Here is a 56,888-nt window from a genome sequence, read left to right as displayed (position 1 = left end):
CGGGCATGTCGTGGTGATCGCTCCCGCGTCCGCCGCCCGCCGGGTCGCGGCCCTCGCGGGCGGCCCGTCCGGGATCAGCGAGCCCGCCGCGTCCGCCCCGGACCTGGCGGCGGCGCTCGTCCAGGCCGAACGGGCCCTGGCCGCCGCCCGCCGCACCGGCGAGCCCCTCGGCTACGACGAACTCCCAGGTCAGGGGCTTCTCGGCGTCCTCGATCCGCACCTCGCGCGGGGCTTCGCGGACGCCCTGCTCGCCCCCCTGGCCGCCGAACCGGCCCTCCTGACGTCCCTGCGCGCCTACCTGGCCTCCGGCGGGCGCCTGGAGGAGGCCGCCCGCGACCTGGACGTCCACCGGCACACGCTCCGCACCCGCGTCCGCCGCGTCGCCGACCTCCTCGACCGGGACCTCGACGACCCGGGCGTCCGGGCCGAACTGTGGGTGGCGCTCGCCGTCACGGACAACGCGACCGGTCCGATTGGCCTGACCGGAGCGTCCGACCAGGAGTAGGCAGAGATAACGTCGGGGTATGGACGTGACTCTTTTCTGGCTCGCCGGGCGCCCCGAGACCGGCACCGAAACCCTCGCCGTGACGCACCCGTACGACGGCCGCGAGGTCGGCGTCGTCGCCGTGCCCACGCCCGAGCAGGTCGAGGAGGCCGTGGCGGCGGCCCACGCCGTCCGTGACCAGGCCGCCGCCCTGCCCGTCCACGTGCGCGCGGACGCGCTCACCCACGTCTCCCGCCGCCTCGAGGAGCGGCTCGAGGAGATCGCCCGCCTGATCACCGCCGAGAACGGCAAGCCGCTCATGTGGGCGCGCGTCGAGGTCAGGCGCGCGGTGTCGGTGTTCCGGTTCGCGGCCGAGGAGGCCCGCCGCTGGTCCCCGACCACGCAGCGCCTCGACACCGAGCCCGGCGGCGTCGGCCGCCTCGTGTACGTGGACCGCGTCCCCAAGGGCCCGGTGCTCGGCATCGCGCCGTTCAACTTCCCGCTGAACCTCACCGCGCACAAGGTCGCCCCGGCGATCGCGGCGGGCGCCCCGATCATCGTCAAGCCCGCCCCGGCGACGCCGCTGTCCGCGCTCGTCCTCGGCGAGATCCTCGCCGAGACGGACCTGCCCGCCGGCATGGTCTCGGTGCTGACCGTCCCGAACGACCGCGCCTCCGACCTCGTGGACGACCCGCGTCTGCCCGTCGTGTCGTTCACCGGCTCCGTCCCGGTCGGCTGGTCGATCAACGACCGCGTGCCGCGCAAGCACGTCACCCTCGAGCTCGGCGGCAACGGCGCGGCCGTCGTCCTCCCGGACGCCGACCTCGACTGGGCCGCCCAGCGCATCGGCCTGTTCTCCAACTACCAGGCCGGGCAGTCCTGCATCGCCGTCCAGCGCGTCTACGTCGACGAGTCCGTCCACGACGCGTTCCTGCCGAAGCTCGCCGAGACCGTGGGCGCCCTGGTCACCGGCGACCCGTGGGACGACAAGACCCAGGTCGGCCCCCTCGTCAGCGAGGCCGCCGCCGAGCGCGTCGAGGCCTGGGTGAACGAGGCCGTCGCGTCCGGCGCGAAGGTCCTGGTGGGCGGCACCCGCGAGGGCGCCACCTACGCCCCGACGATCCTCACCGACGTCCCCGAGGACGCCAAGGTCCTCCGCGAGGAGATCTTCGGCCCGGTCCTGGTCGTCCAGAGGACCTCCGGCGTGGACGAGGCGTTCGCCAAGGTCAACGACTCCGCCTTCGGCCTCCAGGCGGGCGTCTTCACCAGCGACGTCAACATCGCCTTCCGCGCCCACCGGGAGCTGAAGGTCGGCGGCGTCATCATCGGCGACGTCCCGTCCTACCGCGCCGACCAGATGCCCTACGGCGGCGTCAAGGACTCCGGCGTCGGCCGCGAGGGCCTCCACTCCGCCATGACCGACTACACCGAAGAAAAGATCATGGTCCTCACCGGCCTGCCCCTGTAACGCCCGGATCGGGCCGTCCCGCCGTGGACGGCCCGATCGCCGGTCCAGGCCGGGCAGGATGAGCGGATGCATCCCGTCCTGCTCGGGTTGGCGGCCAACCCGGCCCTCCCGCCTTCCCTCCTGGACCGCCTGATCGCGACCGGCGACCGGGACATCGCGGCCGAACTCGCCGAACGGGACGACCTCACCCCCGAGCAGGCCGCCGCCCTCCTCGCCATCGACGCGTCCTGCGCCTGGCCGCTCGCCGCACGCCACTCCCTCGACGTCGACCCGGCGGCCTCCCCGGACGCCGCCCTCGCCTTCCTCTCCGCCGGCCGAGGCCACCCCGCTTGGGCCCGAACGCTGCTGGCGTCCCCGGACCCCGCGCTCCGGACACGCCTCGTCGAGTGCCCGAACCTCCCACCCGACGTCCAGGACGCCCTGGCCTGCGACGACGTCCTCGATGTCGTCGCGGAGTCCGCCCTCTGGGCCCCGTCCACCATCGCCGCCCGCCTCGCGCGGCACCCGCACGCCGACGTCCGCGCCGCCGTCGCCGCCAACGAGTCGACGCCCCCGGACGTCCTCGCCGCCCTGCTCACCGGGGACGTCCCGCCTCCGGCCCGGTGCGTCGTCTGCGAACGACGGCCGATCCCGTTCGTCCACGCCCCGGACTGCCCGCACACCGACTGCGACCTGCCACCCGGCGCCGCCTGCGACGGCACCCACCAGTCCACCGTGGGCATCATGCGGCAGCGCGCGCTGGAGAACCCGTCCACGCCGGCGTCCGCCGCGATGCCCTTCGCGGACCACCCGTCACTCGGGTTCCGCTGGGCCCTGGCGTCCCGCCCCGACCTCACCCCCGCGGCCGCCGCGCGCCTCGCCGAGAGCACCGAGCCCGGCGTCCTGGGAGACCTGGCGTCCAACCCGGCGATCACCGAGGACCTCATGCGCACCCTCGCCGCGTCCACGGACCCTCACATCCGCCGCGCGGTGGCCCGCAACCCCCGCGTCCCCCTGGACCTCCTGGTCGCCGTGGCGTCGAACACCAGGCTCGGCACCGCCGTCCGCGGTCGGATCGCCACCCGCCACGACCCGCCGAACACCCTCCACGCCCTCCTGGCGGACACCCCGGACCACCTGACCGCCCGAGCGATCGCTCCCCACCCCACCCTGACCGAGACCCGGCTCAGAACTCTCCTCGACCAGCACGGCAAGAAGATCGCAGCCCATGTGGCCGCCAACCCGAACGCCTCGTCCGAACTCCTGGAGGCCCTGGCCGCCCTGAACCCCTCCCAGGACGCGCTGATCGGGATCGCCCGCCACACCAACGCCACACCCACGGCACTCCTGCCCTGCCTCACCAACCCCAAGGCCAAACGCCACGCCGCCGCCCACCCCGCCCTCCCCCCGCAGACCGTCCTCGCCCTCCTCGCCGACGAGGACCCCCACGTGGCCGAAGCCGCAGCCGCCAACCCCGCACTCCCCACCAACGAGATGCAGCCCTTCATCGACCGACACCGCGTCCAATAAAACCCATTTATGACACCATTTTCGAATGCCACAAGGAGATATTTTCACCATGCAAGAAATCTGAAGCAATAAGACCTCACCTCCACCCACCCCGCCATACGCTGACCACAAAACCCCTGGAGGGTCCCCCCTTACTACAAACGGGAGTCGCCGATGCCCGCCGCCGACTTTCTCGACCCGTTCGCGTCCCTCTGGAACGCCATGGGCGTCCAGCTGCGCCACGAGCGCAAGCTCAGAGGACTGACACTGGACGACGTCGCGAGGATCATCGATGCCGACCGGCAGCGCGTAGGAAACTACGAAGCCGGACGCCTCAAACTCACCAAACTCCACGTCGAGGCCCTCGACGAAGCCTGGGGCACCGTCTTCTCCGCCATGCGCAGCTTCGCGGTGAAGATCGGCCAGGAGGAGGATTGGGTCAAGCAGCTCTGGGACTTCGAGAAGAACGCCGGAGATGTCAAGACCTACGCACACGGGCTCATCCCCGTGCCACTCCAGACCGAGGGCTACGCCCGCGAATCGCTGAAGAGCATGCGGATCGTCGCGGACGTGGAGCAGGCGCTCCGCGAACGCATGGAGCGCACCGAACTGCTGCTCAGCCAGCTCCCACGCCTGCGCCTGTGGGTACTGATCGACGAGTCCGCCCTCGACCCGCCGCTGGACTCCGACCTCAAGCGCGAACAGCTCCAGCACCTGCTGGACATGAGCGAACGCGTCAGCATCAGGGTCATACCGTCCAGCGAATGGAACATCGGAACCGCCGGGAGTTTCGAGGTCATCCAGACTCGATCCAGGCACGAGGTCGGGTACATGTGGGCCCAATTGGGCGGCAAAGTGGTACTCGACAGCGACGAGGTGAGGGACCTGGTGTTGCGGTGCGACCGCATGAACGCCCTGGCCCTCTCCGAGACGGCCACACGATCGCTCATCAGGCAGAAGCTGGAGGCCATCAGTGACCGAATGGCGTAAGAGCAGTCACAGCGGCGGCGGAAGCAGCAGCGGCGACTGCGTCGAGCTCGCGGACCTGGGACCCACCGTCGGCGTACGCGACAGCAGGGACCCCGAAGGCCCCCGACTGGAACTGGACGGCCCGGGCTTCACCACCCTCATCAACACCGTCAGGACCCACACCCCCGCCTGACCCCCACCCCGAACGAAGAACGGGCTCGCCCTCAAAGGCGGGCCCGTTTCGTTCGCGCATAAGGGCGTTCTCGACATCACGGGCGACACCAACGGGCGGTTTGTTCGAACGAAACCACGTTCGGTGACCCACTTACCGAAATCGCACAACGTGTCGACTCGAACACCGTTAGTGTCCGCCACATGCCCCCTTCAGAAGATCACGAGATAACTCTCGAACTCTTCCGGAACCGCCCCGAGCTGGCCCGGAAGGTCGCGGCCGAGGTGTTCGGCCTGGACATGCCGGACGACGTGTGCTGGCAGATGGGTCCCGAGACCGTCACCAACCTCGCGCCGCAGCAGATCAGCATGGACATCGCGCTGATCGGCTCGTCCGCCGACACCCCCCGGCGGGCGATCATCCATGAGGTGCAGCGCAAGGCCGGCAAGGCGGATCTGGAGCGCATCTCCTACTCCTGGCCGGAGTACGTGACCAGCATCCGGCGGCGCTTCCAGTGTCCGACGACCATCATGGCCATGTGCCCGACCCCGTCCATCGCGCGCCGCGTCCGCACCCCCATGAAGACCGGACATCCCGGATTCGACCTGACGGTGCTGGCTTACAGCCCCGAAGATCTCAAGCCGATCATCGACACCGCGTCGGCCCGGGAGTGGCCCGAATGGGTGCTCCTCTCCTCGCCGGCGCACGCCGACGTGGAAGGCCCGCCCGTCCTGGAGGCCGTGGCTGCGGCCTTGCAGGTCACGGACGAGGAGAAACGGGAAAAGTACTATGACTACGTGCTGGCACGCCTGACGGACGCCGCCCGACACACCCTGGAGACCATCATGAAGAGCGACACCTACAGGCCGCAGAGCGACTGGGGCCGCCGGCTCTGGTCCGAAGGCGAGGCCCACGGCAAAGCCGAGGGCGAGGCCGAAGGCAGAGCGAAGGGGGTGCTGGCGGTCCTCCGGTCGCGTGGGATCGAGGTCCCGTCCGAGGCGGCCGATCGGATCACCGCGTGCACTGACCTGCGCGTGCTCGATGTGTGGCTGGACAAGGTCGCGCTCGTTGAGCGCGTTGAGGAGCTGTTCGACTGAACCGGGTTGAGTGAACGGCCGGGCCGCGCGTCCTGAGGAGGGTCTTCAGGGGGCGCGGTCATTGTTTCGTGGGGGACATGCGGGGGTTGGTCGTCCAGGTGGTCAGGTGGGTGGCGAAGCGGGCGGCGGCTGGGGACGGGGTGGTGGGGAGGACCAGGGTCAGGCGGCGGGTCACCTGGGGGTTCTTCAGGGGGATGAGGCGGACGGTGTCGGTGGGGCCGTCGGCTCTCGGGGTGAGTTGGGTGGGTGGGGCCAGGGCCAGGCCGAGGCCGGCCTCGACGAGGTCGCGGAGGAGTTGCCAGTCGGCGACCTCGCAGATGACGCGGCGGGGAACGGCGGCTTCGGTGAAAGCGGCGTCGGTGCGGTGGCGGGTCGTCCAGGTGGGGTCGGTCTCGATGAAGGGCTCGCCGGCGAGGTCGGGGAGGGTGAGGGTCGCGCGGGTGGCCAGGGGGTGGCCGGCGGGGATGGCGACCTGGAGGTCCTCGGAGATCAGGGGGATGGAGCGGAGGCCTGGGGGCGGGGGGCCGAGCTGGTCGAAGAGGGCGCAGTCGAGTTCGCCGTCGGCGACCTTGGCGGCGAGGCCGGTGCCAGCGATCTGGCGGATGGAGACGTCCAGCGCGGGGTGGGCGCGGGCGAACGCGACGAGCAGGGCGGGGAGCGGGAGCAGGCGCGGGTTGATCGGGTAGGTGCCGATGCGGAGGTGGCCGGAGAGGAGGCCGCGGACGTCCTGGACGGCCTGCCGGGCGGCCTCGGCGGATTCGAGGGTGCGGCGGGCGGCCGGGAGGAGCGCGGCGCCCTCGGCGGTGAGCCGGACGGGGCGGCTCCCCCGGACGTAGAGGTCCGCGCCGACCTCGCGTTCGAGGGCGCGGACGGAGGACGACAGGCCGGACTGGACGATCAGCTCGCGGGCGGCGGCGCGGGTGAAGTTGCGTTCCTCGGCGAGGGCCACGAAGTGGCGGAGGTGGCGTAGCTCCATGGCCTGATTATCTCTGGAAGAGATGGAAGGTATCTCTACTTTCTGCCGTGGAGGGGGTTGGACCGGGCTCGGCGGCTTGCTTCTCTGGAGGGGTCACCCGTTCGAATGGAGTTGGTATGCCTGTCGTGTCCCTGGTTCGGAGCCGTCCACGCGCGGAGGTCGGGGCGTACACGCGCGCGTTCTGGGTCACGGCGGCGGCGTTCGCGGTCGTGATGGCGTTCGGGACCGCGCCGACCCCGCTGTGGCCACTGTTCGCGGCGCGGGACCGGCTCGGGCCGACGATGGTGACGGTGGCGTTCGCGGCGATCGTCGTCGGGACGGCCACCGGGTTCCTGCTGCTCGGGCATCTGTCGGACCGGCACGGGCGGCGGGTGGTGATCGTCCCGGCACTGCTGGTCACGACGGGGTCGGCGGTGCTGTTCGTGGTCTGGCACGGGCTGCCGGCGCTGATCGTCGCGCGGGCGCTGAACGGGGTCGGGACGGGCCTGATGGCGGCGACCGCGACGACCTATCTGTCCGATCTGTTCCATCGGGCGCATCCGGACCGTCCGCTGTCGCCGGTGCCGGGGGTCGTCGCGGCGTCGGCGAACCTGGGCGGGCTGGCGCTCGGGCCGCTGGTCGCCGGGGTGCTGGGCGCGTGGGCGCCGAGGCCGCTGGCCACGACGTTCGTGGTGTTCGCGGTGACGATGACGGCACTGGCGGTCGTCCTGCTGCTGGACGCGCCGGAGACGGTGACCGGGTCGGAGCGCACGCCGCGCCGGTTCGGGCTGCGGCCCGGGGCGGGGGCGGTGTTCGCGGGGGCCACGGGGATGGGTGCGTTCGCGTTCGCGGTGATGGGGTTCTTCTCGGCGCTGAGCGCGGTGATGCTGCGCGGCGAGCTCGGCGCGTCGTCGGTGTTCGCGGGCGGGATGCCCGGGTTCATCCTTTTCGCGGCGAGCGCGGTCGTGCAGCTCGCGGCGGGGGGCTGGTCGGAGACGCGGATGTCGGGGTTCGGCGTCGTGCTGTTCCCGGCGGGGCTCGCGCTGACCGTCCTGTCGCTGTACCGGCCGTCGCTCGCGGTGTTCCTGGTCGCGGCCGCGGTGACGGGGGCGGGCGCGGGGCTGCTGTTCAAGGCGGCGCTGGCCGAGGCGGCCGGGGCGGCCCGGCCGGAGTCGCGGGCGGGCGTCCTCGCGGTGTTCTTCGCCGTCGCCTATGTGGGGACGGGGCTTCCGTCGGTCGCGTTCACCGTGGCGCAGCGCAACTTCGGGTTCCACGCGTCGATGCTGTGGTTCGCCGTCCTGCTGTCGGTGGGCGCGGTCGCGGCCGTGGCGATCGCGCGACGCCGCTGAGGGGGCGGGCCCGTGCGGGCGGGCCCACCCCGGTTCATCAGGCGAGGGTGACGGTGACCGGCATCTCCTTGATGCCGTTCACGAAGTTGGACCGGACGCGCCGGACGTCGCCCGCGAGGCGGATGTCGGCGAGCCGCGGCAGCAGTTCCTCGAACATGACGCGCAGCTCCAGGCGGGCGAGCGCGTTGCCCAGGCAGAAGTGCGGGCTGCCCTTGCCGAAGGTGACGTGGTCGTTCGGCGTGCGGGTCACGTCGAAGACGTCGGGGTTCTCGAAGACGTCCTCGTCGCGGTTGCCGGAGGCGAACCAGAGGACGACCTTGTCGCCCTCGCGGATCGTCTTGTCGCGCAGCTCGACGTCGCGGGTGGCCGTCCGGCGGAAGTGGTACACCGGGGACGCCCAGCGCAGGAACTCCTCGACGGCCTGCTCCATGAGCGCCGGGTTCGCGCGGAGCCGGTCGGCCTGCTCGGGGTGGTCGATGAGGGCGCGCATCGTGTGGGTGATGGCGTGCCGGGTGGTCTCGTTGCCCGCGACGACCAGCAGCAGGAAGTAGTTGTCGAAGTCGTGCCCGGACAGCGGCTCGCCGTCCAGCGGGACCTCGTTGACCAGCTTCGACACCAGGTCCTCGCCGGCGCCGCCGCGGCGGCGCGCGGCCAGGTCGCGGCCGTACTCGAAGACCTCGAGGGCGGCGGGCGAGCGGAACGGCAGGTCCTTGTACTTCTCCGACTCGGCGCTGTGGATGACGACGTCGGCGTACTCGGGGTCCTGGTTGGCGATGATCCGGTTGCCCCACTCGATGAGCCGGGTGGTGTCGTCCTCCGGGACGTCCATCATGCGGGCGAGCACGTTGATCGGGAAGTCGGCGGCGACCTCCTTGACGAAGTCGAACGTGCCCTTGGCGAGCGCCCGGTCGAGGGTCTGGGCGGTGAGTCCGCGCAGGAACGTCTCGTACCCGGCGACGGCGCGCGGGGTGAACTGGCGCTGGAGGACGCGGCGCAGGGCGTGGTGGCGCGGCCCGTCGGTCTCCAGCAGCGAGCGGCGGATGCTCGCCTGCCGGTCGTCCACCTCCTCCAGGTTCACGAACTTCGTGGACGTGAAGGTCTCGGCGTCGCGGTCGACGCGGACGATGTCGGCGTGCTTGGTCAGCGACCAGAAGCCGCTGCCGCCGTCGTGCTCCGGCGTCCAGTGGACGGGGTCGGTGCGGCGCAGGTCGGCGAAGATCCGGTAGGGGGTCGCGCCGTCCAGGAAGAGGTCCGGGTCGGCGAGGTCCAGGGAGGTCGCGGTGCTCAAACGAGGCTCCTTACTAGAGGTGGTAGGCGTACTCGCGGAACTCCCAGTCGGTGACGTACCGCTGGAAGCGCTCCACCTCGTCGCGCTTGTAGGTCAGGAACGCCCGGACGAACTCCTCGCCGAGCACGGAGGTCAGGTCGGTGTCGGCCTCCAGCGCGTCCAGGGCGGCGGGGAGGTCGGCGGGCAGCAGCGGGGAGCGCTCGGCGTCGTAGCCGTACCCCTCCAGCGGCGCGGGGCAGTCGAGCTTGTCGCGGACGCCGAGGTGGACGGCGGCGACGAGCCCGGCGATGCCGAGGTAGGGGTTGGCGGTCGCGTCGCCGAGGCGGACCTCGATCCGGCTCGCGGCGCCGCGCTCCGGCGGGACGCGGACCATCGCGCTGCGGTTGTCCAGGCCCCAGTCGATCAGCCACGGCGCGAGGGTGTCCGGCCCGAACCGCTTGTAGGAGTTGATCGTCGGGTTGAACAGGGCGGCGAGCGCGGGCGCGTGGGCCAGGACGCCGGCGATGGCGTGCCGCGCGGTGTCGGAGAGGCCGTGCTCGCCGGTCTCGTCGGCGAAGACGTTGCGTCCGGCCTCGTCGCAGACCGACAGGTGGACGTGGAAGCCGGAGCCGCCCTCGTCGTTGAACGGCTTGGCCATGAACGTGGCGAGCCGTCCCTCGTGGCGGGCGATCTCCTTGACGGCGGACTTGAACCGGAAGGCGCGGTCGGCGGCGTCGAGGGCCTCGGAGTGGTTCAGGTTGATCTCGAACTGGCCGCCGGAGAACTCGTGGTTGCCCATGGTCACGCCGATCCCGAAGTCCCTCAGGTGGCGGAGCGTGGACAGCAGGTGGCCCTCGGGGTCGCCCTTGCGTCCGGCGACGTAGACGTTGCCGGGGGCGTCGCCGTAGCGGCGCCAGCCGGTGGGGCTCTGCGGGTCGGGCTCGCAGAGGAAGTACTCGAGCTCGGGGCCGGCGACGGCGGTGCGGCCGGTCGCGCCGAGGGCGGCGGTGACGCGGCGGAGCACCTCGCGCGGTCCCTCGGGACAGTGGTCCTCGCCCTCGGGCTCGTAGGCCTCGCCGAGGCAGTGCGCGACGCCCGGCTCCCAGGGGATCGGGGTGAGCGTCGCGAGGTCGGGGACGACCCGGATGTCGGGGAGCCCGGCGCCGAGTCCCTCGGGCACCGGGACGACGTCGCCCATCGGCGTGGTGTGGTAGACCGCCCGGCAGAACGCCAGGCCGTGCTCCATCACTCCGGGCAGCTGCTCGACCAGGACGTCCCGGGCGCGCTCGGTGCCGATGAGGTCGGGGTAGGCGACGCGGACGACGTCGATCCCGTCCGCGACGAGCCGTTCCACGACGGACGCGACGTCCAGGTCCGCGGCCGGGCCGGCGGCCGGGGCGGTGTCCGGGCCCGCGGCGGTGTGGTCACGGGCCGGGTCGAGTGGGTTGTTCACCGTCGAACACTCCCTCACCGGGGGGTCATTTGAGCCCAAACCATATGAGGCGAAGTAAGCGCTGACAAGACCTCCGGGCGACCGAAATCCGGTCCGGCCCCTGGTCATGTTCGAAGCCCGCCGATAACGTACGGACCCAAACGAACATCCGAAGGAGCAGCATGGACGTGCGAGGCTTCCTGCACCCCCGAACCGCGACGGGCCGGTCGTCGCTGATCCCGAGCCCGCCGTGGCACTACTCCGGCGACCTGCTCACGATCGAGTACCGGACGGACCCGGCGCGCGTGGCCGAGCTGCTGCCCGCGCCGCTGTCCCTCGCCGACGAGGACCCGGGCGCGGTCGCGCTCATCTGGGCGGACTGGCAGTCCTGCTCGTCCTCGGGCGAGGAGCTGCTCGACCCGGTGCGCTCGCAGTACAAGGAGTGCTTCGTCGTCGTCCGGTGCTCCTTCGAGGGACGGACCTACTCGCGCTGTGTCTACATCTGGGTCGACAAGGACTTCGCGATCGCGCGCGGCCTGCACCAGGGCTACCCGAAGAAGCTCGGCTCGATCCACCAGACCCGTCCGCACCCGTTCGGCGGGGCCGCGCCGCGCATCGCCGAGGGCGGACGGTTCGGCGCGACGCTCGCCGCCGCCGACCGGCGCCTGGCCGAGGCCGTGGTGACGCTGCGCGGGCCGTCCGAGACGAACGGGTTCGTCAACGGCCACCCCATGGCCCACCACCGGTACCTGCCGAGCATCGAGCCCGGCGGCGCGCCCGCGCTGGACGAGCTGATCGAGTCCGGCGCGTCCTCGTTCGAGGCGGGCCCGGCGTGGCGCGGCGACGCCGAGCTGCGGCTGTTCGACGCCCCGACCGAGGAGCTCGCGTCCCTGGAAGTGGACGAGATCATCGGCGCCTACTACCGGCAGGTCGGCGTCGTCTGGAACGGCGGGCGCAAGCTCGCCTGACGGTCTGAGCGGAAGCGGCGTGCCAGGGAACTCCCCCGGCACGCCGCTTCGGCGTTATGCGCGTCAGCCGCGGCCGATGCGCTCGTAGACCTCCGGGCGCCGCGCCCGCAGGACGAGCGCGAACCCGACGCCGACCAGCCCGAAGACGAAGATCAGGCCGGGCAGGACCCAGACCAGCGGGGAGTTCTTGTCCGCGCCGAGCAGGGCGTCGAAGTTGCGCAGGCAGACGACGAACAGCGCGGCCAGCCCGAGCCCGGCCAGGGTCGGCGCGATCATGCGGTTCCAGAGGTTCTCGTTCCGCGCGTCCTTGAGGAAGTACGCGACGACGGCGGCCGAGGTCAGCGCGAGCAGCAGCATCACGCCGAGCGCGCCGAGGTTGGTGAACCAGTTGAACAGCGTGAGCACCGGGTCCTTGCCGGAGATCGCGAACGCGACGACCACGGCGATCGCCAGGACCGTCTGCGTCGCCGAGCCGATGTGCGGCGACTGGTGCTTGGCGTGCGTCCGGGCGAGCGGGGCGGGGAGCACGCCGTCGCGTCCGAGCGAGAAGAAGTAGCGCGCGACCGCGTTGTGGAACGACAGCAGCGCCGCGAACAGGCTCGTGACCAGGAAGAACTGGGCGACGTCCGAGAACGTCCTGTTCACGTGCTCGGTCGCCAGGCCCCAGACCATCCCGGGGCCCTCCTTGCCGGACCGGTCGATGATCTGGCTCGGGCCCGCGCCGATCGTCATGGCCCAGGCGGTGAACGCGTAGAACCCGGCGATGATCGCGACGGCGATGTAGGTCGCGCGGGCGACCGTCCGGCGCGGGTCGCGGCACTCCTCGCTGTAGATCGCGGCGGCCTCGAAGCCCATGAAGCTGGCCATCGCGGCGACCATGGCCGCGCCGGTCGCGCCCGTCTGGACGGCGTCCCAGCCGAGCGGCTGCGCGGTCACGCCGTCCGGCGCGTCCCCGAACTGGGCGAGGTCGAACACCAGGACGGTCAGGAACTCGATCCCGAGCAGGACGCCGAGGACCCGGGCGTTCAGGTCGATCCGGCGGAACCCGAGGACGGCCACGACCGCGACCCCGGCGAGCGCGACAACCCACCACGGGAGGTCCCAGCCGAGCTTGCTCTTGAGCAGGTCGGCCGTGGTGAAGCCGAAGATGCCGTACAGGCCGACCTGCATGGTGTTGTAGGACAGCAGCGCGATGAACGCCGTCCCGACCCCGGCCACGCGCCCGAGGCCGTGGGTGACGTAGGCGTAGAAGGCCCCGGCGTTGGCGATCGAGCGGCTCATCGCGGCGTATCCGCCGGTGAAGACGATGAGCAGGGCTCCGAGCACCACGTAGAGGGCCGGGATGCCGAGCGTCCGCGACACCGCGAACGAGGTGGGCATGCCGCCCGCCGCGACGGTCAGGGGCGCGGACGCGGCGACGACGAAGAACACGATGCCAGGCACGCCGATGCGGCGTCCGGGCTGGTCGGCGGGAGCGGACAAGGGGGATGCGACATCTGAGATCGCCATCAACGGCTCCAGGCTGGGCGCGGGTGAGTGCGGGGGTGGGTGCGCGCGGGAGGATCGCCCGGGGAGTTCGTCGGGGGCAGGGCGCGGATCGCCCGCCACTGCCCGATATGCAGGGCGGATGGGTCGTTCGACCCCGCACGACTTCCGGGTTGCAGGGATCGTACGGATTCAAACGAGCTCCGACAAGAGTAGGTTTCTCGGGAGCCGACGACGGATGGAGAGCGCGTGACCGGGCACCACACCCTCGGCGAGACCGAGCAGGCCATCCAGCGGCGGCTGGGCGACGTCCCCATCCGGCACGACGCGATGATGGCGGTCTCCAACATCTACCGGGCCGCCACCGCCATCCGGCAGCACGTGGAGGGCTCGGTCCTGCGCCGCGCCGACCTCACCTGGACGGCCTTCGTCGTCCTGTGGGTGGTGTGGATCTGGGAGGAGATGGAGACCCGCCACGTCGCCGAGGAGGCGGGCATCTCCAAGGGCACCCTCACCGGCGTCGTCCGGACGCTGGAGGGCCGCGGCCTGCTGGAACGCCACCAGCACGCCACCGACGGGCGCCTGGTCCTGCTGCGGCTCACGCCGGAGGGCGGGACGCTGATGTGCGACCTGTTCCCGGCGTTCAACGCCGAGGAGACCTTCGTCGCCGCGCCCCTCTCCCCCGACGAGAGCAACACCCTCGCCCACTCGCTGCGCGCCATCGTCGAGCACCTGGAGGCGGACGGCGACCACCGCCGCCAGTCCCTCCTCGGGGACTCCCCGCCCCCGCCCCGCCGCTCCGGCCGCCGACCCCGCCTCTGACCCGGCTCGCTACCCGAGGGGAAGGCGCGCCAGGGAGCCGATCTCCAGGGCCGCCCAGAGCGCCTGGTCCGGCCCGAGGACCAGGCCGTGCGGCTCGCTCTTCGGCGTCGGAAGGTCGTGACCGGTGACGGTTCCGTCCCCGGTGATGCTTCCGAGACGGTTCCCCGCCCATTCGGTGAACCACGGAACACCGTCGCCGTCCACGGTGACGGCATGCGGACGGGAGGCACGGTCGGGCAGCGCGAACTCGGTGACCCGGCCGTCGAGATCGATGCGCCCGATCTGACCCGCGCCGATCTCCACGAACCAGAGGCAGTCGTCGCCCGCGGCGATTCCGACCGGCGCGGCGCCCTCGGTGGGCAGGTCGTACAGGGTGGTCTCGCCGCCGGTCGTGATGCGCCCGATCGCGTTGGCCTGGTTCATGGTGAACCAGAGCGCGCCGTCCGGGCCCGCCGTGATCGCGGACGGGAACGCGCCCCTGACCGGCAGCGGGAACTCGGTCACGGCGCCGTCCACGGTGATGCGGCCGATGCCGTCCGTGGCGGTCTCGGTGAACCACAGGGCGCCGTCCGGGCCGGTGACGATGCCGAACGGCCTGGCCTCGGCGGTCGGCAGCGGGAACTCCGTGACGTCGCCGTCGGTGGTGATACGGCCGATGCGGTTCGCGCGGTACTCGGTGAACCAGAGCGCGCCGTCGGGGCCGGGCGTGATGATCGTCGGGCCGCTGCCCGGTGCCACGGCGAATCTCCGGGGTTCCTCCCCGGGGACGAGGCGGCCGATCGCGGCGGCCTCGACCAGGGTGAACCACAGGGCGCCGTCCGGGCCCGTGGTGATCGCGTAGGGGCCGTCCTCGGGGCCCGCCACGGTGTGTTCCTCAATGGCTGCGCGGGTCATGTGCGTCCCTTCGTCGGGGTCGGTCGTCTGGAGGAAGGCCGGGCGGTCGCGGCGCCACTCGGGGACGTCCAGAGCGTTGAGCGCGGCGACGAGGCGCCTCTCCTCGTAGGTGAAGTGGGTCTCCATGAGCGCGGCCAGGCCGTCCAGCTCGCTCCGGACCCTGGCCGGGTCGCTCTCGGGCGACAGGCCGTCCACGAGGGCCTGGAGGCCGCGGAGGGAGTCCTCGATGACGCGGTGGTCCGCCGACAGTTCCTCAAGGACCGGACGCAGTTCCGGGAACTGTTCGGCGAGAACGTGGAAGGCGTTTCCGTCCTCGCCTTGGTGATGGCGGTTCAGGGCCGAGCAGAACGTCAGGCAGTGGGCTCTGAGTTCGCGTGGGCGGGCTCCGCCGGAAAGGCTCCGCTCGACGTCCTCGCGGAGGACGCCGAGTTCTTCGCGGAGCCAGAGGTGTACTTCGATGAGCTGGTTTCCGAACGCCGTGAGGCGCTCAAAGGATGAAGGCAAGCTTGTCCCTTGTCACCGCGCCTCCATGCCCGCGACGTTCTCCTCGCCGGGTGCACGCGACGCTGGACCAGGGATATACCGGCGCTCCGGAAAGGGGGTCAACCGAATAACTCAGACCGTGGCGGCGAAGGCGTCCATGAGCTGCTTGCGGTAGCGCGGGATCGCGCCCGGGAGGCCGAGCAGGACGACGCCGACGAGCTCGCCGTCCCGGTGGTAGCCGACGGCGCACTCGCCGGACGGGTCGCCCTCCAGGACGCGGATGTCGTCGTCGCCCAGCGCGGGCGCGCCGAACGACTGGATCCGCAGCTCGTACTGGTCGCTCCAGAAGGACGGCAGGGGCGCGAACGGCGGCGCGTCGACGCCGAGCAGCGTCCGGGCGGCCTTGCGCGCGGTGTCGGTCGGGATCGACCAGTGCTCGACGCGGCGGCACACGCCGTCGTAGCGCGGGTTGGGGAAGCGCGCGACGTCGCCGACCGCCACGACGTCCGGGCGGCCCTCCACGCGCAGGTCCGCGTCGCACAGGACGCCGTCGGAGAGGTCGAGGCCGTTGCCGTCCAGCCAGGACACGCACGGGGTCGAGCCGACGGCCTCGATGATGACGTCCGCCGGGAGGGCCGTGCCGTCCGACAGCAGGACGTCGCCGGCGTCGGAGGTGCCGAACGAGGTGACCGTGCGCCCGAGGAGGAAGCGGACGCCCTGGTCCTCGTGGCGGCGGCGCAGCTCGGCGCCGAGGTCGGCGCCGAGCGGGCTCGCCAGGGGCTCGGATGTCGCGCAGACGACCGTGACCTCCGCGCCGAGCTTGCGGGCCGTCGCGGCGACCTCGCAGCCGACGAAGCCCGCGCCGATCACGACGACGCGGGCCCCCGGCACGAGGACGGCGCGGAGCCGGGTCGCGTCGTCCAGGGTGCGGACGACGTGCCGCCGGTCCTCCAGGCCGGGCTGGGGCAGGCGGCGGGCCCGCAGGCCCGTCGCCACGACCAGCCCGTCGTAGGCGAGGGACGAGCCGTCCAGGAGGGTGAGGGTCCGGGCGTCCAGGTCGGACGACACGACGGGCACGCCGAGCCGCCAGTCCACGTCCCCGACCGAGGCGCGCATCCGGAACGCGACCGCCTCGTGGGTGACCTCGGAGGCGAGCACCTCCTTGGACAGCGGCGGACGGTTGTAGGGACGATGCGGCTCGTCCCCCACCACGGTCAGCCCGCCGGTGTACCCGGCCGCGCGCAACTGCTCGGCCGCGCGCAGCCCGCCCATGGACGCGCCGACCACCACGATCCGCCGCATGCTCATCCCTTCCTCGCCTAACTCCGGGAGGTCCCGGTCAGCCCTCGATGGTGATGGCCTGGAGCGGGCACACGTCGGCGGCCTCCTCGACGGCGTCGCGCAGCGACTCGTCGGCGGTCTCCTCGTACTCCAGGTGGCCCTCGTCGTTCAGGCGGAAGACGTCGGGGGCGGAGAAGACGCACTGGCCGTGGTCCTGGCAGCGGTCCATGTCGACGATGATCTTCATGGGGTGGGTTCCTCTCGAACAGGCAAGGGGGTCAGCGGCGCGGGGCGCGGACGCCCCGGAACTCCCAGTCGCCGCCGAAGGCGGTGGAGACGACCTCTTCGGACTCGGTCGGCTGGGCTCCGCAGTCGTCCCGGACCGGCACCGGGCCGGTGACGATGTGGTTGCGGAGGCGGCCCAGGCCCTCGGCCTCGACCTCGACGACGTCGCCGGGCGACACCGGGCGCGAGTTGGCCGGGGTGCCCGACAGCAGGACGTCGCCGGGGACGAGGGTGATCGTCCGGGCGATGTCGGCGACGAGGTAGTGCATGTCCCACTGCATCTCGTCGGTCGAGCCGTCCTGGACGAGCTCGCCGTTGACGTAGGTGCGCAGGTACTTGCCGTGGAAGTCCCAGCCGGTGACGAGGCCGGGGCCGAGCGGGCAGAGCGTGTCGGAGCCCTTGACGCGCAGCATCGAGCCCGCGTCGGTGTCGCGGAAGTCGTGCAGGCCGTAGTCGTTGGCGACGGTGTAGCCCGCGATGTAGTCGCCCGCCTCGGACGGCGCGATGTTGCGCGCGGTGCGGCCGATGACGATGGCGATCTCGCCCTCGTAGTTGAGGTACTTGCAGCCCTCGGGGCGGACGATCGCGCCGCCGTGCGAGTTCAGCGCCGAGGTCGGCTTGTGGAAGTAGGTCGGCGCGGGCGGCAGCGAGGTCTGGAACTCCTCGACCCGGCTGCGGTGGTTGAGGTGCACCGCGACGATCTTGGACGGCTCGACCGGCGGCAGGTGCCGCGCGTCCTCGACGCCGACCCGGCGGCCGTCGGCCGCGACGAGCTCGTCACCGTCGCGCACGACGCGGGTGACCGCGCCGTCCAGCAGGATCCGGCGGTATTCCACGGTCATCGGGTCGTCCATCCGTTCTCGGGCCGGTCGAACCAGAGGTGCACCTGGCCCGTGCCGACGCTGTTCTCGTACTCGCCGTAGAGGCGGCCGGGGGCGACGCAGTCCCGCTCGCCCAGCGCGCCGATCATCATGAGGTAGTGCCCGAACCGCGCCTCGGGCTTGTGCTTGAGGAACTCGGGCATCGTGTCCAGGACGCGGGCGTGGTCGCCCTTCCCGAACCACTCGATGCGCTCCTCGTCCGCGCGCCGGGCCTCCTGGGTGCGGATGTGCGCGGGGTCGGCGGACTCGTGGTCGCGGATCTCGCGCAGCGGCCAGAAGGTGTGCGACAGCGCGCCGGACGCGATCAGCAGGACGCGCCGGTCGGTGTCGGCGATCCCGGCGGCGAGGGCACGGCCGAGCCGCAGGCTGTCCTCGACGTCGGCGGTCTGGCAGACGCCGATCGAGATCCACTTCTTGCCGGCACGGTCCAGGTACGGCTCGTCCCGGACGCCGAGGTACTCCCACAGGTTGACCGTGGCGTACTGGATCGGCAGGTAGGGGTCGTCGACCGGGGTGATCCACGTGCCCTGGGCCCCGGCGTGCGCGGCGATGGCGTGCGCGAGCTCGGGGTCGCCGGGGATGTCGTAGGGCATCCGGCACATGCCGCGCGGCAGTTCGTCGGACGTGTAGAGCCCGGCGCGCCGGTCGTGCGAGGTGACGACGAACTCGACGGTCGTCGCCCAGTGCGAGTCGAGGACGACGACGGTGTCGTAGTCGTCCCGGTCGAAGACCTCCGCGCGCAGCGCCTGGAGGCCGGAGACCAGGGTGGAGTCCTCGCCGCCGTTGAGCTCGCGGCGGGTGACCTCGGGCAGGACGATGGTGGGGACGTGCGCGAGCAGTCCCGCTCCGACTACTTCTCCCATGGGGCCGTCACCGTGTTCTTCAGATCGCAGTAGAAGTCGAAGGACCAGTCGCCGCCCTCGCGGCCGACGCCCGACTGCCGGGAGCCGCCGAAGGGGGCGCGCAGGTCGCGGACGAAGAAGCAGTTCACCCAGACGGTCCCGGCCACCAGCCGGGACGTGACGCGCTCGGCGCGCTCGGGCGAGCCGGTCGCGAGGGTCGCGGCGAGACCGAACCTCGTCTCGTTGGCCATCGCGACGGCCTGCTCTTCGGTGTCGAAGGTCTGGAGGGTCAGGACGGGCCCGAAGACCTCCTCCGACGCGATCTCCGTGCCGGGCGTCCCGAACAGCGTCGGCCGGTAGAACAGGCCGCCGAGGTCGTCGTTCGGGCCGCCGCCGAGGAGCGTGGTCGCGCCGTCCGCCTTGGCCCGCTGGACGAAGCCGTCCACGCGCTCGAAGTGCCTGCGGTGGACCTGCGGGCCGATGTCGGTGGTCTCGTCGCGCGGGTCGCCCTGCTTGAGCCTGGACGCCTTCTCGACGAACCGCGCCGTGAACTCGTCCGCGACGGACGACTCGACGAGCAGCCGCGTCGCGGCGAGGCAGACCTGCCCGGCGTTGTCGTACTGCTCGACGGCGAGGTCGACGGCGAGGTCGAGGTCGGCGTCGGCGAAGACGATCAGCGGGGACTTGCCGCCCAGCTCCAGCGAGAGCGGGGTGAGGTTCGGCCCGGCCGCGGCGGCGATCGTCCGCGCGGTCGGGACGGACCCGGTGAAGCTGATCCGGCGGACGTCGGGGTGCGCGGTCAGCGGGCCGCCGACCTGCGCGCCGTAGCCCTGGACGACGTTGAACACGCCGGCCGGGAGCCCGGCCTCGGCGGTGATGTCGGCCAGCAGGGACGCGGTCAGCGGCGTCCACTCGGCGGGCTTCAGCACGACCGTGTTGCCCGCGGCGAGCGCCGGGGCGATCTTCCACGTGGCGAGCATCAGCGGCGCGTTCCAGGGGGTGATCAGCGCGCTGACGCCGGCCGGGTCCCAGGAGACGTGGTTGGTGTGGCCGCGGGTCTCGAAGTCCTCGTGGCCGAGGTTCAGCAGCCAGTCGGCGAAGAACCGGAAGTTGTGCGCGACGCGCGGCATGACCCCGCGCCGGTGGGACCGGATCAGGGCGCCGTTGTCGTGGGTCTCGACCTGCGCGAGGTCCTCGATCCGCTTCTCCACGCCGTCGGCGATGGCGTGCAGCAGGCGGGCGCGCTCCTCGCGGGACGTGCGCGCCCAGGCGGGGAACGCCTTGCGCGCGGCGTCGACGGCGGCCTCGGCCTCGCGGGCGCCGCCCGAGGCGATCTCCGCGAGCGGACGCTCGTCGATCGGCGAGACGTCGGTGAACGTCTCCGCCGACGGGACGCGCTCACCACCGATCCAGTGACCGGTGTCGACGGTGACACCCGCGATCGTTGCCACGCGGCACCTCCAGGTTGTTTGATTCCAAACAAGTTTCCGGACGGGAGTGACTCGGGTCAACCCCCACCTCTAACATTCGGGACCAAATGACATCCCCCGGACCCCGAGGAGGGACCGTGCCCGAGGTCTCCCACGCCGAGTGGCTCGACCGGGCCGCCCGGCTCGTCCCGGCGACCGCCCACCGCATCGACGGCGCGGACCACGCACCGTCCACCGACGACGGCTTCGACCTGGTCTCCCCTCGGGACGGGAAGGTGCTCGCGCGCGTCCCGTCCGCCGGGAAGGCCGAGGTGGACGCCGCCGTCGCCGCCGCCCGCCGCGCGTTCGACGAGGGCCCGTGGCCCCGCCTGTCCCCCGGCGAGCGCAAGGCCGCCCTGCTGCGCTGGGCCGACCTGGTCGAACGCGACCGGACCGAGCTCGCCCTGCTGATCTCGCTGGAGATGGGCAAGCCGATCGCCGAGGCCGACGGCATCGAGCTCCGCGCCGTGATCAACGGCCTGCGCTGGTACGCCGAGATCGCCGACAAGGGCCTGGACGAGGCGCCGCGCACCGCCGCCGGGTCGCTGGCGCTCGTCACCCGCGAGCCCGCCGGGGTCGTCGCCGCCGTCGTCCCGTGGAACTTCCCGCTCACGATGGCCGTCTGGAAGCTCGCGCCCGCGCTCGCGGCGGGCTGCACGGCCGTGCTGAAGCCCGCCGAGGAGTCGCCGCTGTCCGCGCTGCGCCTCGCCGCCCTCGCCGACGAGGCGGGACTGCCCCCGGGCGTCCTCAACGTCGTCAACGGGCCGGGCGAGGTCACCGGCCGCGCCCTCGGCGAGCACCCCGGCGTGGACGTCCTGGCGTTCACCGGGTCCACCGAGGTCGGACGGCACTTCCTGCGCTACGCGGCCGACTCCAACCTCAAGCGGGTCTGGCTGGAGCTGGGCGGCAAGTCCCCCAACATCATCCTCCCGGACGCCCCCGACCTGGACGCCGCCGCCGACACCGCCGCCTGGGGGATCTTCTTCAACGCCGGGGAGATGTGCACCGCGCCGTCCCGGCTGCTGGTCCACCGCGACGTCGCGGGCCGCGTCGTCGAGCGGATCGTCGCGCGGGCGGCCGCGCTGCGCGTCGGCGACCCGCTCGACCCGGCCACCGAGATGGGGCCGCTCGTGTCGTCCCGGCACCGCGACCGCGTCCTGTCCTACGCCGACGCCGGACGCGCCGACGGCGCCACGCTGCTGGCCGGGGGCTCGGCGATCGACCGCCCCGGGCACTTCGTCGAGCCGACGGTGTTCGGCGACGTCACGCCGTCCATGCGGATCGCCCGCGAGGAGATCTTCGGCCCGCTCCTGTCCGTGCTGACCTTCGCCGACGCCGACGAGGCCGTGCGCCTGGCCAACGACTCCGACTTCGGCCTCGCCGCCGCCGTCTGGACGTCCGACCTGTCCTCCGCGCACCGGATCTCGCGCGCGCTCCGCGCCGGGACGGTCTGGGTCAACTGCTACGAGGAGGGCGACTACAGCGTCCCGTTCGGCGGCGTGAAGCTGTCCGGCCACGGGCGCGACAAGTCCCTGCACGCGCTCGACAAGTACACCGACCTCAAGACCACCTGGATCGAGCTGTGAGCAGAGACCTCCGGCCGCTCATCGCGCTGCCCTGCCGGTTCTCCGAGTCGGCCTCGGCGCTCCGCTACCGGGCCGAGGTGACCGCGCGGGCGCTCGCCGAGGCCGTCTGGCGCGGCGGCGGCGAGCCGTTCATGATGCACCCGGCCGCGCCGGACGACGTCGCGTCCCGGCTGGCGCGCTGCGACGGCGTCCTGCTGCCGGGCGGCGGCGACCTGCACCCGCGCCACTACGGGATCACCGACGAGCACGAGACCCTCTACGACGTGGACGGCGACCAGGACGCCTTCGACCTCGCCGTCGCCCGCCACGCCCTCGGCGCCGGGCTCCCGCTGCTCGCGGTCTGCCGCGGCCTCCAGGTCGTGAACGCCGTCCTCGGCGGGACGCTCCGCCAGCACATGGAGCCCGACCACCGGCACCACGTCCACCCGGTGGCCGTGACGCCCGACACGCTGCTCGCCAAGATCACCGGCGGCGCGGAGCTCACCGCGTCCTGCTACCACCACCAGGCCGCCGAGACCCTCGGGACGGGCCTGACCCCGGTCGCCCGCGCGGCGGACGGCACGGTCGAGGCCGTCGAGCTGGACGACCCGCGCGGCTGGTTCCTCGGCGTCCAGTGGCATCCCGAGGACACCGCCGCGTCCGACCCCGCCCAGCAGGCCGTCTTCACCGAGCTGGTCGAGGCGTCCCGCCCCCTGTAGACGCCGTTCCCTGGCGTCGGCACCGGATGCCGACGCCAGGCGGGCTGTCAGGTGGGCGCTTGTCAGGCGGTGGCGACCTGGACGGCCGCCGGGGCCGGGGCCGGGACGACCTCGACGTCCGCGACCTCGTCGGCCGGGGACCCGGCCGTCGCGACCTGGGTGAAGAAGGCGTCGAGAAGACCGTCCATCAGGGCGGCCGTCCCCTCGACCCGGGTGGCGAGCTCGGCGCGGATGGCCTCCGGGTCGTGACCGGCGGCGCGCAGGACGGCCGTGCCGCCGTCGGCGAGCCACTTGTCGAACAGCGCCGGGTTGATCTCGGGGTGGAACTGCACGCCCATCGACCGGCCGAGGACGAAGGCCTGCGGCGCGGAGCCCGTGCGCGCGACCGTCCGCGCGCCGGGGGGCGCGATCCAGCGGTCGTCGTGGAACTGGAACCACGGACCGGACGGGACGAGCCCGGGGTCGTCGGTCTCGACCTCGACGAACCCGTGCTCGGAGTACGCGGCGCGCTCCGTCCGGCCGCCGAGCGCGGTCGCGATGAGCTGCCCGCCGAAGCAGATCCCGAACACCGGGACGCCCGCGGCGTGCGCCCGGCGGAGCAGCGCGAGCTCCGGCTCGATCACCGGCGCGATCTCCGGGTCGTGCGCGGTCCAGACGGAGCCGAGCGGCACGACCAGGTCGAAGCCGAGCGGATCGGGCAGCACCGCGCCGGCCCCGGTCACCACGTGGACCTCATGCTCCCAGCCGCGCTCGGTGAGCGCGGCCTGGAGGCCGTTGACGGGGCCGGGGGCGGGGGAGTCATGCTGGATGATCAGGGCTCGCATGCACATATCGTACGACCCCGAACAAAATCCCTACCAGGACATCTTGGACAGACCCATACCAGGACATCCCGGATCCCCTTCGCCCGGCCCCCGGGGTTGCGCTCCGCGTGGTTTGCAGTAAACATTTACTTCATGACCGACAGCCGGACCACACTGCTGGACGCCGCGGCCGAGGAGTTCGCCCGCCACGGCTTCAAGGGCGCCCGCGTCCAGGAGATCGTCCGGCGTGCCGGGGTGAACGAGCGCATGATCTACCACCACTTCGGCAACAAGGAGGGCCTCTACCGGGCCACGATCCTGGAACTGCGCCGCCGCACCGGCGAACTCTGGACGCCCGTCCTCGCCGAGGCCGCCGCGATGGACCCCGTCCCGGGCGTCCGGCGCGCCCTCCAGGGCCTGTTCGACACGCTCGACACCGTCCCGCAGATGATCGCCCTGATGCTGCACGAGTGGCTGTCGGGGGAATGGCGCTCGTCCATGCCCGGCCCGGACGAGCTCCCCGCCGAGCTGCGCGCCCTGCATGAGCGCGGCCAGGCGGCCGGCGACTTCGCCCCGGACGTCCCGTTCGAGGTCTCCTACGCGGCGATCATGGGAATCGTCATCTCCACCACCGTCTTCGTCGGGCGGTTCGCCGAGTTCAACCCCGACGTCGTCCCCGCCGACCGCGCCCGGCAGCGCGAGGTCGCGATCGACCAGCTGCTCTACGGCATGTCCGCCCGAAGGTCCTGACCCTCGTCCGTCCCGGCCGGGACTCCCCCGCCCCGGCCTCTCCCGAGCGTCCCCTGAGTCCAGCCCGCCCCCCGTCCCCGCACCGTCGTATCCGTCGCGCAGTAAATGTTTACTGCACTCTCGCGAACCGGGAGAGACCGGCCATGACCGAGACCGCCTTGAGCCCCCCGCCCGAACGGCGGGGCCTGTCCCCCGCGCTGCTGCGGCTGGCGGGCGTGATCACGCTCGCGTCGCTGATGATGCAGCTCGACATGACGATGACCGGCGTCGCGACCAGGACGCTGCTGCACCGCTTCGGCACCACCCTCGGCACCGTCCAGTGGGTCACCACGGGCTACCTCCTCGCGATGGCCGTGGTCGTCCCGGTCGCGGGCTGGGGCATGGAGCGGTTCGGGGCGCGCGCCGTCTGGCTGACCTCGCTCGTGGTGTTCCTCATCGGGTCGGTGGCCTGCGGGTCGGCCTGGTCGATCGGCTCACTGATCGCGTTCCGGGTCGTCCAGGGGCTCGGCGGCGGGCTGATCCTGCCGCTCGCCCACGCGATCGCCGCCCGCGAGGCCGGGTCCGAGCGGCTCGGGAGGATGACCGCCGCGATCGCCGTCCCGTCCCTGCTCGGGCCCGTCCTCGGCCCGGTGCTGGGCGGCTGGATCGTCGACGACCTGGACTGGCGGTGGATCTTCTTCGTGAACGTCCCGGTCTGCCTCGTCGCGCTCGTCCTGTCCGCCCGCGCCGTCCCGGCGGACCGGGGCGACGCCCGGGCGCCCCTGGACGTCCTCGGCCTCGTCCTGCTCGCCGGGGGATGCGCGGCCCTGGTCTTCGGCTGCGCCGAGGGCGGACGCCTCGGATCGGTGACCGGCCCCCGCGTCCTCACCTCCCTGGCGGCCGGGGCGGCCCTGCTGGCCGCCTACCTCGCGCACGCCCTGCGCGGACGGACCGTCCCGATCATCGACCCGCGCCTGTTCCGGTCCGGCGCGTTCGCCGGGCCGGCCGCCGGGATCCTGCTGGCCACCGTCCTGATGTTCGGCGCGCTCGGCCTCCTGCCGCTCTACTTCCAGCAGGCGCGCGGCGAGGACGCCCTGCACACCGGCCTGCTGGTGATCCCGTTCGGCGCCGGCATGGGCGTGGCCCTCGCCGCGTGCGGGCTGCTCGCCGACCGCGTCCCGCCCCGGCCGCTGGGCGTCGCCGGGGCCGTCCTCACCGGAGCCGGAGGGCTCCTGCTCACCCGCCTGGACGCCGCCACCGGCACGGTCACGATCGGCGTCGCGCAGGCCCTCTACGGGGCGGGCGTCGGCGCGCTCCTCGTGACCATCCTCACGGCGGGGATGCGGGGCGTCGCACCGGAGGCCATCCCGCGCGCGTCCACGGCCCTGCGGATCCTGCAGCAGCTCGGCGGGGCGTTCGGCAGCGCGCTCCTGTTCGTCGTCCTCCAGCGGCGTGAGCTTCACCACCCCGGCGCGGACGCCTTCGGCCACACGTTCCGGTGGGTCGTCGCGTTCTCGGGCCTGACCCTCGTGGCCGCGCTGTTCCTGCCGTCCCGGAGGCGCTGAGGCTCCGGCGCGCGCCGATTCCCGGATGTGAGCAGGGACCTGTTCCCGTCCGGGAAGAGGCGGCGGCGGGCGCGGGTTGCCACTGAGCATGAGTCTTCCGTTCTCCGTGCTCGATCTCGCGCCCGTCGCGTCCGGTTCGACGTCCGCGCAGGCGCTCCGCAACACCCTCGACCTGGCCCGGCACGCCGAGGGCCTCGGCTTCCACCGGTACTGGCTCGCCGAGCACCACCGGATGCCGGGCATCGCGTCCTCGGCGACCGCGGTGCTGATCGGGCAGGTCGCGGCGGCGACGGAGCGGATGCGGATCGGATCCGGCGGGATCATGCTCCCCAACCACGCGCCGATGGTGGTCGCGGAGCAGTTCGGCACGCTCGCGGCCCTGTTCCCGGACCGGATCGACCTCGGCCTCGGCCGGGCGCCCGGCACCGACCAGGAGACCGCGCGGGCGCTGCGCCGCACCCCCGGGCCGCTCTCGGTGGACGACTTCCCCGAGCAGCTCCACGAGCTGCGCGGCTACTTCGCGGACGGCGGGACGATCACCCCGGCGGCGGGCAACCGCCCGCCGTTCTGGCTGCTCGGCTCCAGCGGCTACAGCGCGCGCCTCGCCGGGCTGCTCGGCCTCCCGTTCGCGTTCGCGCACCACTTCAGCGCCGAGAACACGCTGCCCGCGCTCGCCCTGTACCGCGAGTCCTTCCGTCCCTCGCCGGACGGCCTGGACGAGCCGCACGCGATGATCGCCGTGTCCGTCACCGCCGCCGAGGACGACGCGACCGCCGAGCGCCTGGCCCGTCCGCAGGCCCTGTCGTTCCTGCGCCTGCGGCAGGGCCGCCCGGGTCTGCTGCCCTCCCTGGAGGAGGCCGAGACGTACCCGTACACGCCCTTCGACCGGGAGGCCATCGCCGCCCGGCAGGACGCGCAGGTCGTCGGCGGCCCGGACACCGTCCGGCGGAAGATGGACGCGCTGATCGCGTCCACCGCCGCCGACGAGGTCATGGTGACCACGATGGTTCCCGGCCACGCGGACCGGCTCCGCTCCTACGAGATCCTCGCCGGCCTCTACGAGCTGCCGGGCACGGCGGAGCGGGAGGCCGACCCTGCCCTCCGCCGCTGACGGCGGAGGGCAGGGCGGCCTTGCCGGGCGGCCTTGCCGGGCGGCCCTGCCGGGCGGCCCGTCTCACTCGGCGGGCCGCGCCTCCGGCGTCCCGGAGGAGGCGGCCGACCCGACGGGCGGCGCGTCCTCCTCGAGGGACAGGACGGCGTTCGGGCACATCCGGACGGCCGCCCGGACGTTCGCCCGCTGCTCCTCGGCCGGCCGGTCGGTCAGGAGGACGACCGTGCCGTCCTCGTCGGACTGGTCGAACACGTCCGGGGCGTGCAGGACGCACTGCCCCGCCCCGAGGCAGCGGTCGTGGTCGGCGATGACGCGCATGACGCTCACTCCTCCCAGGCCACCGGAAGCCGGTGCACCCCGTAGATGGCCATGTCGTGCCGCATCGGCACCTCGTCCGCCGGGACGGCCAGGCGCAGCCCCGGCAGTCCCTCGAAGAGCCTGGTGAACGCGATCCGCATCTCGACCCGCGCGAGCTGCTGGCCCAGGCACTGGTGGATGCCGTGCCCGAACGCGACGTGCTGCGACGGCGGCCTCGTCACGTCCAGCTCGTCCGGACGGTCGAAGTGCGCGGGGTCGCGGTTGGCGGCGGGCAGCGACAGCACCAGGGTCTCGCCCCGGCGCACGCGCCGCCCGTGGACGTCGGCGTCCTCCAGCGCCACCCGGGTCGTCCCGAACTGGATGATCGTCAGGTAGCGCAGCAGTTCCTCGACCGCGCGGTCGGCGATGCCGGGGTCGGCGCGGAAGGCCGCGAGCTGGTCCGGGTGGTTGAGGAAGGTGAGCGTGCCGAGGGACAGCATGTTCGCGGTCGTCTCGTGCCCCGCGATCAGCAGCAGCCGCCCGATCCCGCCGAGCTCGGCGTCGGTCAGGTCGTTGTCGCCCCTGATCAGGACGCCGAGGAGCCCGTCGTCCGGGTCCCGGCGCTTGGCGTCGACGAGCTCGCGCATGTAGCCGGTCAACGCGTCGCGGGCCGCGAACACCTCCTCGTCGGTCGTGGTGAGGCTGAGCGCCGTCGCCGCCCACGCGTGGAAGCGGGCGCGGTCCTCGTACGGGACGCCCAGCAGCTCGCAGATCACCAGGGACGGGATCGGCAGCGTGAACGCGGGCACCAGGTCGGCGGGCGGGCCCGCGGCGCGCAGCGCGTCCAGGTGCTCGTCGACGATCCCCTCGATGCGCGGCGCGAGCGCCTGCATCCGGCGGGTGGTGAAGTACGGCGTGAGCAGCCGCCGCAGGCGGGTGTGGTCGGGCGGGTCCATGGTGAGGAGCAGGCCGGGGCGGTCCTCGGGCTTGAAGGTGACCCGCCGGACGGGCGAGGACGCGGTGATCCGGTCGGCGCTGAACCGGTTGTCGGCGAGGATCGCGCGGACGTCCTCGTGCCGGGTGAGCAGCCAGCCCTCGGCGCCGTCGGGGAAGGCCAGCCGGGAGATCGGCGTCTCCTCGCGGAGCAGGCCCAGCGCGGGCGGCGGGTCGAGCGGGTCGTCGCGCCGCAGGGGCAGAGCAGGTGCTCCGGCAGGTGTCGCGGACGGTACGGGCGCTGCGGTGGCGGGGGGCATCGGAGCGGAGGCGGGGGGCAGTGGAGCGCGCATGGGAGGTTCCCTTCCTCGGTGGGTCGCGCTATGCCGCCACGCCCCGGCGGGACGGATGCGGGCGGCCCGCCGGAAGGGAGCGGCCTCACTACCGAAAATAGAACTGTTTCGTTCTATGTGCCAGGGGGCCGCGCGTTCGGGACGTCCAGAAGGGGCCCGAGGATGCCGTCCACAAAGCGATCGACAAGCTCCTGACCTGGTGATTCATCCTTAACAAGGGCATGACTGAGGATGACCGCGAAAGGCAGATCGACGAGCAGGGCGGCGTCCAGCCGGTCCGGGATCTCGCCGCGCCGCAGCGCCCGGTCGAACGCCGACTCGATGGACCGCCGCACCGGCGCCGCCAGCCGCTCCCGCCGCAGCCGGGCCAGCTCGGGGTCCCGGCGGCTGCCCTCCAGCACCGCGATGAGCAGCCCCCGGTCGAGCCCCGACCAGCCCGCGATGTAGGCGGTCAGCAGCCCCCGGACGTCCTCGACGAACGACCCGGCGTCCTCCTCCCCCACCTCCGGCCGGTAGCGCTCCATCGCCGCCACCACCAGATGCGCCTTGGACGGCCACCGCTGGTACAGCGTCGCCTTCCCGGCCCGCGCCCGCCGGGCCACCAGGTCGAAGGTCAGCCGCTCGTACCCGACCTCGGCGAGGACCTCCAGGACGGCGTCGAACAGCTCAGCCCGCCGCTCCGGGCGGCTGAGCGGCACCTTCCGCAGCCCGCCCCCCGCCCGGGAACCGTCCGCCGCCCGAGACTCACCCGCGACGCGCCGCCCGTCCACCGCGCCCTTCCCGTCGACAGCGCCTTTCCCATCGACAGCGGCCTTCCCGTCGACAGCGCCCTTTCCGTCGTCCGCGCCCTTCCCGTCGTCCGTGGCCTTCCCGTCGTCCGCCCGCTTCGCGCTCTCCGGCAGTTCCCGCGCCGCTGATTCGTCTCGCACGCCGTCCGTCCTCCCGCACCCGGATCCCTGGGTGCTCAGCACGGTAGGCCCCATCCCGCCGCTCGGCAGCCCCCCGCGCCACGACACGTCCCCATCAGGACACGCGCCGCGGACTCCCCGCGTCGGCTCAGGGCGCCGCGCGCCGGACGTAGCGCCGGCTGCGGCCGTCCGGATCGGGGCGCAGGGCGGGCAGTTCGCGTGCCAGGACGTCCGCGACGCGCGCGCAGAACGCCTCGGGCTCGTCCGCGGCGTCCGGCTCCTCGGGGACGATCGCGTCGACGATCCCGTCCTCGTACAGGTCGGTCGCGCGGATCCGCTGCGCCGCGGCCATCTCGGGCGCGCGGTCCGGCGTCCGGTGGACGATCCCGGACGCGCCCTCCGGCGGCAGCGGCGCGAGCCACGCGTGCCGCGCCGCGAGGACGCGGTCGGCGGGCAGCAGGGCCAGCGCCGCGCCACCGCTCCCCTCGCCCAGCAGCAGGCACAGCGTCGCCGCCCGCAGGGTGATCAGGTCGGCGAGGCAGCGCGCGATCTCGCCCGCCAGCCCGCGCTCCTCGGCCTCCGGCGACAGGGCCGCGCCGGGCGTGTCCACGACGGTCAGCAGCGGCAGGCCGAGCTCGGCGGCGAGGCGCATGCCGCGCCGCGCGACGCGCAGCCCGGCGGGCCCGATCGGCCGTCCGACGCGCTGCGCCGCCCGGTCCTGCCCGATCACCACGCAGGACGCGTCGCCGAACCGCGCGAGCGCGAGCAGCAGCCCCGGATCCGCCTCGCCGTCGCCCGTCCCGGACAGCGGCGTGACCCCGGACGCCCCGAACCGCAGCAGCTCGCGCACCCCCGGACGCTCCACGCGCCGCGACCGCTCCACCGACTCCCACGCCGGAACGTCCGGCAACCCCGCGCCCGCCCCCGCAGCACGGACGCCCGGAGCAGCGCCACCACCTCGAGCCGGAACGCCCGGGACGCCCAGAACGCCCGGGACGGCGCACAGCACGTCCAGCGCCTGCGCGGCGACGTCCGGAAGGTCGTCGACGCCGACGACGGCGTCCAGGAGTCCCTTGGCGGCGAGGTTCTCGGCCACCTGCACCCCGGCCGGGAAGGGCTCGCCGTGCAGCGTCTCGTACACGCGCGGCCCGAGGAAACCGATCAGCGCGCCGGGCTCGGCCGCCGTGACATGCCCCAGCGACCCCCACGAAGCGAGAACGCCTCCGGTCGTGGGATGCCGCAGGTAGACGAGGTAGGGCAGCCTCGCGGCCCGGTGCGCCATGACGGCAGCGGCGATCCGGGCCATCTGGACGAACGCGATGGTCCCCTCCTGCATGCGCGTCCCCCCGGACGACGGCGCCGCGAGCAGCGGCAGCCCTTCCGCGGTCGCGCGCTCGACGGCCGAGACGATCCGGTCGGCCGTGGCGACGCCGATCGATCCCGCGAGGAACGCGAACTCGGACACGACCACGGCCACGCGCCGTCCCCGGAGAAGCCCTGACCCGGTCAGGACGGCCTCGTCGCGTCCGCTGCGCTCGCGCGCCCGCGCGAGGTCGGCCTCATAGCGCGGGCTCAGCGCCGCATAGGTGGGCGGGGCGTCCCAGGACTCGAAGCTGCCCGGATCCAGAACCCGGTCCAGCAACCCGGCGGCGTCCGGCCGCTCCAGCGACGCGCTCATGCCTCGCAGGCTAACCTCCGTCCCGCGGCCGCCTCCTCTACGGGGCCAGGGGAATCCTCAGGACGAGGCGCGCACCGGCCCTCGCACCGGCGGCGACCAGCGTGCCCTCGTGCGCGTGCGCGATGTCGCGCGAGATCGGCAGCCCCAGACCCGAGCCGCCCGTGTCGCGTTTGCGGCCCTCGGCGAGCCGCTGGAACCGCTGGAAGACCCGCTCGCGGTCGGCGGGCGGGATGCCGTCCCCGTCGTCCGCCACGGTCAGGACGGCGTCGGGCCCCTGCCGCTCGACGGTGATGCCGACGCTCGTCCGCGCGTGCCGGACGGCGTTGTCGAGCAGGTTGGTGATCAGGCGGAGGAGGGGCCCGCGGGCGCCGAGGACGACCACGCCCGGCTCGGCGTCGACGTCCACCGGGACGCGCCGGGGCCGCGCCCCCTCCTGCCGGGCCAGGTCGCCGAGGTCCACGGGCTCGCGGTCCAGCGGGACGCCCGCGTCCAGCTTGGCCAGCAGGAGCAGGTCGGTGACGATCCGCTGGAGCCGGTCGGCGTCGTTCAGCGCGTGCCGGGCGACCGAGGGCCAGTCCTCGTCCTCGGGGTGCTCCAGCGCGACCTCGAGCTGGGCGCGCAGGCCGGTGAGGGGGCTGCGGAGCTCGTGCGAGACGTCCCCGACGAACTGCCGCTGCCGCGTGACGTTCTGCTCCAGCCGGTGCAGGGTCAGGTTGACCGACGAGGCGAGCTGCGCGATCTCGTCGTGCGTCTCCGGGACGGTCACCCGCCGCGGCCGTCCCTGCCCCGACCCGGTCACCTCGGCGAGCTCGCCGCTCATCCGCCGGACGGGCCGCAGCGCGCGCCGGACGGCCAGCCAGACCGAGACGGCGATGAGGCCGAGCCCGAGCGGCACGGCGAGCACCAGCAGGAACGTGAAGTACTCGCGTGACTGGACGAAGCCGGGCATGGAGACGCCCGCGTAGAGCACGCGCCCGCCGCCCGGCGTGTCCGCGTGCGAGGCCACCACGAACACCTGTTCCTTGCCGAGGGTGCCCGTCCTGCTGGGCGTCGGGTGCCCGGCGTCCGGGCGCAGGTCGCTGATCGGCGGACGGCCGCTCGCGGCGGGGCTGGACGCGCGGACGCGCCCCTGGTCGTCCAGGACCTGGAGCAGCGGGAACTCGGCGTCGCCGGGACGCAGCGCGCCGTCCCCCTGCGGGTCGGTGGCGCGGACGGTGTCGGCGAGCACGCCCACGGCGGTCCGGCCCCGCTCGCGCAGCGACTGGAAGACGGCGTTCCGGAGCGTGACGTAGAAGCCGGCCGCGCCCGCGATCAGCAGCACCCCGACCACCAGGGTCGTGACCACCGTCACCCGGGTGCGCAGCGACCAGGGACCCGGCGGCCAGCGCCCCGACATCGTTCGCGTCCTCCCCCGTCGCAGCTCCATGCGGCATGAAACCGCCCGAAGGCCCACGCTGGAGGTTGCGGCGGCCGGATTCCACCACCGGGGGCCGGGGCTGGCCGTACCGGGAAGATCCGCTTACGCAATCTTGTGCGGCGGCGGGGACACGCGCGCCGGAGGAGGTGGTTTCCCGGCTCCGACCTGGGAAGACGTGCCGGTGGCCGGGACGGGCCGTGCCAACGCCGTCCCGGCCACCGCGCGCCCGCCGTCAGAGCGCCCCGAACGGCGGGGAGGCCCTGCCCAGGACCCGGCTTCGCGCAGTTCCATCCTGACCAGGATTCCCTACAAAGTCAACTGATTTTATAGGGAATCGGAATCGATGTCCGCGCGGGCCGGAGCCTCCCACCCCTGGGGTCCCGTCCCGCGCGAACACCGCCTTCGGAGCCGCCGACCGCCTGCCCGTACCGCGCCGAGGAGGTTCCGCCGGGGAGGGCGGGCGATCGCCGAACCACTCCCCACTCTGCCCCGTCCACGTGCACTGCCCGCTACATCCAGATGACGATCACGTTTCGCGGTTCCGTGCGGATGGGGCACCATGTGGGGCCGGACCTCCGGTGAACGATCCGGACCAGAGCGACGAAGGGCCCCAGGGACGGCATGGACCAACACGAGCGCCGGCCGCCCCACGCCCCGCGCGGCCGGCCGGACCCGGCGGACGCCCCGGCGTCCCCGCTCGAGCCGTCCGACCCGCGGGCCGTCGGCGCGTACGCGCTCCTCGGACGCCTCGGCGCGGGCGGCATGGGCACCGTCTACCTGGGCGTCGAACCGAACTCCGGCGCCCGCGTCGCGGTCAAGGTCATGCGCCCGCACCTCACCGACGACCCCCGCTTCCTGCGCCGCTTCCGGGACGAGGCCCTCCTCGCCGGACGCGTCGCCTCGTTCTGCACGGCCCGCGTCCTCGCCCACGGCGAGGAGCACGGACGCCCCTACATCGTCAGCGAGTACGTCGACGGGATCACCCTCCAGCAGCGGATCACCTCCGGCGGCCCGCTGCCCGCCGCCGACCTGCACGGCGTCGCCGTCGGCGTCGCCACGGCGCTGGCCGCCATCCACGCCGCCGGGCTCGTCCACCGCGACCTCAAGCCCGCGAACGTGATGCTCACGCTGTCCGGCTGCCGCGTCATCGACTTCGGCATCGCCGGGACGCAGGGGTCGCCGGGCTCGGTCAGCACGTCCGGGACCGTCCTCGGCACACCCGGCTGGATGCCCCCCGAGATCCTCGCGGGCGGCACGGTCTCCCCTGCCGCCGACGTGTTCACCTGGGGCTGCCTCGTCGCGTACGCGGGCACCGGCCGCCTGCCCTTCGGCGAGGGCACGGCCCCCGAGATCGCCCTCCGCACCGCCCAGGACGCGCCCGACCTCGCCGGACTGCCCCCGCAGCTCCTCCCCGCCGTCCGCTCGGCGCTCTCCAAGAACCCGCAGGACAGGCCCCCGGCGTCCGAACTGCTGATGTCGCTGGTCGAGCAGACCCCCTCCGCGCCGTCCAACGGGAAGGACCGGACCGAGATCTTCGGCGCCGTCCCGGCCGTCGCGCACGCGCACGAGGACGACCCGGCCGCGCACACCCAGGCCTTCAACGCCGTCCACGGCGACGCCCGCACACAGACGTTCGACGCCGTCCAGGACAACGCGCACACTCAGGCGTTCGACCCCGTCCACCACAGCGCGCACACGCAGGGGTTCGGGTCGTCACCAACGGCGTCCGCGCCCTCGCACATGAGAACGCGCGTCCTCATCGGAGTCGGCGCCGCCGCCGCGACCGTCCTCGCGGGCGCCCTGGCCCTCGGCCTCACCGACAAGAGCGACGCCGCCCCGCCGCCCAAGCCGTCACCGACCGCGTCCACCCCCGCGCCCGGACCGCCCGCGCCCACGGCGAAGCCGAAACCCAAGCCCAAACCGAAACCGAAGCCCAAACACGGAAAGAAGCGCGGCCACAAGAAGCACCACGGCCACTGAGACCGGAAGCCGGAAAGCTCAGGTGCGCCAGATCAGGATCAGCGCGCAGTCGTCGTCCCGCTCGGCGGCCATGAGCTCGACCAGCTCGCGCGCGCCCTTCCGGAACCCGTTCGGGACGAGCCGCTCCGCCTCGCCGAGCAGCCGGTCGATCCCGGCGTCCAGGTCGCTGCCCGGCGACTCGACCAGGCCGTCGGTGTAGAGGAGCAGCGCGTCCCCGGCGCCGAGCTGCCCGCGCTCCGGGACGGCCGCGAGGTCCGGGATCACCCCGAGGACGACGCCCTTCGCCGGGCTCACCTGCCACGTCCCGCTGCTCGCGTCGAACTGCACGGCCGGCGGATGCCCGGCCGACTCGACCGTGTACTCGCCCGTCGCCAGGTCGATCACCACATGGACGGCGGTGACGAACCCCTCGTCCCACTGCTGCCGGTGCAGGTAGCTGTTGCACGCGGGCAGGAACCCCGCCGTCGGGACGGACCCCAGCAGCCCGCCGAACGCGCCGGACAGCATCAGCGCCCGCGTGCCCGCGTCCGTCCCCTTGCCCGACACGTCCACCAGCGCGACCTCGAGCACGCCGTCGTGCAGCGCCGACACGACGAAGTCGCCCCCGAAGGACGACCCGCCCGCCTGGAGCATGACGACCTGCGCGTCCCAGCCCGCGGGCAGCTTCGGCATCTCGCCCTGGCTGCGCAGCCGGTCGCGCAGCTCCAGCAGCATCGAGTCGCCGCGCAGCCCCATCACGCCGAGCTGCTGCCGCGTCCGCGCCAGCGTCACCGCGAGGAGGGACGTCACCCCGAGCGTCGCGACGATCCCGGGCCCGGTGTTGCTCGGCGCCTTCCACGCGTCGTAGCAGACCATCAGCGCGACGACCCCGAGCAGCACGCCCAGGGTCCGCACGCGCAGCATCAGCCCGCCGCCGAGCAGCGTGAGCACCAGCGCCCCGGACGGCGACCACCGCTGCGACTCCACCGCCCCGAACCCGAGGACGATGGCGAGCAGGGCCAGGCTCGCGAACAGGTACCGGTCCCGCGACTGCGTGCCCCGCCGCAGCCACCTGTACAGCGCCACGAGCACGGGGATCCTTCGCAGGAACGCGCGTACTCGCGGCGGAAGCAGGTGCACCAGACGTTGAAGCATGACGTGGGCACTGTACCGAGCATCGGCACGAACGGCCCGCCTTCCGCGCCCGCCGTGACGGATCGCGACGGCGCGGCGACCCACGATGACCACACCCGAGCCCGCCCGCCCCTTGCCTTTCGGCCCGCCCGCCCCCGGGCCGTCCGGCCCTTGCGGCGCACCCCGCCCGCAGGTGTCCAATGGGTGAACGACCGACGACAGGAGACCGCCATGTCCCAGCCCAGCATGCGCATCACCGTCGACGCCGCCGTCCGCGCCCGCGACGTCTCCCGGCCCGTCCCCGAGGGCGCCCCGCAGCCCCCGGCGCCCGCCCCCGCCGACCCGCCCCGCCAGTCCCGCGCCGCCAAGAACGAACGCCGCCGCCTGGAGAAGCGAGGCCTCCGCCCCACCGCCTGAGGCCCGGCCTCCAGAGGGGGCCTGTCCGGGGGACGCTCCGGTGCCGGGAGTTCCTTGAACTCCAGATGGCGAACACTTATCGTGTCCGTCCAGCAACCGTACGCATTCGCTTGGAGTGAGCGCCCACGCGGGCACATCCGCGTGCGGTGCCTCCTCTGGACCCTGGGACGGCGGAAGTGCCACCACTCGACGGCGCCGGCGGGGGCTACCTCGCATCGGCCGCCACCTCCGAGGAACAGATCAAGGCCGCGCGTGACCTGTGGCACTGGACGTACCACCTGGAGAACGGCCTGCCCGTGAACGCGCCGGGCCGTGTCGCCGGATTCGCCCAGGACGCCGACCACCTGATCGTGACCGACACGTCGACGGGCGCGGTCGTGGGAACCTGCCAGCTGTTCGAGGAAGGGGTCGTCGAGCAGAGGTTCCTGCTCGGCCTTCCCCGGTCGGTGACCTCGTCGATGATCCAGCTCGGACGTTTCTGCGTCGATCCCGGGCATCGCAGCGGCGCGGTGTTCGGCCTCCTGGCGGCCGAGGTCGGACGGTACCTGGTGCGCAGCGGCCACCGCTACGTCGTCGGCTGCCTCAACGTCTTCCTGCCCGAGGGACACGACGCCGCCCTCAACATGTGGGAACTCGCCGTCCGCGACCACGCGCCGCCCGAGGGCCTGAGCGCGGAGCCGCGCGTCCCGTGGGACGTGCCGCGCGACCTGGCCGCCGCACCGAGCTACCGCGCCCTTCCTCCTCTGGCCCGCTTCTACCTGCGGTGCGGTGTATGGATCCTGGGCGATCCGGCCTACGTGAAGGAGGTCGACTCCGTCTGCTTCTGCTTCCTGGTGGACACGGACAACGCGGCCCCCCTGCTCTACCGGTGCTACTTCCCCGACGGACGTGGTGACCGCGCCGTCCGCCCCGCCGACGGCGCCACGAGCGTCGGCCGAGCCTGAGGAGCGGCAGATGGCGAACACGGACGGACTGCGGATCGAGGACCTGGCCCGTCCGGTGTTCTCTCCCGACGCGCAACGCGTCCTCGACAGGCTCGCCGAGGACGCGCCCGCGCACGCCTTCGAACCCGAGCGGCTCATGCGGGCCGCCGTCGAGACGGCCTCGGCGGCCCACGGACGCCGCCTGGACGACTTCGGCGACCCGCGCTTCACCGAACCGCTGGGGATCGTCTGCCAGGACCTGAACGCCGAACCGGCCCTCACGGGCTACGGGCGGACCCAGTTCCACCGCGAGTTCACGCGGATGCTGGTCCAGCGGCTGCGCCTTCAGGACCTGCTGCGTCGCCATCCCGAGATCCACGACGTCCGGATCCGGCAGCCGATCATCATCGTCGGTCTGCCCCGCAGCGGCACCACCCACCTGAACAACCTGCTCGCCAGCGATCCGCGCCTGCGGCACCTGCCGCTCTGGGAGGCGATCGAGCCGATCCCGGCCCCGGGCGACGCTCCCGGTGCGGCGCTGGACGCCATGACCAGGCGCGGACGCCACCGGGACATGGTCACGCCCCATCTCAGGAAGATGATCGACGTCGCACCGACCGACGCCCACGAGGACGCCGAACTGCTGTGCCTCTCGTTCGCCTCGGGCCTGATGGAGATGCGCGCGCCGATGCCGGGATACCTGGAGTGGTACTCCGGGACCGACCTGCGCTTCGCCTACGAGCACCTGCGCACCACGTTGAAGGCGCTCACCTGGCTGCGGGGAGGGCGGCGCTGGCTGTTGAAGTCTCCGCACCACCTGGACCATCTGCCGGAGCTGAAGAACGTCTTCCCGGACGCCGTAGTGGTGTTCACCCACCGCGACCCGGCGCCGGCGGCGGCGTCCCTGGCCACGATGAACGCGTACATGATGCGGCGCAGGCTCTACCCGGTCGACCTTGGGGCGGTGGGACGCCACTGGAGGCGGCGCATCGAGGAGCTGCTGCGGAAGATGCAGGAGCACCGCGCGCTGTTCGCGGACGAGCAGTCGGTCGACGTGGTCTTCCACCGCTACATGGCCGACAACCTCGCGACCGCCCACGACATCTACCGGGTCGCCGGGCAGCCCTTCACGCCCCAGACCCGGGCCGCACTGCGGGCCTACCTGGACGGACACGTCCGCCACCGGCACGGCCGGATCGACTACCGGCTGAGCGACTTCTCCCTGGACCCCACGGAGTTGCGCGTCGGCCTGTCCTCCTACACGACCCGGTTCGGCGTCCAGGAGGAGCCGATCCGGTAGCGCCCCCGACTCCGAGGGCGCCGCGGGTCAGCCGATGATGACGGGAAGCCGGTCGAGCCCACGCCCCGCCACGCCGGGAGAGTAGTCGAGGGGCCCGGCGTCCAGCACCGGATCCCGTGCGATCAGCCGACCGAGACATGCCTGGATCTCCAGCCTGGCCAGGGCCGCGCCGGAGCAGAAATGGATGCCGGACCCGAAGGTCAGGTGGCGGGGCACGGTGCCGCCGTAGCGGGTCAGATCCAGCAGGTCCGGGTCGGTGAACGCCGCGGGGTCACGGTTGGCCGCACCGACCAGCAGGATGACCACCTCCCCTTCGGTGATCCGGGTCGACTCGAGTTCCATGTCCTCCAGGGCCACCCGCCACAGCAGGTGTGTGGGCGAGTCGAAGCGCATGAGCTCCTCGACCGCCTCCGGCAGGACCTCCGGGTGGCGCTTCAGCCATGCCATCCGGTCGGGATGGCGCAGGAGCGCCAGCGTGCTGTTGGCGATCGCATGGATCGTCGTCTCGTGGCCCGCGACGAACAGCAAGCGGCAGGTCGCCAGCAGTTCGTCCTCGTTCAGGGCGCCCTCCTCGTCGCGGGCCCTGATCAGGTCGCCCAGCGGATCCGGCAGATCGGCCCCACCCGCCCTGGGGGCCGGGACGGCACCGGCGCGCCTGTCCGCGATCAGACCCCGGAAGTACCCGGCGAACCCCGCGCGGGCCTCCAGCATCCGGGGGCGCAGATCGACGGGTTGCAGGGGAAGCGGGTCCAGTGCGCGAATGCACGCCTCCGACCAGGCGGCCAGCCGGTCATGGTCGGCGGCCGGAACTCCGAGCAGCTCACCGATGGCCCTGGTCGCGAGCGGGCGCGCCAGGGCGTCCAGGAGGTCGACCCGTCCGGAGACGCCCTCGACGACGTCGCGGGCGAGTTCCTCGATCCAGGGACGCATCCGCTCCACGGCCCGGGGCGTGAACGCCTTGCCCGCCAGCCGCCGGAGCCGGGTGTGGTCCGGCGGGTCCTGCATCATGAAGTTCAGGCCCTTGGCGGCCTCCGCCTCCGGAGCCGGCCCCCCTGTGCGCGCCCAACGCCCGAACCGCGGATCGCGCAGTACCTGCGTGCACACGCTGTAGGACGCCGTCACCCACGGGCCGGACGGCGTCCGCCGCAAGGGCCCCGAGGCCGAGAACCTCCGGTAGTGGGGATACGGATCGGCCTTGAACGCGGGGTCGAACGGGTCGAACCCGAGGAAGCCGACCGGGTCCGCCCGACGGGCCACGGGCGTCGTCGGAACGCGGTCTTCGGTGTCCGTCACTGGCGCGCCTTTCGCGGCTGGGTTCGCACGGCGGGCGACGGCGGCCTGGGAACGCGGCGTTCCCGGGTCCCGGACCATCCCGTCGTGATTGGCTACTCACTGTATTTGCACAACTACCCAAATGCGCAACGGTTGGGCCACCGGCCGTTCCACGACCGAGGAGCGTGTCATCGACATGAAGCCGCATGCGCCGCCGCAACCGGCCCTGGCCAGGGGCGACGACCAGGACATGGCGGTCCGGTGGCGGCGGGAGGTGTTCGCCGACGACCTGAGGGGGCGCGCCGCCACGGCGCCGGACGCGCCCGTGTACGTCGGGCACCGGCGGGGCGAGACGGTCACGGTCACCTTCGGCGAGCTGGCCGGGCGGGTGGAGCGGCTGGCGGCGGCGCTGCAGGCGCGGGACGTCGGGCGGGGGCGGGCCGTGGTCTTCCGGCTCCCGAACGAGTGGGAGACGGCCGCCCTGTGGCTGGCGTGCGGACGCGTCGGAGCGGTGGCCGCCGCGGTGCCGCCGTGGTTCGGGCGACGCGAGCTGGACCTCGTCCTCGGCGCGGTCACGCCCGCGCTGCTGGTGACCGAGGACGGGAAGCCCTGCAGTGGGCGGACGGCCCGGGACCTCCCGGCCGAGCCCGTCGCTCTGGGCGGGTTGCTCGCGGAGGCGGCCGCCGGGGCCCGGCCGGTGGAGCCGATGCCGCCCGTCCACGCGGACGAGGTGTGCCAGCTGGCCTTCACCTCGGGGACCACGGGACGTCCCAGGGCGGTGGTGCACACCTTCAACACCCGGTACGCGGCCCTGTGCGCGGCCGTGCGGCAGATACCGCCCGGGGTGGCGACCGCCGCGATCGCCGACCTGACCCACACCGTGGGGTTGATGTTCAACACGCTCGCGCCGCTGGCGACCGGACGGCCCTCGGTCTTCAGCGCCGACGACGCCCCGGAGACCTGGCTCGGCCTGCTCGCGGCGCAGCGGGTGGGATGCCTGGTGTCCACTCCGCCGGTCCTTCGGGATCTCGTCGCCGCCGCGGCGCGCGGCGGGCACGCCTTCCCGGACCTTCGCCAGGTCGTCAGCCTGGGCGCGCCGATCCCCCCGCGGCTCGCCGGACGCCTGCGCGCGGTGCTGGCCCCGCGGCTGGTCAACGCCTTCGGAACGACCGAGACCGGCATGCTCGCGGCGACCTCGCCCGGCGAGGACGTGGCCGAGGAGACGCTCGGCCGCCCGATCGAGGGCGTCCGGATCCGCCTGCGCCCCCGGGACGCCGGCCCGTCCGGCGACGGCGGGCACCTCCAGGTGCGGACGCCGGGTCTGTGCCGCCGCGTCATCGACCTGCGGACGCGGGAGGAGGTGTGGTCCGCGGAGGCCGGCGACGGCTGGTACGACACCGGTGACCTGGTGGAACGGGACGCGCAGGGCCGCCTTCGCCACCTCGGCCGCGCGTCCGGCCGGGTCGGCGGCGACAGCATGATCCCCGTCGCCGAGGTCGAGGACGAGCTCCTGGAGCACCCCGCGGTCGCCGACGCGGCGATCGTCGCCGTCGACGACGCCCAGGGACACGAGGTCGCCTGCGCGGTGATCGTCGCGGACGGCACCGCGCCCTCGCTGGACGACCTCCGCGTCCACCTCCGTGCCCGGGGCATGACCGAGGTGTACCTGCCCGAACGCGTCGCGGTGATGGCGGGCCTCCCCCGCACCGCCCTGGGCAAGCTGCACCGGTCCGAGATCCAGCGCCGGGTCACCGGCGGGAGCGTGCCGCGCGAGAGCCGCGCCTTTCCCCCACCGAGGGCGATCGACGCCGCCGACGCCGAGCGTGTGGAGGCCATGGCGCGGTTCCTGGCCGGGCACACGACCGCCGAGGCCCTCCGGGCCGTGCTGCCGCCCGGCACGCGGCACACCGCCGTCGACGATGTCCTCGCGCGGGATCTCGAGCTCGACCACGGGGCGCTGCTGCTCTTTCCCACCGCTGTCGACGCGGCCGTGGCCGAGTTGGCCGCGCGGGGCATGACGGTGTCGGATCCCATTCCCAGCACGGTGGTCCGGGACCGGCTGGCGGCACGCTACGGGCGTCCACCTCAGGACCTGGCGGTGACGATCGTCCAGGCCGCGCCCGCGGAGGACGCGCACCGGTCGCTGGAGCTGTTCCTGCTTCCCACCGGCCCCGGGGACGACGCGATCAGGGCGGACGAGCAGGCGGGTCGGCACGAGGCGCACCTGGCGTTCCGCGTCGCCGCACCGGCGGGCCACCGGCTGGACGCGGTCTACGCCGCCCTGGCCGGCGCCGCCGGGCTCACGGCCGACGGCGGCGGCTTCAACCCGCACCACGGACGGACCGGACGCACCGTCCTGTACTTCCGGGGGCCCGGACGGCTTCCGCGTCCGTTCGCCTGGCCGCGCCGCCTGGAGATCATCGCCGAGGGGCACCATCCGGACCTGCTGCGCCGCCACCTCGGCGAGCCGGAGGTCCGGCGCGGGGAGGGATCATGATCGAGGTGATCGGGGCGGGCCTGGGCCGGACCGGCACCTACTCGCTGAGGACGGCCCTCGAGGTCCTGGGCTTCGGGCCCTGCCACCACATGGCGTCGCTGGGCGAGGATCCGGCGGTGCTCCAGCGCTGGGAGCGCCTGCTGGACGGCGGCCCTGAGCGGTGGGAAGACCTGTTCGCGGGTTTCGGCTCCGTCGTGGACTGGCCGGCCTGCGCCTACTGGGAGGAGCTCGCCGACACGTTCACCGGCGCCAGGGTCATCCTGACGACGCGTCCTGCCGACCGCTGGTACGACAGCGTCGCCCAGACCATCTACAAGTCGTGCGGTCCGCCGCCGCCGAACCTGGACGGGCTGCTCATGCGGCTCGAGGACCGGCTCGACCCCTGGCTTCGCCGCCGTCGCCGCGTGGCGCGGACCGTCATCTGGGACGACACGTTCCAGGGCCGCTTCACCGACCGCGAGCACGCCATCGCCACCTTCCACCGCCACAATCGGCGGGTGCGGGAGCACATCGCGGCCGATCGCCTGCTGGAGTTCGACGTCGCGGAGGGATGGGAGCCGCTGTGCGCCTTCCTCGGCGTCCCGGTGCCCGATGAGCCCTTCCCGCATCTGAACAGAGCGGCGGCGTTCCAGGACGGGCTCGCCCGGCGCAGGCGTCGGATCCTCACGAGGCGGACGGCGGAGAAGTCCGCCGGCAGCGCCGTCCGCTGAGGCCGGGAGAAGGCAGGAGAACGCGAGTGCCGACGGGCCGAGGGGGCTCGGGCCGTCGGCACTCGTCAGGGGTCAGGACTCGCGCGGGAGCGGGGGGAGGTCGCCGGTGCGCTCGAACTCGCTCAGCATCGTGATGCGGCGGGTGTGACGCGGCTCCTTGGAGTACGGGGTGGCCAGGAACAGCTCGACGAAGCGGGTGGCGTCCTCGACGCTGTACTGGCGGGCGCCGAGGCTGATGATGTTCGCGTCGTTGTGCTCGCGGGCCAGGCGCGCGGTGTCGTCGCTGAAGACCAGGGCCGCGCGGGCGCCCTGGATCTTGTTGGCGGCGATGGCCTCGCCGTTGCCCGAACCGCCGATGACGATGCCCAGGGAACCGGGCTCGGCGACGGTCCGCTGGGCGGCACGCAGCACGAACGGCGGGTAGTCGTCCACCGCGTCGTAGACGAAGGCGCCGCAGTCGACGGGCTCGTGGCCGTTGTTCTTCAGCCAGTCGACCAGGTGCTCTTTCAGTTCGTACCCGGCATGGTCGCTTCCAAGAAACACGCGCATGCGCCGATTCTCGCAGGTCGTGAACGATCTTGAGACGGCGGCGAGGGGTTTAGGCCGGCGGGGACGGCGGTCCACCGGGCCGGGGCTCCGCGGGGGTCTCGTCCGCGGGGGCGGGCGCAGGCTGCGCGGGGGCGGGCGCGGGCTGCGGGACCTGCGCGGGCGGTCCCGGCGGCGGGACGTTGGGGGCCCACTGCGGGTAGCCGGGCGGGGCGTACTGGGCGGCGGCGGACGGCGCCTGCGGGTGAACCGCCGGCGGACCGGCGGCCCCCTGCGGAGCGGCGGGGCCCTGCGGCGACGTCGCCGGACGCGGCCGGTAGGACCGCAGGACGAGGACGGCCACCATCGCGCCCAGACCGGCCACCCACCCGAACCAGAGGCCGAACTGGGCGCCGTAGCCCGCCTGCTGCCAGATGGCGTAGTCGGCCATCTCCGAACGGAGGCCGGAGTTGAACGAGCTCGTCGGGTAGATGGCGTCGCTGTAGAGGACGCCGCGGACGATGCCGCTGAGGCCGGCGGCGACGAGGGTGGCCCACCAGCCGAGGACGAGGGCCGAGAACAGGCCGCGCTCGGAGCTGAGGGCCCGCGCGGCGCCGAAGACGATCGCGCCGAGGAGGAGCAGGAAGAGGAAGGTCGAGACGTCGTGGGCGAAGACCACGTCGCCGGCGGGGCCGCTCAGGCTGCCGCCCCGCCCGGTGACGCGCCACGCCGGGGCCTGGGCGATCAGGAGCATCGGCCCCATGCCGCGGTTCATGTTGACGTCGTGCTCCACCAGCGCGTCGGCGACCCACTGGTTCCCGACGACCAGGACATAAAGGACGGTCGGCACGAGCGCGCCGACCGCCACGACGAGCATCCGCCGGACGGTCATGCGCGCACTGTAACCCCGATCACTCCGGCACGGCAGGGCTTTTCGGGCGTGGATCCGTGCCGGTTCAGGCCGGTTCAGTCCGGCTCAGGTCGGCTCAGGCCGGGTAGCGGAAGTCCGGGTCGACCTGCTTCTCCAGGGCCGCGACGGTCGCGGCGTCCGGCCTGCTCCGGGCGTACCGGAGGTGGAACTCGACGGCCTGGCGGTGGTAGCCCGGCCAGTCCTTGCGGCGGGCGTCGACGGCGGCGAGCATCCAGTCGAGCGCGGCCTCGTTGGCCGACTCCAGGCGCATCCCCTGCCGTCCCTGCTCGAGCGCGCGGACGGCGGCGGACTGCCCGACCCAGGTGAGCAGGTCGTCGCCGACCTCCTCCCGCAGGAAGGCGATGTCGCCGTCGCCCTGGATCTTGTTGCCGACGACGGTGAGGGCGACGCCGTGGTCGGCGGCGTACCGCTTGTACTGGCGGTAGACGGCGACGCCCTTGCGGGTGGGCTCGGCCACCAGGAACATCAGGTCGAAGCGGGTGAACAGGCCGGACGCGAACGTGTCGGCGCCCGCCGTCATGTCGACGACGGCGTACTCGCCCGGGCCGTCCACGAGGTGGTTGAGGTAGAGCTCGACCGCGCCGGTCTTGGAGTGGTAGCAGGAGACGCCGAGGTCCTTGTCGGTGAACCGGCCGGTGACCAGCAGGGTCGCGCCGTCCACCTCCTGTCCGAGGGCGTGCACCGGGTCGTCCCCGGCGAGGGTCAGCAGGCGCGAGCCGGAGCCGGGCGGGGTGGTCTTGACCATCGCGGACGGCCCGGGGATCCGCCAGTTCCGGCCGCGCAGGTGGGTCCTGATCTCCGGGAGGCGGTCGCCGAGCGCCGGGATCTTGGCGGCGACCTCCTCGTCCAGGCCGAGCGCGGCCCCGAGGTGCTGGTTGATGTCGGCGTCCACCGCGACCACGGGCAGGGCCCTCGCGGTGAGATGCCGGATGAACAGCGAGGACAGGGTGGTCTTGCCGCTGCCCCCCTTGCCGACGAACGCTACCTTCACGAATGCCCCCGAAACGGATATGAAAACCGTTGCCATTTGTGGAGAGCCGAGTCTGCTGCAGCGGAGATCGGGAGGCAAGGATCTCCGGGACCCTCCGCAGGTCACACCCGCGACACCCGCGCAACCTGTTGCCCGAAACACGGGTGAACATCCCCTTTCGGGTATTGCAAATCCCTTGCAACTGCGTAGATTTGGTCACAGCGGTCACTATGCGAGAAGGGCGGAACCGGATGGGTGAGAGCGGCGTCGGAGTGCGGCGCTCGCTCGGCGCGGGCGAGTGGGGACGACTCGGCGGAATGGCCGCCTTCGTCCTCGGGCTGCACGTCGTCGGGTGGGGGATCCTGCTCCTGCTGGTGCTGCCCGGCCACTACCGGCTCGGGGACGGCAAGCTCTTCGGCATCGGCGTCGGCCTGACCGCGTACACGCTCGGCATGCGGCACGCGTTCGACGCCGACCACCTCGCCGCGATCGACAACACCACCCGGAAGATGATGAACGAGGGCAAGCGCCCGCTGTCCATCGGCTTCTGGTTCTCGCTCGGCCACTCCTCGGTGGTGTTCGTCTCCTGCGTCCTGCTCGGGCTCGGCGTGAAGGCCCTGGCCAACGGAATCTCGGACGAGAACTCCGGCCTGCACCAGGTCACCGGGACGATCGGCCCGACCGTGTCCGGCACCTTCCTGGCCGCGATCGCCGCCATCAACCTGGTGATCCTCGTCGGGATCGTCAAGGTGTTCCGGCGGATGAAGGCCGGCGAGTACGACGAGGCCGCGCTGGAGGAGCAGCTCAACAACCGCGGGTTCATGAACCGCATCCTCGGCCGGTTCACCAAGCTGATCACCAAACCGTGGCAGATGTACCCGCTCGGCTTCCTGTTCGGGCTCGGCTTCGACACCGCCTCGGAGATCGCGCTCCTCGCGCTCGCCGGGAGCGCGGCGGCGGGCGCCGGACTGCCCTGGTACGCGGCGCTGTGCCTGCCGATCATCTTCGCCGCGGGCATGTCCCTGTGGGACACCATCGACGGCACGTTCATGAACTTCGCCTACGGCTGGGCGTTCTCCAACCCCGTCCGCAAGGTCTTCTACAACATCACCCTGACCGGCGTCTCGGTCGTGTTCGCCTTCGTCATCGGCGGCACCGAGCTGCTCCAGGTCCTCCAGGACCGGGCCGGGCTCACCGGCGGCTTCTGGGACTGGATCGCCAAGCTCGACCTGAACATCGCCGGGTTCGTCGTCACCGGGCTGCTGATCGTCCTCTGGGGTGGCGCGATGCTCTACTGGAAGCTCGGCCGGGTGGAGCAGCGCTGGTCCGCGGGCCTCGCCGACGGCGCCGACGAACCCGCCCGCTCCGGCGCCTGACTCCGCGTGTGACCTCGCGCGCGTGCGCGTCCGCCCCGCGCGCGAGGTCAGCGGGCGTACGTCAGTCGAAGATGGGGTCGCGGGTGCGGGTGCGCTTGAGCTCGTAGAAGCCGTCCACCGACGCGACCGCGAGGACGCCGTCGAACAGCCTCAGCGCCTGCTCGCCGCGCGGGATCGGGGTGACGACGGGGCCGAAGAACGCGTGCCCGTCGATCTCGATGACCGGGGTGCCGACCTCCTGGCCGACGCGGTCGATGCCGTCCTTGTGGGACGCGCGGACGGCCGGGTCGAGCGAGGTGTCGTCCGCGGCGTCCGCCAGCTCCGGGTCCAGGCCCGCGGCGGTCAGCGCCTCGCGGAACAGCTCCGGGCTCCACTCGCGGCGCTCGTTGTGGCGGCGCGTTCCGAGCTCGGTGTAGAGGCGTCCGAGCGCCTCGGCGCCGTACCGCTCCTCGGCGGCGATCGCGATCCGCACCGGGCCCCAGCCGCGCTCGATCATCTCCTTGTAGCTCTCCGGGACGTCCTTGTCCTCGTTGAGGACGGACAGGCTCATCACGTGCCAGCGGACGTCGAGATCGCGGTGCTCCGCCACCTCGTGGATCCACCGCGACGTGATCCACGCCCACGGGCACAAGGGGTCGAACCAGAAGTCGACGCGCTGGGACATCGTCACCCTCCTCGGGGCAGATCAGAACTTTCTAGCGGCAACCCGGCGCCGTCCGCCCGAATTCCCGCGGAACGCGGCGGGACGGACCGGTCGCGGCGTCCCGACCAGCGTAGAGGCGGCCGGCACCCGCCGTTCAGGCCGACCACCCGGCACGGACTCCCGCGCGAGTCCGGCCGGAGCCCGGCCCCCCGCCCGGCCGGAAGCGCCACTCACGGCGACCGGGACGACGCGTTCCGCCACGAAGCGGCACGACCCGCCCTCACGCCGGCGCGACGTCCGCGGAACAGGGGCGGTGCCGTCGACGCGGGAAGCCCCCCGGCATTGGTAGACATGGGGGTGACAGGGTTCTTTGACGACCAAGGAGTACACGTGGCAGGCAACCTCACGCGCGACGAGGCGCGGGCACGGGCGCGGCTGCTCACCGTCGAGTCGTACGAGGTGGAGCTCGACCTGACGACCGGCGACGAGCGGTTCGGCTCGACCACCGTGATCCGGTTCGGCTGCGCCGAACCGGGCGCCTCGACCTTCGTCGACCTGCACGGCGGGGTCGTGCACGAGGTGACGCTGAACGGCCGGGCGCTCGACCCGGCGTCCTACGACGCGGAGAAGGGCCGCATCCCGCTGCCGGAGCTCGCCGCCGACAACGAGCTCAGGGTCGTGGCGGACGCGACGTACTCCCGCTCCGGCGAGGGCCTGCACCGCTTCGTCGACCCGGTCGACCGGTCCGTCTACCTGTACACGCAGTTCGAGACGGCCGACGCGCACCGGATGTTCACCTGCTTCGACCAGCCGGACCTCAAGGCGACGCACGAGTTCACGATCACCGCCCCCGAGGACTGGGAGGTCGTGTCCAACGAGGCCCCCGACAAGGTCGAGGGCCGGGTCCGGCACTACCCGAAGACGCCGCCCATCTCCACCTACATCACCGCGCTCGTCGCCGGCCCGTACCACGTCGTCCGGGACGAGTACCGGCGCGCGGACGGCTCGGTCATCCCGCTCGGCGTGTTCTGCCGCGCGTCGCTCGCCGAGCACCTGGACGCCGACGCGATCGTCGACGTGACCCGCCAGGGCTTCGCGTTCTTCGAGGACGTCTTCGGCCGCCCGTACCCGTTCGCCAAGTACGACCAGCTGTTCGTGCCGGAGTTCAACGCGGGCGCGATGGAGAACGCGGGCTGCGTCACCTTCCTGGAGGACTACGTCTTCCGGTCGCGGGTCACCGACGCCGCCTACGAGCGCCGCGCCGAGACGATCCTGCACGAGATGGCGCACATGTGGTTCGGCGACCTCGTCACCATGCGCTGGTGGGACGACCTGTGGCTGAACGAGTCGTTCGCGACGTTCATGAGCGTCCTGTGCCAGTCCGAGGCCACCAAGTGGACGGGCGCCTGGACGACGTTCGCGAACCTGGAGAAGGCCTGGGCGTACCGGCAGGACCAGCTGCCGTCCACGCACCCGATCTCGGCCGACATCCCCGACATCCGCGCGGTGGAGGTCAACTTCGACGGCATCACCTACGCGAAGGGCGCGAGCGTCCTGAAGCAGCTGGTGGCCTACGTCGGGCGCGACAACTTCCTCGAGGGCGTCCGGCACTACTTCGACCGGCACGCGTGGGGCAACACCGTCCTCCCGGACCTGCTCGGCGCGCTGGAGGAGACCTCCGGCCGCGAGCTGACGTCCTGGTCGAAGGAGTGGCTCGAGACGGCGGGCGTCAACACGATGCGCCCGGTGTACGAGCTCGACGCGGACGGCAACTTCACCTCGTTCGCCGTCCAGCAGGAGGCCAAGGCCGACTACCCGACGCTGCGCTCGCACCGCCTCGCGATCGGCCTGTACGACCGGACGCCGGACGGCATCGTCCGCCGCCGCCGGGTCGAGCTGGACGTCGTGGGCGCGCGCACCGAGGTGCCCGAGCTCGTCGGCGACAAGCGGCCCGACCTGATCCTCGTCAACGACGACGACCTGACCTACACCAAGGTCCGGCTCGACGACCACTCGCTGCAGACCCTCGTCGACGGCATCGGCGAGATCAAGGACAGCCTGCCGCGCGCCCTGTGCTGGTCGGCCGCGTGGGACATGACCCGCGACGCCGAGATGTCGACGCGCGACTACGTCCGGCTCGTCGTGTCCGGGATCCGCGGCGTCACCGACATCATGGTCACCCAGACCCTGCTGCGGCAGGCGCGCACGGCGGTCCAGCAGTACGCGGACCCGGCGTGGCGTCCCGAGGGCCTGCGCCTGATGGCCGACGCCCTGTACGACCTCGCCCGCGAGGCCGCGCCCGGCTCGGACTTCCAGCTGGCCTACGTCCAGGCGTTCACCGCGGTCGCGACCTCGGCGGAGCACCTGGCGTACGTCCGGGGCCTGCTCGACGGCACCGAGATCCTGGACGGCCTCACCGTCGACACCGAGCTGCGCTGGACGCTCCTGCGCCGCCTGGTCTCCACCGGCGAGGCGGGCCAGGACGCGCTGGACGCCGAGGTCAAGCGCGACCCGACCGCCGCGGGCGAGCGGCACGCCGCCGCCGGCGCCGCGTCGATCCCGACCGCCGAGGCCAAGGCCGCCGCCTGGGACACCATCGTCTCCGGCACGCTGCCCAACGCCGTCTTCCGCGCCACCATCGGCGGCTTCGTCGACCCCGACCAGACCGAGCTGCTCGTCCCGTACGTGGACAGGTACTTCGCCGAGGTCGGCCGGATCTGGAAGGAGTGGTCGAGCGACACGTCCCAGACGTTCGCGGAGGTCGGCTACCCGTTCCTCGTGATCGACCAGGACACGGTCGACCGCACCGAGGCGTACATCGCGGACGAGAACCCCCCGTCCGCCCTCGTCCGCCTCCTGTCCGAGGGCCGCGACGGCATCACCCGCGCCCTCAACGCCCGCGCCAAGGACGCCACCACCTCCTGACCCACGCGCCGAACAAGGCCGCCCGGCATCCCGCCGGGCGGCCTTTCTCGTGTTCATCCGGTCCGCTCCCGCAGTGGCCCAATGTCCTGGGCCTAAGCTGTCAGGCACACTGAGAGTAGTCAGGTTTCACAAACACCCTGCATTCGGTCGACCACGCTGCGAAACCTCGGGCATGTCGAACGAAGGCGGTGAAGGGCGATGGGAGCCGCAATGGCGGCAGTCTCACCGATGGAGCTGCCCAACCGGGCCTACACCATCCACGACATGGTCGAGCTCAACTCCGAACGCTGGCCGCGATACGAGGTGCTGGACGGGATCCTCGTCGTGAGTCCGGCCCCCAGTTCGGATCACCAGATTCTCAGCGACAACCTCCAGACCCTGCTCACCCTCCAGGCCCCGTCCGGCGAGACGGTCATCTCCGCGTCCAACCTGCGCCTGCACGCCGACGAACGCGGGACGGTCCCCGACCTGATCGTGCTGTACCCGGAGGTCGAGACGGCCCGCCGCACCTGGTTCGAGGCGGACGAGGTCCTGGCCGTGGTGGAGGTCGTGTCTCCCGGCAACCGCACCCACGACCGCGTGACGAAGACCGCCATCTACGCGGAGGCGGGCATCCCCTACTACCTGCGCACCGAACTCGCCCCCTTCCAGGGCCAGGGGAGCTGCCACCTGCCGGTCATCCTCGTCCAGAAGCTCGACCGGGACGGATACCAGGAGGTCGAACGCCTCTCGTCCGGTGCCGTCGGCTCACTGGCACGGCCCTTCCCCCTGAAGGTCGACCCCGCCTCGCTCCTCGACCCCCGCTGGCAGCGCTCCCTCTACGCAGGCTGAGGACGCGCCGGAGCAGGCTTCTCGACAGGACACTCCACGACGAGAAGGCCGCCCGGCATCCCGCCGGGCGGCCTTTTCGGTCTAGTCGTAGACGTAGGTGTGGGTGGACCTGTTGATCATCGGTCCGCGGCCTTCGCGTTGGCGGCGGATGGCGTAGGTGCCGGGGGCGATGCCGGAGGCGCCGTGCTCGGGGTGCATCAGGTGGACGGGCCGGTCGGCCCGCAGGACGCCGAGGGCGAGTCCGTCGCGGTCGTGGAGGTCCTCGGTCCAGCGGCAGGAGAGCGGCTCGGCGACGAGGGTGTGCGGGTTGCCGCCCGCGCCGCCGCGCAGCACCTCCACGCCGTCCGGCGGGACGGGGCGCCAGCGCGCGCGGTCCTCGACGGTGACGGCGTCCGCGAGGTCGGCGAGCGGGACGACGATCAGGTCGCCCTGGGCCTGGAGGCCGTCGAGGACGGGGATCGCGGCGTCCATCTCGAGGTGGTCGAGGACGTCGAGTCCGGTCTGCCGGGTGAGGTCGGACAGGGTCAGGGTCATGGGCATCACCGTGAGGGTGTCAGGTCCGGCGCTGGAGCCGGGCGTACTGGTCGGAGTCGAGGCCGTAGGTCCAGGCGGCGGCCGCGAGGGGGTCGGGGAGGTCGAACGGGACGGTCAGGCCGTACCGGCGGCGGGTGCCGTCGCGTTCGACGGACCCGTTGACGGTGAGGAGCAGCCGGGCGGGCCCTCCCCAGGTGTTGCCGGGCAGGTCGAACAGGCACAGCTCGGAGCCGGGGTTGCCGGGGTCCGGGGCGCTGCCGACGAGCCGTAGCCCGGCGAGCTCGGTGTAGGCGTCCCAGCCGAGGCGCTCGATGGCGCAGCGGCGGATCTCGACGTTGGGCTCGGCGGCGATGCGCTCCGGGGTCGGGTCGGTGATGACCCACTCCGGGACGCGCGTGCCGTTCACCGCGTGAAAGCCCCAGCCGTCGGCGTACCGGACGGCCTGCCCGTCCACGCTGTGCGGACGCCGTCCGCCGTCGGGCGCGGAGTCGGTGCGGACGTCCACGGGACGCTCGGACACCACGCACTCCTCGTCGCCCGGCCACCACCAGCCGCAGGAGCGCGCGACCGCCGCCCACACGTCGAGCTGCTCCGAGTCCTCGGGGCGGAGGCGCAGCAGGCCGGTGCGCCGCCAGACGTCGTACGCGCCCGCCTTGTGGACGCCGTGCTGGCCGTAGCAGGCGTATCCGGACGGGTCCCCGGCCTCCGCGTTCAGCAGGGCGCGGAGCGGCATGAGGAGCGAGTCCCGGACGGTCCGGGTCAGCGCGGGGAGCAGGGCCTCGGACACGACGAACGCCGCGTCCGCGCCCTCCCGGACGGCCTGCTCCGGCGCGTCCGTCCGCCAGCGCTCGAAGTGGAAGTAGCCGTGGACCCGCCGCCGCCGCGCGATCACGTCGCCGACGCGGAGGTCCAGCCTCGCGTGGAGGGCGGCGATGAGGCTGGCGGCCGGCCAGCCGTCATGGCGGTCCGGGAGGGCGTCGAAGCGGGGCGGGGGCATCGGCCGGGTGGTGGCCCCGGCGGTCGGGGCGGCGGCCGGGGACGGGACCCAGACGAAGCGGGGCGCGGGTCTTCGGACGCGGGCGTACAGCTCGGAGATGGCCGCTTCGGCGGCCGGACGGTCCGCGGGGAGGGCGGAGAGGCCCTCGTCGATCCACTCGTCGCGGATCCGGGTCGCCAGCCGCACCGTCTCGAGTGCGTCCCGGCGGGCGTCGGCCGCGGTTCTCAGGGCGCCGCGCGTGCGCGGCGTGGGGTGCGTCATCGCACCGGGGCGTCAGGCCCCTTTCCGTCGATCATGGGCCGATGGTGGCACGGCGGGCGCCGGGCGGGCAAGGGCCCGGCCGCCGGAGGATTCCGCCGGGCGGCGGATCGAACGGGCCGGACCGCATGGCAGAGTGACGGGGTGGAGACCGCGCGGGACGTGCTCAGGGTGTTGGCGGAGCGGCAGGCGTTCGGGGATCTGGAGGCCCTGACGACGGGTGCCCGGGGGCCGGTCGCGCCGCTGTGCGCGTTCGGGCAGCGGGTGCTCGACCTGGACGCCGAGGACTTCGGGATGCCGGAGGAGGCCGGGGAGGTCCCCAAGGACCTGCTCGACCGGGCGCGGGCGAGCCGGATGCCGCAGACCGCGAAGGAGCGCCCGCGCGGGGCGCTGGCGAGCCTGCGCCCCGCGTACCGGCTGCTGCTGGAGGTCATCGAGATCCGGTGGCGGCGGCGGGAGATGGCGCCGCTGGTCGCGGCCGTCCACATCGCGAGCGAGTACGCGCCGATGCTGGCGTGGGAGCCGGTGCTCGGGCACGCGGGCGACCCGGCGCTCATCGGACGGTCGGTGACCGGGCCGGGCAGCCGGTTCGGGGTGCCGGTCGAACCGGGGTCGGAGCGCAACTGCGACCACACCCGTCCCGAGCGGTCGGCGTGCGAGCGGACGCTGCGGGTCGCGCACGAGCCCGGGCCGGGCTGGCGCGCCTACCTGGACCGGCAGCACAGCCAGGTCGCGCGGGCGCTCGGCGACTGCGCGGCGCGCTGCCGGACGCCGTGCAGCGTGATGTCCCGGCTCGACGACGGCGTCCGGCACGACCTCACCGACCGCTGCCGCCTCGCGGCCGACTTCGCCGACAGCGCGCTGGTGCGGCTGCGGCACGCCGCGCCGGTCGGGCACGGTTTCGGGGTCCCGTCGCCCGAGGAGGTGCAGACGGCGTGGGCGCGGGCCCGGTCGTCGCTGCGGCACCATCCGCTGGGCGAGGAGGCCCTCAAGGACGAGGACACCGACGACTACCCGCTGCCGGGCATGCCGGGCCTGTTCTCGGTGATCGGCGCCACCGAGCTCACCCCTGACGACCTGCTCGGAGAGGTCTCGCGCCGCCTGCTGGCCGCCCTCGCCTAAGGCTCCGGCGGCGCGTCGGGCCGTCCGGGAGGACGGAACGGCCCGACGCGTCCGCCATAGGGATCCGCCGGTTCGGTCATTCGCCGGTCCCTGCTCCTCGCGCTGCGCGCACCAGGGCGCGGACGCCGTCGGCGACGCACCTTCCCGCCGACGAAACGTCGCATAGGACGCGTCTCCCCTGAAGGTGCCGTAAAGCATCCCCAGAGCGTCCATCTTGGCCGTGTGGACGGCGTCCCGGTCCGGGAGGTCCGGGACGGTGTTCCGGGCCCGCAGAGGGCCGCTGAGGCGGTCGGCGCGCTCCCGCTCGTCCTCCGCGCGGCCCGGGGTGCCGAGACGTCCGCCCCGGGCGGGCGGGGCGAAGGTCAGGCGTGCCAGATCTCCGGCTTGCGGTGGGCCCAGGGGCGGGCCTCCTCGAGCTGGGCGGAGAGCGAGATGAGCGTGGACTCGCCGCCGAGGCGCCCGGCGAGCATGACGCCGATGGGCAGGTCCTCGTCCGTCCAGTGGAGGGGGACGTTCACGGCGGGCTGGCCGGAGATGTTGTAGACGGAGGTGAAGGGGGTGAAGAGCTTCTGGCGCTCGAAGTTCTCCTCGGGCGTCTGGCCGTGGAAGTGGCCGAGGGGCGCCGGGGGCTGCGCCAGGGTCGGGTGCAGGACGGCGTCGTACTCGTCCAGGACGGGCAGGACGGTGCGCATCGCCGCCTGGAGGGACGCGTGGGCCGTCATCAGCTGCGCCGCGGAGGTCGCCTCGCCGCGGGCGCGCAGCCAGCGGGTGAGGGGCTGGAGGAGCTCCTCGCGGTCGGGCGCGACCGGGGTGAGCGTCGCCATCGCGGCCCACAGCGTCTCGAAGTGCGGGACGAGGCCCGCGTCCCACAGCAGCGGGACGTCCACGACCTCGTGGCCCAGCTCCTCCAGAAGCTCCGACGCCGAGTCGTAGGCGGCCCGGACGTCCGGGTGGATCTCCACGCCGGGGACGCCCGCCTCGATGCTGCGGGCGATGCGGAGGCGGCCCGGCGGGCGCCCGGCGGCCGCGAGGAAGGTCCCCTCCCCGCCGGACGGGGCGTGGAACATGTCGCCGGGACGCGGCCCCGCCATGACGTCCAGGAGGAGCGCGGCGTCCCGGACGGTGCGGGCGATCGGGCCGTTGGTGGACAGGCCGAACAGGTCCGGGACGATCGGGCCGTGCGAGATCCGGCCGCGGCTCGGCTTGATCCCGAACAGGCCGCACGCGGACGCCGGGATCCGGATCGACCCGCCGCCGTCGCTACCCTGCGCGACCGGCGCGAGACCGGACGCGACCGCGGCCGCGGCCCCGCCGGACGAGCCGCCCGCCGACCGTGAGGTGTCCCACGGAGTGCGCGCGGGGGGCGCGACGTCGTTTTCCGTATAACAGGGCAGACCGAATTCCGGGGTGTTCGTCTTGCCCAGATGGACAGATCCCGCTTCCCTCAGCCGGACGACGACGGTGTCGTCGGCGAAGCCGGTGAGGTCGGCGTGCGCGGCCGAGCCGAGCGTCATCCGGACGCCGGACACCATGTTGAGGTCCTTCACCGGGACCGGGACGCCGAGCAGCGGCGGCAGGGCCTCGGGGTCGTCCGCCGAGGCCACCAGCCTCTCGGCCGCCCGCGCCTGCTCCAGGGCGAGCTCGGGGGTGAGCGTGACGTACGCGCCGACCCGGTCGTTCAACCGCTCCGCGCGGTCGAGGTAGTGGCGGGTCAGCTCGACGGGCGAGATGTCGCGGGAACGGACGGCGGCTGCGGTCTGTTCGGCCGTGAGGTCGTGGGTATGAGTCACAGAGTCGAACGCTAGCCGCAGGCCCGGGAGGAGAATGAACCTACCCGTTCGCCGGGTTCGTGAACCGCGCGGAAACGGCGACAAAAGTATTAACCCGGCATGACTGGTCGGGGACCCGCGAACTGATTACTCTGCGCTCGGAGGATCATGATTCCGGCGCGAAAGGAACACGGAGCGTCACCTATGGCGATCACAGAACGGAGCAACGGCCAGCAGGCCCGCGGCCAGCCCGACCCGGCCGCGCAACAACGTCCGCCCGAGGGCGACCCGGCCGCCGGCCCGCCCGGGCACGGCCCGGTCGAGGAGCCCCCCGGCCCCCGCTCGTTCGGCGGGATCCTCGCCGATCCCACGATCCGGCCCTGGCTGCAGCGCGGCGTCGTCGCGCTGGTGGTCCTGGCCCTGGTGTGGGTCGCGTCCAGCCTCCTGCTGGGACTGGTCGCGGCGGCCCTCGTCGTGGTCGGGGACGTCGTCCGGCGCAACCGCACGGCCTCGACCGTCGAGGCGTGGCAGAAGGCGTCGGCCGTCGAGCGCAAGACCGAGCGGCAGCTGAGGTCCCTGGAGAAGAACGGATACCGGGTGCTGCACGCCCGGGCCGTCCCCCGCGACGACGACGGTGTCAGCGACGGGCGGATCGACCACCTGGTCATCGGCCCGAGCGGGGTGTACGCGATCGACTCCGAGGCCTGGGACAAACGGCTGCCGGTGCGGACGCTCTCCCACCGCAAGCTCTTCCACGGACCCTTCAACAAGAAGGACCGCCTGGACGAGACGGCGTGGGAGGCCGGACTGGCCAGCAAGATCATCAGTGAACAGGTCGGCTTCGAGGTGCCGGTCCAGGGCTCGGTGGCGATCTACGGGCCGTCCATCCCCTGGAAGGTGATGCGAGTCCGCGACGTGGACGTCTACGCCGGGAACCGGGCGCGGGGCTACCTGCGCCGCAGGCCGCGCATCCTGACCGTCACCGACGTGGAGCGCATCTTCGAGGCGGCGGAGGAGTCGCTGCCGCCGAAGTACCCCGACTCCGACTGACCCGCCTGGTCCCTTCTGATCTCTTCTGATCCACACGCACCGCCCGGGCGGTCCAGCCGGACCGGGCCGCCCACCAGGCTCGACGACGAGCCCCCAGGCCGCCGGACACGCGTTCCGGCCGCCACGGAGGGGCACCCCGGCGCCCGGGGTGCCGCTTCCCGCCCCCGGACGTCCCTCGAAGACCCCTCCCCGGTCCCGGGACACGCCGCCCCTCCCCCAGGCCCCACGGGCCCCTCGGCTCCTCGCCTCTCGCACGGCAGCCCCTCGCCCCGGCGGCCCCTCCCCCCGGCCGCTCCGCGCCCCCGGCGGGTGATCAGGCCGGGCACACGCAGGGCGTTGGTACGATCGGACCACACCGGCCGGCCGACCCGTTCCGCGGACCGGCGTCCGCGCGCGGCGGCCCCGTCCGACGCGTCCGGCACGCCCCCGCGCCCTGAACCGCGCAGGCGCCCCTGAACCGATCAGGCGCTCCGAAACGATCAGGCGACCCGAACGGGTTCGGGTGACCCGGCCCGCGCCGACCGGCGGCAGCGCCGCGCGACCCGCCCGCTGCCGCGGCCCGAGCCCGGCCCGCGC

50 protein-coding genes (1 of these 50 running past the window's edge) are annotated in these 56,888 nt (G+C 73.0%); 25 read left to right on the top strand and 25 right to left on the bottom strand.

Features of this window, described 5'->3' with window-relative positions:
• From EBO15_RS08445 to EBO15_RS08420, 6 genes are all read left to right on the top strand, one after another.
• Window positions 1-505, top strand: the end of a protein-coding gene (locus tag EBO15_RS08445; RefSeq protein WP_122193766.1) for a PucR family transcriptional regulator. It extends 986 nt beyond the left edge of the window; the window shows 505 of its 1,491 coding nt (coding positions 987-1,491); its start codon lies off the left edge, out of view; the stop codon is at window positions 503-505.
• A gap of 19 nt (window positions 506-524) precedes the next feature.
• On the top strand, window positions 525-1,952 hold the full coding sequence (locus EBO15_RS08440) for an aldehyde dehydrogenase family protein (protein ID WP_122193765.1): 1,428 nt from the start codon (window positions 525-527) through the stop codon (window positions 1,950-1,952).
• 66 nt (window positions 1,953-2,018) lie between these two features.
• On the top strand, window positions 2,019-3,461 hold the full coding sequence (locus EBO15_RS08435) for a hypothetical protein (protein ID WP_122193764.1): 1,443 nt from the start codon (window positions 2,019-2,021) through the stop codon (window positions 3,459-3,461).
• 153 nt (window positions 3,462-3,614) lie between these two features.
• Window positions 3,615-4,430, top strand: coding sequence for a helix-turn-helix domain-containing protein (locus EBO15_RS08430; protein WP_122193763.1), 816 nt, complete (start codon window positions 3,615-3,617; stop codon window positions 4,428-4,430).
• A complete protein-coding gene (locus EBO15_RS08425; protein ID WP_122193762.1) occupies window positions 4,414-4,602 on the top strand; it encodes a DUF397 domain-containing protein in 189 nt (62 codons plus the stop codon). Before EBO15_RS08430 ends, EBO15_RS08425 begins: the two co-directional genes overlap by 17 nt.
• A gap of 263 nt (window positions 4,603-4,865) precedes the next feature.
• Window positions 4,866-5,678: a hypothetical protein gene (locus tag EBO15_RS08420; RefSeq protein ID WP_122193761.1), complete on the top strand. Its 813-nt coding sequence runs from the start codon at window positions 4,866-4,868 to the stop codon at window positions 5,676-5,678.
• 58 nt (window positions 5,679-5,736) lie between these two features.
• Here EBO15_RS08420 and EBO15_RS08415 read toward each other — a convergent pair whose 3' ends face one another.
• A complete protein-coding gene (locus EBO15_RS08415; RefSeq protein WP_122193760.1) occupies window positions 5,737-6,654 on the bottom strand; it encodes a LysR family transcriptional regulator in 918 nt (305 codons plus the stop codon).
• A gap of 116 nt (window positions 6,655-6,770) precedes the next feature.
• Between EBO15_RS08415 and EBO15_RS08410 the strand changes: the two genes are divergently transcribed.
• Window positions 6,771-7,982 (top strand): MFS transporter, encoded by a 1,212-nt coding sequence (locus tag EBO15_RS08410; RefSeq protein WP_122193759.1) that lies wholly within the window; start codon window positions 6,771-6,773, stop codon window positions 7,980-7,982.
• A 37-nt stretch (window positions 7,983-8,019) separates the two neighbouring features.
• Here EBO15_RS08410 and EBO15_RS08405 read toward each other — a convergent pair whose 3' ends face one another.
• Both EBO15_RS08405 and EBO15_RS08400 read right to left on the bottom strand, forming a co-directional pair.
• Entirely contained in the window at window positions 8,020-9,270 is a 1,251-nt protein-coding gene (locus EBO15_RS08405; protein ID WP_122193758.1) for a cytochrome P450, read from the bottom strand.
• A 13-nt stretch (window positions 9,271-9,283) separates the two neighbouring features.
• Window positions 9,284-10,702: a glutamine synthetase family protein gene (locus tag EBO15_RS08400; protein WP_233616053.1), complete on the bottom strand. Its 1,419-nt coding sequence runs from the start codon at window positions 10,700-10,702 to the stop codon at window positions 9,284-9,286.
• 161 nt (window positions 10,703-10,863) lie between these two features.
• Between EBO15_RS08400 and EBO15_RS08395 the strand changes: the two genes are divergently transcribed.
• A complete protein-coding gene (locus EBO15_RS08395; protein WP_122193756.1) occupies window positions 10,864-11,649 on the top strand; it encodes an acetoacetate decarboxylase family protein in 786 nt (261 codons plus the stop codon).
• A 63-nt stretch (window positions 11,650-11,712) separates the two neighbouring features.
• Here EBO15_RS08395 and EBO15_RS08390 read toward each other — a convergent pair whose 3' ends face one another.
• A complete protein-coding gene (locus tag EBO15_RS08390) occupies window positions 11,713-13,158 on the bottom strand; it encodes an APC family permease (protein ID WP_122193755.1) in 1,446 nt (481 codons plus the stop codon).
• A gap of 225 nt (window positions 13,159-13,383) precedes the next feature.
• On the opposite strand from EBO15_RS08390, the gene EBO15_RS08385 reads away from it, so the two are divergent.
• Window positions 13,384-13,956, top strand: a complete 573-nt coding sequence (locus EBO15_RS08385) for a MarR family winged helix-turn-helix transcriptional regulator (protein ID WP_199744407.1) — start codon at window positions 13,384-13,386, stop codon at window positions 13,954-13,956.
• Between the two features lie 9 nt (window positions 13,957-13,965).
• Here the strand turns inward: EBO15_RS08385 and EBO15_RS47020 are convergent, their stop codons facing one another.
• The 6 genes from EBO15_RS47020 to EBO15_RS08355 all read right to left on the bottom strand — a co-directional run bounded on the left by EBO15_RS47020 (window position 13,966) and on the right by EBO15_RS08355 (window position 20,073).
• Window positions 13,966-15,354 carry a virginiamycin B lyase family protein gene (locus tag EBO15_RS47020; RefSeq protein ID WP_122193754.1) on the bottom strand — a complete coding sequence of 463 codons (1,389 nt, stop codon included), beginning with the start codon at window positions 15,352-15,354 and terminating at the stop codon, window positions 13,966-13,968.
• Between the two features lie 111 nt (window positions 15,355-15,465).
• A complete protein-coding gene (locus EBO15_RS08375) occupies window positions 15,466-16,641 on the bottom strand; it encodes an NAD(P)/FAD-dependent oxidoreductase (RefSeq protein ID WP_122193753.1) in 1,176 nt (391 codons plus the stop codon).
• A gap of 31 nt (window positions 16,642-16,672) precedes the next feature.
• On the bottom strand, window positions 16,673-16,861 hold the full coding sequence (locus EBO15_RS08370; protein WP_026416192.1) for a ferredoxin: 189 nt from the start codon (window positions 16,859-16,861) through the stop codon (window positions 16,673-16,675).
• Window positions 16,862-16,892: 31 nt separating this feature from the next.
• Window positions 16,893-17,741 carry a fumarylacetoacetate hydrolase family protein gene (locus EBO15_RS08365; protein ID WP_122193816.1) on the bottom strand — a complete coding sequence of 283 codons (849 nt, stop codon included), beginning with the start codon at window positions 17,739-17,741 and terminating at the stop codon, window positions 16,893-16,895.
• Entirely contained in the window at window positions 17,738-18,643 is a 906-nt protein-coding gene (locus EBO15_RS08360; protein ID WP_122193752.1) for a DODA-type extradiol aromatic ring-opening family dioxygenase, read from the bottom strand. The genes EBO15_RS08365 and EBO15_RS08360 overlap by 4 nt, the downstream gene beginning before the upstream one ends.
• Entirely contained in the window at window positions 18,631-20,073 is a 1,443-nt protein-coding gene (locus tag EBO15_RS08355) for an aldehyde dehydrogenase (protein WP_122193751.1), read from the bottom strand. The genes EBO15_RS08360 and EBO15_RS08355 overlap by 13 nt, the downstream gene beginning before the upstream one ends.
• A gap of 116 nt (window positions 20,074-20,189) precedes the next feature.
• On the opposite strand from EBO15_RS08355, the gene EBO15_RS08350 reads away from it, so the two are divergent.
• Window positions 20,190-21,677, top strand: coding sequence for an aldehyde dehydrogenase family protein (locus EBO15_RS08350; protein WP_122193750.1), 1,488 nt, complete (start codon window positions 20,190-20,192; stop codon window positions 21,675-21,677).
• Window positions 21,674-22,375, top strand: coding sequence for a gamma-glutamyl-gamma-aminobutyrate hydrolase family protein (locus EBO15_RS08345; RefSeq protein WP_122193749.1), 702 nt, complete (start codon window positions 21,674-21,676; stop codon window positions 22,373-22,375). Before EBO15_RS08350 ends, EBO15_RS08345 begins: the two co-directional genes overlap by 4 nt.
• Window positions 22,376-22,437: 62 nt before the next feature.
• Here the strand turns inward: EBO15_RS08345 and EBO15_RS08340 are convergent, their stop codons facing one another.
• Window positions 22,438-23,199 (bottom strand): type 1 glutamine amidotransferase, encoded by a 762-nt coding sequence (locus tag EBO15_RS08340; RefSeq protein ID WP_122193815.1) that lies wholly within the window; start codon window positions 23,197-23,199, stop codon window positions 22,438-22,440.
• A gap of 132 nt (window positions 23,200-23,331) precedes the next feature.
• On the opposite strand from EBO15_RS08340, the gene EBO15_RS08335 reads away from it, so the two are divergent.
• From EBO15_RS08335 to EBO15_RS08325, 3 genes are all read left to right on the top strand, one after another.
• The gene (locus tag EBO15_RS08335) at window positions 23,332-23,928 is read left to right on the top strand and encodes a TetR/AcrR family transcriptional regulator (RefSeq protein ID WP_158628162.1); all 597 of its coding nucleotides are present in this window, start codon (window positions 23,332-23,334) and stop codon (window positions 23,926-23,928) included.
• Between the two features lie 143 nt (window positions 23,929-24,071).
• A complete protein-coding gene (locus tag EBO15_RS08330) occupies window positions 24,072-25,472 on the top strand; it encodes a DHA2 family efflux MFS transporter permease subunit (RefSeq protein WP_122193748.1) in 1,401 nt (466 codons plus the stop codon).
• Window positions 25,473-25,560: 88 nt separating this feature from the next.
• On the top strand, window positions 25,561-26,583 hold the full coding sequence (locus tag EBO15_RS08325) for an LLM class flavin-dependent oxidoreductase (RefSeq protein ID WP_122193747.1): 1,023 nt from the start codon (window positions 25,561-25,563) through the stop codon (window positions 26,581-26,583).
• Between the two features lie 63 nt (window positions 26,584-26,646).
• Here EBO15_RS08325 and EBO15_RS08320 read toward each other — a convergent pair whose 3' ends face one another.
• The 5 genes from EBO15_RS08320 to EBO15_RS08300 form a co-directional block, all read right to left on the bottom strand.
• The gene (locus EBO15_RS08320) at window positions 26,647-26,901 is read right to left on the bottom strand and encodes a ferredoxin (protein WP_122193746.1); all 255 of its coding nucleotides are present in this window, start codon (window positions 26,899-26,901) and stop codon (window positions 26,647-26,649) included.
• A 5-nt stretch (window positions 26,902-26,906) separates the two neighbouring features.
• Window positions 26,907-28,166 (bottom strand): cytochrome P450, encoded by a 1,260-nt coding sequence (locus EBO15_RS08315; protein WP_233616052.1) that lies wholly within the window; start codon window positions 28,164-28,166, stop codon window positions 26,907-26,909.
• A gap of 113 nt (window positions 28,167-28,279) precedes the next feature.
• Window positions 28,280-29,095, bottom strand: a complete 816-nt coding sequence (locus EBO15_RS08310; RefSeq protein WP_147481424.1) for a TetR/AcrR family transcriptional regulator — start codon at window positions 29,093-29,095, stop codon at window positions 28,280-28,282.
• A 127-nt stretch (window positions 29,096-29,222) separates the two neighbouring features.
• Window positions 29,223-30,752 (bottom strand): carboxyl transferase domain-containing protein, encoded by a 1,530-nt coding sequence (locus tag EBO15_RS08305; RefSeq protein WP_122193744.1) that lies wholly within the window; start codon window positions 30,750-30,752, stop codon window positions 29,223-29,225.
• A 37-nt stretch (window positions 30,753-30,789) separates the two neighbouring features.
• Window positions 30,790-32,148 (bottom strand): sensor histidine kinase, encoded by a 1,359-nt coding sequence (locus tag EBO15_RS08300; protein WP_122193743.1) that lies wholly within the window; start codon window positions 32,146-32,148, stop codon window positions 30,790-30,792.
• Between the two features lie 642 nt (window positions 32,149-32,790).
• Here EBO15_RS08300 and EBO15_RS08295 point away from each other — a divergent pair.
• On the top strand, window positions 32,791-34,149 hold the full coding sequence (locus EBO15_RS08295) for a serine/threonine-protein kinase (protein WP_122193742.1): 1,359 nt from the start codon (window positions 32,791-32,793) through the stop codon (window positions 34,147-34,149).
• Between the two features lie 18 nt (window positions 34,150-34,167).
• Here EBO15_RS08295 and EBO15_RS08290 read toward each other — a convergent pair whose 3' ends face one another.
• Window positions 34,168-35,283, bottom strand: a complete 1,116-nt coding sequence (locus EBO15_RS08290; RefSeq protein ID WP_122193741.1) for a PP2C family protein-serine/threonine phosphatase — start codon at window positions 35,281-35,283, stop codon at window positions 34,168-34,170.
• 210 nt (window positions 35,284-35,493) lie between these two features.
• Here EBO15_RS08290 and EBO15_RS43570 point away from each other — a divergent pair, with 210 nt between their 5' ends.
• From EBO15_RS43570 to EBO15_RS08280, 3 genes are all read left to right on the top strand, one after another.
• Window positions 35,494-35,679 (top strand): hypothetical protein, encoded by a 186-nt coding sequence (locus EBO15_RS43570; RefSeq protein ID WP_147481423.1) that lies wholly within the window; start codon window positions 35,494-35,496, stop codon window positions 35,677-35,679.
• Between the two features lie 176 nt (window positions 35,680-35,855).
• Window positions 35,856-36,623, top strand: a complete 768-nt coding sequence (locus EBO15_RS08285; protein WP_158628161.1) for a GNAT family N-acyltransferase — start codon at window positions 35,856-35,858, stop codon at window positions 36,621-36,623.
• 10 nt (window positions 36,624-36,633) lie between these two features.
• Window positions 36,634-37,902, top strand: a complete 1,269-nt coding sequence (locus EBO15_RS08280) for a sulfotransferase family protein (protein ID WP_147481422.1) — start codon at window positions 36,634-36,636, stop codon at window positions 37,900-37,902.
• 27 nt (window positions 37,903-37,929) lie between these two features.
• On the opposite strand, the gene EBO15_RS08275 is transcribed toward EBO15_RS08280, so the two are convergent.
• Window positions 37,930-39,195, bottom strand: a complete 1,266-nt coding sequence (locus EBO15_RS08275; RefSeq protein ID WP_158628160.1) for a cytochrome P450 — start codon at window positions 39,193-39,195, stop codon at window positions 37,930-37,932.
• Window positions 39,196-39,316: 121 nt separating this feature from the next.
• Here EBO15_RS08275 and EBO15_RS08270 point away from each other — a divergent pair, with 121 nt between their 5' ends.
• On the top strand, window positions 39,317-41,671 hold the full coding sequence (locus EBO15_RS08270) for a class I adenylate-forming enzyme family protein (RefSeq protein ID WP_122193737.1): 2,355 nt from the start codon (window positions 39,317-39,319) through the stop codon (window positions 41,669-41,671).
• Complete coding sequence (locus tag EBO15_RS08265) at window positions 41,668-42,381, top strand: sulfotransferase family protein (protein WP_122193736.1); 714 nt, start codon at window positions 41,668-41,670, stop codon at window positions 42,379-42,381. The genes EBO15_RS08270 and EBO15_RS08265 overlap by 4 nt, the downstream gene beginning before the upstream one ends.
• A 72-nt stretch (window positions 42,382-42,453) precedes the next feature.
• On the opposite strand, the gene EBO15_RS08260 is transcribed toward EBO15_RS08265, so the two are convergent.
• The 3 genes from EBO15_RS08260 to EBO15_RS08250 all read right to left on the bottom strand — a co-directional run bounded on the left by EBO15_RS08260 (window position 42,454) and on the right by EBO15_RS08250 (window position 44,828).
• Entirely contained in the window at window positions 42,454-42,930 is a 477-nt protein-coding gene (locus EBO15_RS08260; RefSeq protein ID WP_122193735.1) for a ribose-5-phosphate isomerase, read from the bottom strand.
• A gap of 49 nt (window positions 42,931-42,979) precedes the next feature.
• Entirely contained in the window at window positions 42,980-43,798 is an 819-nt protein-coding gene (locus EBO15_RS08255; RefSeq protein ID WP_122193734.1) for a hypothetical protein, read from the bottom strand.
• A gap of 94 nt (window positions 43,799-43,892) precedes the next feature.
• Window positions 43,893-44,828 carry an ATP-binding protein gene (locus tag EBO15_RS08250; protein ID WP_199744405.1) on the bottom strand — a complete coding sequence of 312 codons (936 nt, stop codon included), beginning with the start codon at window positions 44,826-44,828 and terminating at the stop codon, window positions 43,893-43,895.
• A gap of 230 nt (window positions 44,829-45,058) precedes the next feature.
• On the opposite strand from EBO15_RS08250, the gene nicT reads away from it, so the two are divergent.
• Window positions 45,059-46,183, top strand: a complete 1,125-nt coding sequence (gene nicT / locus EBO15_RS08245; RefSeq protein ID WP_122193732.1) for a Nickel transporter NicT — start codon at window positions 45,059-45,061, stop codon at window positions 46,181-46,183.
• Between the two features lie 61 nt (window positions 46,184-46,244).
• Here the strand turns inward: nicT and EBO15_RS08240 are convergent, their stop codons facing one another.
• Window positions 46,245-46,847 (bottom strand): mycothiol-dependent nitroreductase Rv2466c family protein, encoded by a 603-nt coding sequence (locus EBO15_RS08240; RefSeq protein WP_122193731.1) that lies wholly within the window; start codon window positions 46,845-46,847, stop codon window positions 46,245-46,247.
• Between the two features lie 369 nt (window positions 46,848-47,216).
• On the opposite strand from EBO15_RS08240, the gene pepN reads away from it, so the two are divergent.
• A complete protein-coding gene (gene pepN, locus EBO15_RS08235) occupies window positions 47,217-49,751 on the top strand; it encodes an aminopeptidase N (RefSeq protein WP_122193730.1) in 2,535 nt (844 codons plus the stop codon).
• Window positions 49,752-49,961: 210 nt separating this feature from the next.
• On the top strand, window positions 49,962-50,582 hold the full coding sequence (locus EBO15_RS08230) for a Uma2 family endonuclease (protein WP_158628159.1): 621 nt from the start codon (window positions 49,962-49,964) through the stop codon (window positions 50,580-50,582).
• Window positions 50,583-50,663: 81 nt separating this feature from the next.
• Here EBO15_RS08230 and EBO15_RS08225 read toward each other — a convergent pair whose 3' ends face one another.
• Together EBO15_RS08225 and EBO15_RS08220 are read right to left on the bottom strand one after the other, a co-directional pair.
• Window positions 50,664-51,116, bottom strand: a complete 453-nt coding sequence (locus EBO15_RS08225; RefSeq protein WP_199744404.1) for a hypothetical protein — start codon at window positions 51,114-51,116, stop codon at window positions 50,664-50,666.
• A gap of 19 nt (window positions 51,117-51,135) precedes the next feature.
• A complete protein-coding gene (locus tag EBO15_RS08220) occupies window positions 51,136-52,374 on the bottom strand; it encodes a DUF6745 domain-containing protein (RefSeq protein ID WP_199744403.1) in 1,239 nt (412 codons plus the stop codon).
• Between the two features lie 141 nt (window positions 52,375-52,515).
• Here EBO15_RS08220 and EBO15_RS08215 point away from each other — a divergent pair, with 141 nt between their 5' ends.
• On the top strand, window positions 52,516-53,493 hold the full coding sequence (locus tag EBO15_RS08215; RefSeq protein WP_122193727.1) for a hypothetical protein: 978 nt from the start codon (window positions 52,516-52,518) through the stop codon (window positions 53,491-53,493).
• A gap of 362 nt (window positions 53,494-53,855) precedes the next feature.
• Here EBO15_RS08215 and EBO15_RS08210 read toward each other — a convergent pair whose 3' ends face one another.
• Window positions 53,856-55,283 carry an amidase gene (locus EBO15_RS08210; protein WP_122193726.1) on the bottom strand — a complete coding sequence of 476 codons (1,428 nt, stop codon included), beginning with the start codon at window positions 55,281-55,283 and terminating at the stop codon, window positions 53,856-53,858.
• Window positions 55,284-55,466: 183 nt separating this feature from the next.
• On the opposite strand from EBO15_RS08210, the gene EBO15_RS08205 reads away from it, so the two are divergent.
• On the top strand, window positions 55,467-56,312 hold the full coding sequence (locus EBO15_RS08205) for a nuclease-related domain-containing protein (protein ID WP_122193725.1): 846 nt from the start codon (window positions 55,467-55,469) through the stop codon (window positions 56,310-56,312).
• Window positions 56,313-56,888: the final 576 nt, after the last annotated feature.

The sequence above is a fragment of the Actinomadura harenae genome (assembly GCF_003696215.1).
Lineage (GTDB): Bacteria > Actinomycetota > Actinomycetes > Streptosporangiales > Streptosporangiaceae > Spirillospora > Spirillospora harenae.
This window is presented reverse-complemented; position numbering and strand designations above follow the sequence as displayed.

What these genes read in the sequence shown, in the direction of transcription:
- EBO15_RS08260 (WP_122193735.1), bottom strand. Translation starts at nt 42,930, where the DNA reads ATGCGCGTGTTTCTTGGAAGCGACCATGCCGGGTACGAACTGAAAGAG.
- EBO15_RS43570 (WP_147481423.1), top strand. Translation starts at nt 35,494, where the DNA reads ATGTCCCAGCCCAGCATGCGCATCACCGTCGACGCCGCCGTCCGCGCC.
- EBO15_RS08340 (WP_122193815.1), bottom strand. Translation starts at nt 23,199, where the DNA reads ATGCGAGCCCTGATCATCCAGCATGACTCCCCCGCCCCCGGCCCCGTC.
- EBO15_RS08295 (WP_122193742.1), top strand. Translation starts at nt 32,791, where the DNA reads ATGGACCAACACGAGCGCCGGCCGCCCCACGCCCCGCGCGGCCGGCCG.
- EBO15_RS08335 (WP_158628162.1), top strand. Translation starts at nt 23,332, where the DNA reads ATGACCGACAGCCGGACCACACTGCTGGACGCCGCGGCCGAGGAGTTC.
- EBO15_RS08230 (WP_158628159.1), top strand. Translation starts at nt 49,962, where the DNA reads ATGGCGGCAGTCTCACCGATGGAGCTGCCCAACCGGGCCTACACCATC.
- EBO15_RS08395 (WP_122193756.1), top strand. Translation starts at nt 10,864, where the DNA reads ATGGACGTGCGAGGCTTCCTGCACCCCCGAACCGCGACGGGCCGGTCG.
- EBO15_RS08290 (WP_122193741.1), bottom strand. Translation starts at nt 35,283, where the DNA reads ATGCTTCAACGTCTGGTGCACCTGCTTCCGCCGCGAGTACGCGCGTTC.
- EBO15_RS08440 (WP_122193765.1), top strand. Translation starts at nt 525, where the DNA reads ATGGACGTGACTCTTTTCTGGCTCGCCGGGCGCCCCGAGACCGGCACC.
- EBO15_RS08360 (WP_122193752.1), bottom strand. Translation starts at nt 18,643, where the DNA reads ATGGGAGAAGTAGTCGGAGCGGGACTGCTCGCGCACGTCCCCACCATC.
- EBO15_RS08255 (WP_122193734.1), bottom strand. Translation starts at nt 43,798, where the DNA reads ATGACCGTCCGGCGGATGCTCGTCGTGGCGGTCGGCGCGCTCGTGCCG.
- EBO15_RS08265 (WP_122193736.1), top strand. Translation starts at nt 41,668, where the DNA reads ATGATCGAGGTGATCGGGGCGGGCCTGGGCCGGACCGGCACCTACTCG.
- EBO15_RS08270 (WP_122193737.1), top strand. Translation starts at nt 39,317, where the DNA reads ATGCGCAACGGTTGGGCCACCGGCCGTTCCACGACCGAGGAGCGTGTC.
- EBO15_RS08325 (WP_122193747.1), top strand. Translation starts at nt 25,561, where the DNA reads ATGAGTCTTCCGTTCTCCGTGCTCGATCTCGCGCCCGTCGCGTCCGGT.
- EBO15_RS08240 (WP_122193731.1), bottom strand. Translation starts at nt 46,847, where the DNA reads ATGTCCCAGCGCGTCGACTTCTGGTTCGACCCCTTGTGCCCGTGGGCG.
- EBO15_RS08390 (WP_122193755.1), bottom strand. Translation starts at nt 13,158, where the DNA reads ATGGCGATCTCAGATGTCGCATCCCCCTTGTCCGCTCCCGCCGACCAG.
- EBO15_RS08320 (WP_122193746.1), bottom strand. Translation starts at nt 26,901, where the DNA reads ATGCGCGTCATCGCCGACCACGACCGCTGCCTCGGGGCGGGGCAGTGC.
- EBO15_RS08370 (WP_026416192.1), bottom strand. Translation starts at nt 16,861, where the DNA reads ATGAAGATCATCGTCGACATGGACCGCTGCCAGGACCACGGCCAGTGC.
- EBO15_RS08315 (WP_233616052.1), bottom strand. Translation starts at nt 28,166, where the DNA reads ATGCGCGCTCCACTGCCCCCCGCCTCCGCTCCGATGCCCCCCGCCACC.
- EBO15_RS08375 (WP_122193753.1), bottom strand. Translation starts at nt 16,641, where the DNA reads ATGAGCATGCGGCGGATCGTGGTGGTCGGCGCGTCCATGGGCGGGCTG.
- EBO15_RS08220 (WP_199744403.1), bottom strand. Translation starts at nt 52,374, where the DNA reads ATGACGCACCCCACGCCGCGCACGCGCGGCGCCCTGAGAACCGCGGCC.
- EBO15_RS08225 (WP_199744404.1), bottom strand. Translation starts at nt 51,116, where the DNA reads ATGACCCTGACCCTGTCCGACCTCACCCGGCAGACCGGACTCGACGTC.
- EBO15_RS08365 (WP_122193816.1), bottom strand. Translation starts at nt 17,741, where the DNA reads ATGACCGTGGAATACCGCCGGATCCTGCTGGACGGCGCGGTCACCCGC.
- EBO15_RS08305 (WP_122193744.1), bottom strand. Translation starts at nt 30,752, where the DNA reads ATGAGCGCGTCGCTGGAGCGGCCGGACGCCGCCGGGTTGCTGGACCGG.
- EBO15_RS08280 (WP_147481422.1), top strand. Translation starts at nt 36,634, where the DNA reads ATGGCGAACACGGACGGACTGCGGATCGAGGACCTGGCCCGTCCGGTG.
- EBO15_RS08300 (WP_122193743.1), bottom strand. Translation starts at nt 32,148, where the DNA reads ATGTCGGGGCGCTGGCCGCCGGGTCCCTGGTCGCTGCGCACCCGGGTG.
- EBO15_RS08435 (WP_122193764.1), top strand. Translation starts at nt 2,019, where the DNA reads ATGCATCCCGTCCTGCTCGGGTTGGCGGCCAACCCGGCCCTCCCGCCT.
- EBO15_RS08330 (WP_122193748.1), top strand. Translation starts at nt 24,072, where the DNA reads ATGACCGAGACCGCCTTGAGCCCCCCGCCCGAACGGCGGGGCCTGTCC.
- EBO15_RS08410 (WP_122193759.1), top strand. Translation starts at nt 6,771, where the DNA reads ATGCCTGTCGTGTCCCTGGTTCGGAGCCGTCCACGCGCGGAGGTCGGG.
- EBO15_RS08415 (WP_122193760.1), bottom strand. Translation starts at nt 6,654, where the DNA reads ATGGAGCTACGCCACCTCCGCCACTTCGTGGCCCTCGCCGAGGAACGC.
- EBO15_RS08430 (WP_122193763.1), top strand. Translation starts at nt 3,615, where the DNA reads ATGCCCGCCGCCGACTTTCTCGACCCGTTCGCGTCCCTCTGGAACGCC.
- EBO15_RS08205 (WP_122193725.1), top strand. Translation starts at nt 55,467, where the DNA reads ATGGCGATCACAGAACGGAGCAACGGCCAGCAGGCCCGCGGCCAGCCC.
- nicT (WP_122193732.1), top strand. Translation starts at nt 45,059, where the DNA reads ATGGGTGAGAGCGGCGTCGGAGTGCGGCGCTCGCTCGGCGCGGGCGAG.